At 63.1% G+C, this 52244-nt stretch carries 45 protein-coding genes, 2 pseudogenes and 2 riboswitches; of the genes and pseudogenes, 33 read left to right on the top strand and 14 right to left on the bottom strand.

The genetic code is table 11. The annotated features are described in order from the left end of the window. The 11 genes and pseudogenes from AC6CDK_RS03835 to rfbF all read right to left on the bottom strand — a co-directional run. A pseudogene (locus tag AC6CDK_RS03835) lies at positions 1–709 on the bottom strand (hypothetical protein); the annotation flags it as partial. A 91-nt stretch (positions 710–800) separates the two neighbouring features. Further along, positions 801–7508 carry a glycosyltransferase gene (locus AC6CDK_RS03840; RefSeq protein ID WP_496639725.1) on the bottom strand — a complete coding sequence of 2236 codons (6708 nt, stop codon included), beginning with the start codon at positions 7506–7508 and terminating at the stop codon, positions 801–803. Positions 7509–7823: 315 nt separating this feature from the next. After that, positions 7824–8252 (bottom strand): annotated as a pseudogene (locus tag AC6CDK_RS03845) (glycosyltransferase family 2 protein); the annotation flags it as partial. A 33-nt stretch (positions 8253–8285) separates the two neighbouring features. Next, positions 8286–9500: a class I SAM-dependent methyltransferase gene (locus AC6CDK_RS03850; protein WP_192905362.1), complete on the bottom strand. Its 1215-nt coding sequence runs from the start codon at positions 9498–9500 to the stop codon at positions 8286–8288. A 5-nt stretch (positions 9501–9505) separates the two neighbouring features. Then, a complete protein-coding gene (locus AC6CDK_RS03855) occupies positions 9506–10768 on the bottom strand; it encodes a glycosyltransferase family 4 protein (RefSeq protein ID WP_192905361.1) in 1263 nt (420 codons plus the stop codon). A gap of 47 nt (positions 10769–10815) precedes the next feature. After that, positions 10816–11832: a radical SAM/SPASM domain-containing protein gene (locus tag AC6CDK_RS03860; protein WP_039646754.1), complete on the bottom strand. Its 1017-nt coding sequence runs from the start codon at positions 11830–11832 to the stop codon at positions 10816–10818. Further along, positions 11829–12719, bottom strand: coding sequence for an NAD-dependent epimerase/dehydratase family protein (locus tag AC6CDK_RS03865; protein ID WP_192905360.1), 891 nt, complete (start codon positions 12717–12719; stop codon positions 11829–11831). The genes AC6CDK_RS03860 and AC6CDK_RS03865 overlap by 4 nt, the downstream gene beginning before the upstream one ends. Beyond that, positions 12716–13279 (bottom strand): dTDP-4-dehydrorhamnose 3,5-epimerase, encoded by a 564-nt coding sequence (rfbC, locus tag AC6CDK_RS03870; RefSeq protein WP_192905359.1) that lies wholly within the window; start codon positions 13277–13279, stop codon positions 12716–12718. Before rfbC ends, AC6CDK_RS03865 begins: the two co-directional genes overlap by 4 nt. Further along, positions 13279–14628: a lipopolysaccharide biosynthesis protein RfbH gene (gene rfbH, locus AC6CDK_RS03875; RefSeq protein WP_039646748.1), complete on the bottom strand. Its 1350-nt coding sequence runs from the start codon at positions 14626–14628 to the stop codon at positions 13279–13281. Before rfbH ends, rfbC begins: the two co-directional genes overlap by 1 nt. After that, positions 14621–15724, bottom strand: a complete 1104-nt coding sequence (rfbG, locus tag AC6CDK_RS03880; RefSeq protein WP_052269443.1) for a CDP-glucose 4,6-dehydratase — start codon at positions 15722–15724, stop codon at positions 14621–14623. The genes rfbH and rfbG overlap by 8 nt, the downstream gene beginning before the upstream one ends. Next, on the bottom strand, positions 15721–16500 hold the full coding sequence (gene rfbF / locus AC6CDK_RS03885) for a glucose-1-phosphate cytidylyltransferase (protein ID WP_039646746.1): 780 nt from the start codon (positions 16498–16500) through the stop codon (positions 15721–15723). The genes rfbG and rfbF overlap by 4 nt, the downstream gene beginning before the upstream one ends. 767 nt (positions 16501–17267) lie before the next feature. On the opposite strand from rfbF, the gene AC6CDK_RS03890 reads away from it, so the two are divergent. Continuing rightward, positions 17268–17642 (top strand): flagellar protein FlaG, encoded by a 375-nt coding sequence (locus AC6CDK_RS03890; RefSeq protein WP_039646744.1) that lies wholly within the window; start codon positions 17268–17270, stop codon positions 17640–17642. 182 nt (positions 17643–17824) lie between these two features. Here the strand turns inward: AC6CDK_RS03890 and AC6CDK_RS03895 are convergent, their stop codons facing one another. Then, entirely contained in the window at positions 17825–18679 is an 855-nt protein-coding gene (locus tag AC6CDK_RS03895) for an HDOD domain-containing protein (RefSeq protein WP_039646742.1), read from the bottom strand. Between the two features lie 161 nt (positions 18680–18840). Between AC6CDK_RS03895 and yihA the strand changes: the two genes are divergently transcribed. From yihA to cobD, 25 genes are all read left to right on the top strand, one after another. Beyond that, positions 18841–19461 (top strand): ribosome biogenesis GTP-binding protein YihA/YsxC, encoded by a 621-nt coding sequence (yihA, locus tag AC6CDK_RS03900; RefSeq protein ID WP_039646740.1) that lies wholly within the window; start codon positions 18841–18843, stop codon positions 19459–19461. A 58-nt stretch (positions 19462–19519) separates the two neighbouring features. Next, positions 19520–19742, top strand: a riboswitch (cobalamin riboswitch). Between the two features lie 89 nt (positions 19743–19831). After that, complete coding sequence (gene cobU / locus AC6CDK_RS03905) at positions 19832–20350, top strand: bifunctional adenosylcobinamide kinase/adenosylcobinamide-phosphate guanylyltransferase (protein WP_066358413.1); 519 nt, start codon at positions 19832–19834, stop codon at positions 20348–20350. A gap of 35 nt (positions 20351–20385) precedes the next feature. After that, on the top strand, positions 20386–21444 hold the full coding sequence (cobT, locus tag AC6CDK_RS03910) for a nicotinate-nucleotide--dimethylbenzimidazole phosphoribosyltransferase (RefSeq protein WP_192905358.1): 1059 nt from the start codon (positions 20386–20388) through the stop codon (positions 21442–21444). Continuing rightward, a complete protein-coding gene (gene cobS / locus AC6CDK_RS03915; protein ID WP_039646737.1) occupies positions 21441–22181 on the top strand; it encodes an adenosylcobinamide-GDP ribazoletransferase in 741 nt (246 codons plus the stop codon). The genes cobT and cobS overlap by 4 nt, the downstream gene beginning before the upstream one ends. A 139-nt stretch (positions 22182–22320) precedes the next feature. Further along, positions 22321–22923, top strand: coding sequence for an alpha-ribazole phosphatase (gene cobC / locus AC6CDK_RS03920; protein ID WP_039646735.1), 603 nt, complete (start codon positions 22321–22323; stop codon positions 22921–22923). A gap of 3 nt (positions 22924–22926) precedes the next feature. Next, on the top strand, positions 22927–24321 hold the full coding sequence (locus tag AC6CDK_RS03925; RefSeq protein WP_192905357.1) for a cobyrinic acid a,c-diamide synthase CobB: 1395 nt from the start codon (positions 22927–22929) through the stop codon (positions 24319–24321). Further along, on the top strand, positions 24318–25625 hold the full coding sequence (gene thiC, locus AC6CDK_RS03930) for a phosphomethylpyrimidine synthase ThiC (protein ID WP_192905356.1): 1308 nt from the start codon (positions 24318–24320) through the stop codon (positions 25623–25625). The genes AC6CDK_RS03925 and thiC overlap by 4 nt, the downstream gene beginning before the upstream one ends. An 18-nt stretch (positions 25626–25643) precedes the next feature. Continuing rightward, positions 25644–25813, top strand: a riboswitch (cobalamin riboswitch). 119 nt (positions 25814–25932) lie between these two features. Continuing rightward, on the top strand, positions 25933–26973 hold the full coding sequence (locus AC6CDK_RS03935) for an energy-coupling factor ABC transporter permease (protein WP_192905355.1): 1041 nt from the start codon (positions 25933–25935) through the stop codon (positions 26971–26973). Continuing rightward, positions 26960–27475, top strand: coding sequence for a hypothetical protein (locus AC6CDK_RS03940; RefSeq protein WP_039646724.1), 516 nt, complete (start codon positions 26960–26962; stop codon positions 27473–27475). The genes AC6CDK_RS03935 and AC6CDK_RS03940 overlap by 14 nt, the downstream gene beginning before the upstream one ends. After that, positions 27472–28227: a cobalt ECF transporter T component CbiQ gene (cbiQ, locus tag AC6CDK_RS03945; RefSeq protein WP_039646720.1), complete on the top strand. Its 756-nt coding sequence runs from the start codon at positions 27472–27474 to the stop codon at positions 28225–28227. The genes AC6CDK_RS03940 and cbiQ overlap by 4 nt, the downstream gene beginning before the upstream one ends. After that, positions 28224–29063 carry an energy-coupling factor ABC transporter ATP-binding protein gene (locus AC6CDK_RS03950; protein ID WP_192905354.1) on the top strand — a complete coding sequence of 280 codons (840 nt, stop codon included), beginning with the start codon at positions 28224–28226 and terminating at the stop codon, positions 29061–29063. The genes cbiQ and AC6CDK_RS03950 overlap by 4 nt, the downstream gene beginning before the upstream one ends. Position 29064: 1 nt before the next feature. Next, a complete protein-coding gene (locus tag AC6CDK_RS03955) occupies positions 29065–29448 on the top strand; it encodes a sirohydrochlorin chelatase (RefSeq protein ID WP_039646717.1) in 384 nt (127 codons plus the stop codon). After that, on the top strand, positions 29448–30089 hold the full coding sequence (locus AC6CDK_RS03960) for a precorrin-8X methylmutase (protein ID WP_192905353.1): 642 nt from the start codon (positions 29448–29450) through the stop codon (positions 30087–30089). The genes AC6CDK_RS03955 and AC6CDK_RS03960 overlap by 1 nt, the downstream gene beginning before the upstream one ends. Then, on the top strand, positions 30089–30631 hold the full coding sequence (locus AC6CDK_RS03965) for a pyridoxamine 5'-phosphate oxidase family protein (protein WP_192905352.1): 543 nt from the start codon (positions 30089–30091) through the stop codon (positions 30629–30631). Before AC6CDK_RS03960 ends, AC6CDK_RS03965 begins: the two co-directional genes overlap by 1 nt. 7 nt (positions 30632–30638) lie before the next feature. Next, positions 30639–31727, top strand: coding sequence for a cobalt-precorrin-5B (C(1))-methyltransferase (locus AC6CDK_RS03970; RefSeq protein WP_192905384.1), 1089 nt, complete (start codon positions 30639–30641; stop codon positions 31725–31727). A 44-nt stretch (positions 31728–31771) separates the two neighbouring features. Next, entirely contained in the window at positions 31772–32989 is a 1218-nt protein-coding gene (cbiE, locus tag AC6CDK_RS03975) for a precorrin-6y C5,15-methyltransferase (decarboxylating) subunit CbiE (protein WP_192905351.1), read from the top strand. After that, entirely contained in the window at positions 32986–33696 is a 711-nt protein-coding gene (gene cobI / locus AC6CDK_RS03980; RefSeq protein ID WP_066357987.1) for a precorrin-2 C(20)-methyltransferase, read from the top strand. Before cbiE ends, cobI begins: the two co-directional genes overlap by 4 nt. Before the next feature lie 167 nt (positions 33697–33863). After that, positions 33864–34454 carry a BglII/BstYI family type II restriction endonuclease gene (locus AC6CDK_RS03985; protein ID WP_192905350.1) on the top strand — a complete coding sequence of 197 codons (591 nt, stop codon included), beginning with the start codon at positions 33864–33866 and terminating at the stop codon, positions 34452–34454. Continuing rightward, the gene (locus tag AC6CDK_RS03990) at positions 34455–35120 is read left to right on the top strand and encodes an MT-A70 family methyltransferase (protein ID WP_192905349.1); all 666 of its coding nucleotides are present in this window, start codon (positions 34455–34457) and stop codon (positions 35118–35120) included. A gap of 43 nt (positions 35121–35163) precedes the next feature. Continuing rightward, positions 35164–35958 (top strand): precorrin-4 C(11)-methyltransferase, encoded by a 795-nt coding sequence (gene cobM / locus AC6CDK_RS03995; RefSeq protein WP_039646705.1) that lies wholly within the window; start codon positions 35164–35166, stop codon positions 35956–35958. 30 nt (positions 35959–35988) lie between these two features. Beyond that, entirely contained in the window at positions 35989–37044 is a 1056-nt protein-coding gene (locus AC6CDK_RS04000; protein ID WP_039646704.1) for a cobalt-precorrin 5A hydrolase, read from the top strand. A 13-nt stretch (positions 37045–37057) separates the two neighbouring features. Continuing rightward, entirely contained in the window at positions 37058–39427 is a 2370-nt protein-coding gene (locus AC6CDK_RS04005; RefSeq protein WP_192905348.1) for a cobyric acid synthase, read from the top strand. 24 nt (positions 39428–39451) lie between these two features. After that, positions 39452–41485 (top strand): sensor histidine kinase, encoded by a 2034-nt coding sequence (locus tag AC6CDK_RS04010; RefSeq protein ID WP_039646700.1) that lies wholly within the window; start codon positions 39452–39454, stop codon positions 41483–41485. Continuing rightward, entirely contained in the window at positions 41482–42444 is a 963-nt protein-coding gene (gene cbiB / locus AC6CDK_RS04015; protein ID WP_039646698.1) for an adenosylcobinamide-phosphate synthase CbiB, read from the top strand. The genes AC6CDK_RS04010 and cbiB overlap by 4 nt, the downstream gene beginning before the upstream one ends. Beyond that, positions 42441–43526: a threonine-phosphate decarboxylase CobD gene (gene cobD, locus AC6CDK_RS04020; RefSeq protein ID WP_039646696.1), complete on the top strand. Its 1086-nt coding sequence runs from the start codon at positions 42441–42443 to the stop codon at positions 43524–43526. The genes cbiB and cobD overlap by 4 nt, the downstream gene beginning before the upstream one ends. 25 nt (positions 43527–43551) lie before the next feature. Here cobD and AC6CDK_RS04025 read toward each other — a convergent pair whose 3' ends face one another. After that, entirely contained in the window at positions 43552–44922 is a 1371-nt protein-coding gene (locus tag AC6CDK_RS04025) for a leucine-rich repeat domain-containing protein (protein WP_039646694.1), read from the bottom strand. A gap of 13 nt (positions 44923–44935) precedes the next feature. Then, positions 44936–45400, bottom strand: a complete 465-nt coding sequence (locus tag AC6CDK_RS04030; protein ID WP_039648380.1) for a PPC domain-containing DNA-binding protein — start codon at positions 45398–45400, stop codon at positions 44936–44938. A 178-nt stretch (positions 45401–45578) separates the two neighbouring features. Here AC6CDK_RS04030 and AC6CDK_RS04035 point away from each other — a divergent pair, with 178 nt between their 5' ends. From AC6CDK_RS04035 to AC6CDK_RS04065, 7 genes are all read left to right on the top strand, one after another. Next, complete coding sequence (locus AC6CDK_RS04035; RefSeq protein ID WP_039646692.1) at positions 45579–45998, top strand: Fur family transcriptional regulator; 420 nt, start codon at positions 45579–45581, stop codon at positions 45996–45998. A 3-nt stretch (positions 45999–46001) separates the two neighbouring features. Further along, positions 46002–46961, top strand: coding sequence for a metal ABC transporter substrate-binding protein (locus AC6CDK_RS04040; protein ID WP_192905347.1), 960 nt, complete (start codon positions 46002–46004; stop codon positions 46959–46961). Continuing rightward, positions 46952–47704 carry a metal ABC transporter ATP-binding protein gene (locus tag AC6CDK_RS04045; RefSeq protein ID WP_039646690.1) on the top strand — a complete coding sequence of 251 codons (753 nt, stop codon included), beginning with the start codon at positions 46952–46954 and terminating at the stop codon, positions 47702–47704. The genes AC6CDK_RS04040 and AC6CDK_RS04045 overlap by 10 nt, the downstream gene beginning before the upstream one ends. A gap of 13 nt (positions 47705–47717) precedes the next feature. Then, positions 47718–48536, top strand: coding sequence for a metal ABC transporter permease (locus tag AC6CDK_RS04050; RefSeq protein ID WP_039646687.1), 819 nt, complete (start codon positions 47718–47720; stop codon positions 48534–48536). Positions 48537–48649: 113 nt separating this feature from the next. Then, a complete protein-coding gene (locus tag AC6CDK_RS04055; RefSeq protein WP_039646685.1) occupies positions 48650–49099 on the top strand; it encodes a hypothetical protein in 450 nt (149 codons plus the stop codon). Positions 49100–49327: 228 nt separating this feature from the next. Further along, on the top strand, positions 49328–51436 hold the full coding sequence (locus AC6CDK_RS04060; RefSeq protein ID WP_192905346.1) for a TonB-dependent receptor: 2109 nt from the start codon (positions 49328–49330) through the stop codon (positions 51434–51436). Between the two features lie 5 nt (positions 51437–51441). Next, on the top strand, positions 51442–52244 hold an 803-nt coding region (locus AC6CDK_RS04065; RefSeq protein ID WP_496639724.1), incomplete at its 3' end, for an energy transducer TonB.

Consider the following 52244-nt stretch of genomic DNA (forward strand, 5'->3'; position numbering starts at 1 on the left):
CGTGGAATGCCCGGCGGCTCTGGTTGAAGATGAATTCCTTGCCGAAATCCATGGCCACGGCCAGCCGTTCGCTCTCGAAGGGGATCACCTGGTGCCCCAGTGCCCGCAGGGCCCGTGCCGCGTGGTGGGCCGCCGGCAGCGAGCCGCCGTAGATGGGATTCACCAGCAGGATTTTGAGTCCCCCCCGGGCAGCTAGGTCATATCCGTCGGCGTACTGAGCAAGGGTGGCCATATCCGGGCTGATCCGGACCGTGGCCGGATGGGCCGTAGTATTTCCCCGCAGGAGGCGGTTGTGGCGGCGGCGGATCAGGTCGGCGGGGATCCCGGCCACCAGTTCGAACCGCTCCAGAACCGTCACCAGGTCCGACGCCTCCAGGGCCGCCCGCAGCAGCGCCGGGTCTTTTTCGATAACCGTGCCGCCGAAGCCGAGGGTTGCCAGTTCCCGCAGGTGATGGCCGAGGCCGAAGCCGACCACGGTGAGGGGCTCGGCCGGGGGAAACCGCTCCGCCTGGGCCCGGGCCCACTCTTGGGCCTCCCGGCCGGGGTTGTAGGGGGAATGGAGCCAGACGTCGCCGCTACGGGCAGTGGGCTCGCCGTTGCGGGCCTCGCCGAGATGGATACCGCCGGCCGGCGCCACGGCCTCAAGGCATTCGGCCAGGGGCGGACTGCGGCGGTGCAGGGCCGCTATGTTCTTCTCGAAATGGGACATGGCCAAAATTCCGCTTTCCTGCGTCTGCTTCGTTATCTGTGGTCTCTGCTGGTGTAAAGGGGGCCGCTGGTGGAACCATGACAACGTAGAACTACATGGCTTGGGTGATCGCTTCCCGCAATTCCCGCCCCCCTTCATAGTCGGAGGCGAAGAGCAGCACCGTCTCGATGCTCGACAGGGCCTCGGCGTAGCGGCCCGCCTTGAAGCGGATGCCTGCCTGGGCAAAGACCATGTCCAGGTCGGCCGGGTGGTGCATCAGGTACCGGTCGAGCCGTTCTCCCGCCTCGTCGAACCGGCCGGTGGCATAGGAGAGCCGGATCAACTCGTGGAGGGCCGTGAGCCCCTCGGGGTCCGTATCCATGGCCCGGGCAAAGAGGCCGAAGGCCTCGTCATGCTTGTTTTGCATGTTCCGGACCATTCCGAGGCCGCAGAGGGCCTTTGCGTTGGCAGGGTCCGCCTTGAGGGCTTTGTTGAACCAGGTGACCGCCTTCACCTGTTTCCCCTGGACCAGCGATACCACCCCGAGCCCCACCAGAGCCTTGAGGTCGGTTCCGTCGGCATCCAGGGCTTCCAGGTACCGGGCGGTCGCCTCGTCGAGCCGTCCCACCTGGGCGAGGCAGTCCCCCATGTCGGCCAGGGCCGATGAATCGCCGGCTTCTGCGGCCCGGGAGAAGGCCGCCAGGGCCTCCTCGTACTTTCCGTCTTCCTTGAGCCTGCGGGCTTCAGCTTCCGTGGCTGTTTCGCCCGGCTCCTGGTCCCGACTCTCCAGCTTCGCCAGCAACTCCATGGCCCCGCTGTACTCGGGGGAGAACACCATCAGCCGCTCCAGGGCGTTCCGGGCGTCGGCGTTCCTGCCGGCCATGTGGAGGAGTCCGGCACAGGCAAAGAGGATGTCGATGTCGCCCGGGTGATGGCGCAGGTATGACTCAAGCCGCCGGGCCGCCTCGCTGAAGCGTCCCAGCTCATAGGCAAGCCTCACCGATTCGTGCACCGCGGTCAGGTTCTCCGGCTCGGCCTCAAGCGCCCGGCCGTAGAGCTCGAACCCTTCCGCGTTCCTTCCCTGGGCGCAGCGGGCCATGCCCAGGCCGCAAAGGGCCTTCGGGTCGGCGGGGTCGGCTTCCAGTGCCCGGCTGAAGGCATCGGCCGCCTCGGCGATCCGCCGTGTCATATATCTGACAACTCCGACCCCCACCAGTGCCCGTCCGTTGGTGGGGCACAGGGCAAGGCTTTCCTCGTAAAGGGCCAGGGCGTCGTCGTATTTTTCCAGGCTCGCCAGGCAGTCGCCGAGATCGACGAGCACGGAGTTGTCACCTGCCGTCACTATTTTGACCAGATGCTCGATGGCCTCCACGTACCGTCCCTCTGCCTTGAGGGCAAGGGCCTTTTCCCGCCCCGAAACGGACGGTGTTGTCGCCGCTGGCCCGGTGGCCGGTGTCGGCGTGATCTGCTGCGGAGCCGCCGATGCCGCAGTCGGCGGAGGCGCCGCGTCTGCCTGGTAGATGCGCAGCCTGCCGTCGGCCTGCCGTTCGGCCCGGTACCCTTCGGAACGGTAGATATCCTGATGATCGCAGCGGACCTTCCCTTCCCAGCGGGCCAGGAAGCGACGGATGTTTGGGGTATCGTGGTCCTTGCGACCCTCGCTGGTCTCCTCGAAGTGGATCAGGACGCTTTCAGGGGCGTAGAGGATGCGGCGGCCCCGTTCCCCGGCCCGGAGGCAGAAATCCACATCCTCGAAACCGTTCACGTACCCTTCGTCAAAGCCGCCGAGTTCCGCGAAAAGCTCCTGTTTCACCAGCATGCAGGCGGCGGTCACGCACTGCATGAACCGCTTGCGGTTGACGGCCGGCGCGTCGGCCGGGAAGCCGTTGAAGATGTGATAGCCGATGGACTGCTCGTTGAAGGCCACCCCGGCATGCTGGGCCCGGCCGTTGGGGTAGAGGAGCCTGGCCCCCACGATGTCGGCGCCGTCCTGCTCCGCGCCCCTGAGGAGCCCGGCGAGCCACCCCGGATGGGGGATGGTGTCGTTGTTCAGGAAGACCAGGCACCGACCCCGGGCGATCCGCCCCCCCTGGTTGCAGGCCTTGGCAAAGCCCAGGTTCTTCAGGTTGGTCACGATGGTCACGTCCCCCGAAAGGGTGCGCAGGTACTCGGCGGTGCCGTCGCTCGAAGCGTTGTCCACGAGGATGACCTCGTAGTTCAGGGCCTGCTCCGTATTGAGGGCCAGGGCCTCCAGGCACTGCCTGGTGTACTCCACCTTGTTGTAGAGGGGGATGATGATGGAGACCTGCGGCGCGTCCGCCCCGGTCGGTGCGGTGTTCGGCGCGAACGGTTGCGGTGATGCGTTCATGCCCTGGTCCTTGGCTTGTGATGTGTCGCTACGGCCGGCTATCCGACGCCAGGTGTCCAGGAAGAGATGGCCGCGGCTCTTCAGGGTGTAGTTGGCAAGGACCTCGGTGCGGGCTGCCAGGGCCATGGCGTGGCGGCGGTCCGGGTTGTCGATGAGGCTTTCGATGGCCGCAACCCAGGCGTCCACATCGTAGCCGGCAACCAGCAACCCCGTCTCCCCATCCTTCACGCAGGAACGGTAGGGGGGCAGGTCGGCGTAGACGCCGGCGATGCCGCAGGCCGAGTATTCGAGCCACTTGACGTTGCTCTTGCACCGGTTGAAGCGGTTGTCCTCCAGGGGGACGAGGCCGATGTCGATGCCGGCCTTCCGGATCGTGTGGGCGTAGTTGGCGTATCCCGGGTCAAAAGTGATGGACGAGAATCCCGGAAGCTGTTTGATCCGTTCCGTGTCGCATCCCATGAACCGGAACGCTACCCGGTTGCCGTATTTGGCGGCGATGCGCTCCAAGACATCCTCCAGAAGCCTCAGGTCTGCCTTGTGGTCCGGGGTGCCGGCGTAACCGATCACCACCGGTGATCCGGAGGGTTTAGCCTGCATAGGCACATTCCAGAGGCGGTCATCGAGCAGGTTTGGCAGAACGTGGATCTGCCGGTGGTACGGGGTAAGGGCGCGTTTCATCTCCTCAGTGGAAACGGTGACAGCGGTGGCTTGCGAGACCAGGCCGAGAATATACGGTTTGGAGTTGTCGGCTAATCCCTGGTGGGGATTGGTCACCGGCACTTCGATAAGAAGATCGTCGGTCTCATAGATGACCGGCTTTCCCGCTGCGAGGATACGATTGATGATCGGGACAGTGTTCTCTTTTGGGAAGAAGCGTTGGATGATGATCAAATCTGCCCAGTCGATGAGTGAAGTCTGTATTTCCGCCTGGTCGCGTCTGAAGCTTACTCCCCACTTGAGTTCGATGGAGCCCCTGAGAGATTCGCCGGGTGCGATGGCTCGTATGTGGGCACAGGCATACTGCTCCAAGTCTAAAGAGAAGACGGCTACCCGTAGAGGCGCCTCTTTCGCCATGGCAGGACCACAGGCCGGCAGTCTGGCGAGCGACTCCGCAGCGGCTTTGTTCTCCGGTTCGACAGCGAGCACCCTCCCATAGAGCTCCCGGGCTTCTGCCGTCTCGCCTCGTTCTGAAGCAAGTTCGGCCAAGGCGGTGAGAGCAGTAACCTCGCTTTCGTTGCGGTCCAGAATCTGCCGGAAAACCTTCGCGGCGTCGTTGGTTCGGCCGGTTTTGCGGTAGACTACGGCCAGATTGTGGCTGGCGTAAGGATTCATCGCGTCTGCCGCCACAGCCTGCTCAAACTGGGCTACTGCTTCGGTCACGGCGCCGCTCTTCAGATACGCCAAGGCGAGCTGGTTCGCCAAGGCTGATTTGAGTTGATTCGGCGTGGCACCGGTCTCGGCAAGTGCGGCAAGCGTTGTCTCTCCTTCGGCCCTCTTGTCCGCCATAAAAAGTGGTACAAGCGGCGCTATGCGCGTCTCCAGGAACGTGTAGAGATGATGCATGAACTCCCACATGTCGGCCCGCTGGCGCCGCTGGACGTCAAGAGACGCAACGTTGCGGTATTTGGTGTAGATGGCGCTCTTGGTGGCAAGGAACATCGGAACGGTGCCGGTGATCATGCCGCTTCCGTCCACCCGGCACGTATATTCGCCGGTTACCTTGGGAATATGGGCGAAGCGGAACTTTCGCGACATCCGTATCCAGAGGTCCCAGTCCTCGTGCCGGCGGAGGGTTTCGTCGAAATAACCGCTTTCAGCGATGCATTGTTTTTCATGCATGAAACAGAGCACCGGCACGAAGTTGTCCACCAGGATCCGGTCATAGTCAAAGTCTTCGCTGTAGGGGAGATCACGCTTCACTACGGTGTACCGACCACACTCTTTAACCTGGTGTGTGCGCCGAGCGTCCGAGTAGGCAACCGCGTAATCGCTCCCCTCCAGAAAGGTCACCAGGGTTGCCACGTGCTCCGGGTAAAAAATGTCGTCGTCATCAAGGTAGGCGATGTATTTCCCGGTGGCGTGACGGATACCGGTGTTGCGGGCGCCGGCAAGACCCCTGTTCCGTTCGTGGCACAGGTAAACGGCATTGGGCGCCGCTTCTGTCACGATCCGTTCCACGTCCTGCCCGGCATCGTTCACCACGATGATCTCGATGTTCGGATAGGTCTGCGCAAGGATGCTCCGCAGCGTGTCCGGGAGCATGTCGGGGCGGTTGTATGTGGGGACGATGACGGAGACGAGGGGATATCCCGGAGAGGTTTGTTGCATTTCGCGATTCAGGATACGTAACTGGGCATTTTTCTTGGCCAATTCTGCGTAATGCTTCTGCTCCCGGGCCTTGCTGCGTGATATGGCGTGCGCCGTATTTCTCCAGAAATACAGGGGTTCATGGATGTTTGCCACGTCATAGAGTTCCGAAAGCCTCAGCCACAGGTCGTAATCCTGGGCATACCTGAACTCCTCATCGTACCCTCCAACCATGCCGAGTGCCGACTTTCGCATCATCACGCTGCCGTGACCGAACCAGTTCTGATCTTTGAGTCCGGCCTTGATCTGGGCAGATTCGGTAAGGACTCCCGCATGGGATGTGGTTCTGCCCCGTTCGTCTATCACATAGTAGGAACTCCCCACCAGGGCATGGGTTGGATGGCTTTCAAGGAAAGCGACCTGTTTTTCCAGCCGCAAGGGGTGCGAAAGATCGTCGGCATCCATCCGGGCGATGAATTCGCCGCGGCAATGGTTCAGCGCCTTGTTGAGCGACTTGGTCAGCCCAAGATTCTGCTGGTTGGTGAGGACCCTGATTCTTGGATCGTCGATATGTTGGAGGATTTCGGCCGTTCTGTCGGTCGAGGCGTCATTGACGATGACAAACTCGAAATTATTGAAGGACTGGGTTTGAATGCTTTTTATCGCCTCGGACAGATAGGTTTCACCGTTGTAGACAGACATGATCACGCTGACTTTGGGGGTAACGATCATGCCGTCCTGAATCTGGACGGGAAGTCCGGCGTCCCATGTCTGCCCATACCAGGCACGAACCCGCTCATTGTGGCCTTTGAGGTAAACCAGCCCCCGATCGTCGATATAGTCATAGAGTTTGTGCTCCAGAACATACCGGTACAGATTGCTCTTCGGGATGCCCACGAACACATTGAACCAGGTAACCGTAGGCTTGATCTCCCTGAGCAGGTCCATGGTCATCTGCAGATCCTGCTGCGTTTCAGTGGGTACCCCGACGATGATGCTGGCAGCCGTATTGATTCCGAACTCCTGGCACAGTTTGAATGCCTGGCGTACATCCTCAAGCTTGATTGCCTTGTGCATAAAGTCCAGGAGGCGCTGCGAGCCGCTTTCAACCCCGATGTATGCCCCCTTTGCACCGGCGCGGGCCATCAGTTCGACCGTTTCCCGGTCAAGGCTTGATGCGCGGGTTTCGCAGACCCAGGGGATATTGATCCCCCTTTCGATCATCAGGTTACAGAATTCATACAGCCGCTTTTTGTTCAGGGTGAAGTTGTCCTCGCGGAAGTAGATTCCCTTTGCCCCGTGGTTCCTGACCACGTGCTCGATGTCGGCAACGACCCGCTCGGCGCTGAAATAGGTGTAGCGCCGGCCCCAGATGGAGCCCACGGAGCAGAACGTGCAGTCAAAGGGGCACCCACGGCTGGTATTCATGGTGAAAACAGGCGCTTCCGGCAGCCAGTTCCCCCCCCAGTCATAGGGCATCTCGGCAAAGTAATCCCAGGCCGGCATGGGGAGCTCGTCGAGGTTCTCAATGGAGGGGTACTGAACGATCCTCTCCGTCACCTTGCCGGACACAATGTCACGTATGGCATACTCGCCCTCGCCGATGACGATGTGGTCCACGAAAGGCGGTATGGTTTCGGGACTGACCGAGGCGTGGGGACCGCCAGCAATGATTTTCCCCTTCCATATCCCCTTCTGTCTCATCTCCTCCAGACGGTAAAACATCCGCAGAGAGTCCCGGTAGCAGATGGTGTTGGTGTAGATGCCGACAAAATCGATCTGGTGACGCTGTATATAGTCGGTTTCAAGGAAGTTGCTGGGGCTGAGGTAATTGTCTACGAAGAAGACGTTGTGTCCGGCATCGCGCAATACGGAAATGAGGAATCCAACCCCGACAGGCGGCCGTTTTTCATTGGTGGAAAAGGGGGTCTGGCTCGGCGGGGCGGACGTGGTCATGAGGACGTTCTTGCCGTCCTGTTTCAAATCGTATGGGATGACCTCGTTCCACTGAACGCCATATCTGCGGGTGAAGCACTGCCGTACTTCTGCCTTGCAGTCGAGCTTTTCAGGCATCGAGAGGTCGGACTCGTTGATGACCTGGATGGTTGCTTCCCCCATCTGGCGCCAGAGCTCTGTCATGGACATGCTCAGCATCTTCCGGCTGTTCAGCGGGTCATTGTCCTGAGGGACGGTGGCTTTACGGGACTCGACGCGTTCGTCGTCTGTCATCCGCCAGAAAAACAGAGGCTCAGGGATGTGGGCGATGGTGCCTGCCAACGTAAAATAGGCGAGCATGACCTGATCAAAACCCCACACAAATTTACGATCAAATTTTTTCAGATATTCGAGGCGGATTAATCCATTGCAGGGATCTCCCCCCGAGATGTGGTTGACAAGATACGTCAGACGGTCGACAGGTGATAGCCCTCGAAGGTCCCAACTGTTATGAGCCGGCCCCAGGGGGTTATCATTCATATCAATACGCATTGTTCGAGAATAACAGAGAACGACTTCTGGATCTTCTTCCATGAGGGATACGGCTTTGGAGACAAAGGTCGGATCCCAGAGATCGTGACCAGGGGCGTACATATAATACTTCCCTTTTGCCACATTGATGGTTTTAAACGCATTTGCATGTGCACCAATATTTTCATTGGATCGGTAGTATGCAATACGCGAGTCTTTTTCTATAAATTCTTTGCAAATTGAATGGGTTTTATCGGTTGATGCATTGTCGGAGATGATGATCTCTATATGGGGATAATCCTGTGAAAGTATAGATTCCAACGATTGTCGCAGAAACTTTTCTTCGTTATAAATGGCGACGCCAATACTGACAAGAGGGCTAGCTGTGTTCATTTGCCAAGTCTCCGGATTTTTTACAACCATGCGTTTAAGTGTCGACACGACTGAGGACGTGTCTTAAAGGTAGGAAATTTCCCCCGTATATAATTTGTTAATTTCAATGTGTTCACGAATAGATGCTCCGTGGGCAATGGCTGTTATCAGAAGACATGCATCACGGCTGGCCCCGGAAAGGATTTCAGGGGATAATATGTTCTGTCCGTTCATGGTCGCGGTTTTCCGCTTGAACGGATTCATATCCACAAGGCCTGCCAAGGCACAGTTCTTTAACCCGGCGGCTTCGTAGAGATACAGAAATTCCCTGCCGACCCCCCAGACGTATACCGGCCGGCCGCTTGCCGCAATCAGGCTGAGGGCTTGACGTCTCTGTTCAAGCCTTTCGGTTTCCGCTTGAACGTAGTTTTCCAGAGAGACTGACGGCGGTTCAAATGTACAGGGACTGCCATGGGCCTCCCCGTCGGAGCGCTTGCGAAACACTGCCGAAAGGTTCGGCATGACCATCTTTTCTCCCATGATCGGGTGAGCGGTCTGCTGATAGCCGATCAGGTCGAAACCTTCGGAATATGCGAGGCGCTTCAGGCTGGTGATGTCGAAGTGTTGGATGTGCTCGCGCATCAGGAGCCAGTAGAAGTCGAAATAATATAAGTCGCCGTACCGGGCAGCATCGGGGACGCCGATACAGAGGACACCGCCGGGTTTGAGCACCCGCGCGGCCTCACGGAATGCCATAACGGGATTCACCAGGTGCTCGAGGACCTGCTCAACGACCAGCGCATCGAACATCCATGCATCAAAGGGGAGACTTTCCGCATCACCCAATTGAATCTCATGATTTTTCTCGCGGGCAGCCTCGACGTACGCTTGGGTCACATCTACCCCGTACAGACGCGAATATCCCCTGGTTTTGAGAAAATCCAGGAAGCCTCCCACTGCGCAGCCAACATCCAGGACGGCTCCGTTCGCCTTCACGTGTGGCGCAATGAGCCGGTACAACTGATCGTAGCGATCCGAGGTGAATTTCCCAGTACTTCCGGGAAGATCTCCCTCCTTGACCACGGAGTTAAGGTTGGCAGGGGCATACTCGTTGTTGTAATACCTTCCCAATCCGGCAACTTCGTTGGGGGAAAGATCATTGAAGTGATGACCGCAAACCGAACACGCCATTAGTCTTACGGTCGGATAAAGGCTGGAACCGTCGAGATTGCCGCAATCGAGAGAAAGAAGGTTCCGCGGAGATGAGTCCCTGCACACCGGGCATGAAAGTCTTGACATCTATATCACCTATCGTTGTCAGGATTGGCGTTGCCGAGTTGGCCAGCCCACTGCTTCAGGAGAAGATCCTCGGGGAAATACGCGGCATAGTGGAAAACGGTCCCTTTCGTTCTTTCTTGAAGCCCAGGGAGGACCATTGCACTCAGAGTGCCAAGCGATGCCTTTCCTTCCGGCGCAAAAATCTCGGGAAGTCGTTGGGTGGCCAGAAACCATTCTGCGGGGTGTCGGCCGAAGAGCGCTTCAAAATCAAAGACTCTTCTTTCTTCTCTGTGCGTCTCACGGTAAAGGCCGTCGAATGCGTTTACGGACCGGTACACGGAAAAGCGGTCGCGCACCGCGGCGGCCGCCTGTCGCCCCAACCGCACGCGTTCCCGTGGGTTGCGGAAAAGCCAGTCGACAGCCTCCCCGAACTCGTTGGGATTGCGTACAAATAGACCGGTTTCGCCCGCGGTGACCAGACATCGTTCGGCAGGATTGTCCAGAACGATGGGGACGACCTCCATGGCCATGGCTTCCAGCAGAGCATTTTCGGACGTTCCGTAATGCAGGGGGTTGAGGAGGTAGGGAAAGACGTTGATGGTTGCCAGTTCCGAGACGATATCCGTTTTGTACCCGCGGAACTCAAGCATCTCTGGACGACCGGCCTCCCGGCACTGCCACTCGAGAATTTCCCGGTTGGTTTCATCTCCGATCACCCGGACCCGGAAATTCGGGACCTGGACTGCTGTCAAAAACTCGACGTATGAGGGGTGCAACTTGGCAAAATTCAGGCTTCCCAGATAACCGGCCGCCAAAGCGTCATCAATTTGCCTCTCCGGCGGCTGAAGCCCCTCGAAGCCCCCGGCGCTGTGCACCACCCCCAGCTTATGTTTCTGATCCGGTGGGAGCCCGGCGACTTCAGGGGCTCCGTAGGTGCAGGGAGAGGTAAAGATGCAGCGGTGGGCAGACCGGATCAGCCCTTCAGGAATGACGGGAGTATGAATGCCCGAGACGTGACACCAGAGGAGCAACCGCAGTGCCGGCATCGGTCCTTTGCAGAGTGCGGCAATGGGGGCCGGATGTCCCCACCATTCCAGTTGGACGATGTCCGCCTCTTTGATCAGGCCGGAAAGGGTTTCATGGTCAGGGGCGATCACCACAGGACATCCCGAAGCGATGAGCGGATCGATAAACTGGGTTTTTTCGGGGCGCTCCAGGCAGGCGATGGTATGACGGATCCCCCCCCGCGCGGGCGTGTTGAGGATGAGACCGCTGAGGGCCTTACCCACGCCGCCCCCCAGGTGGGCCGTCAGGTGCAATACCGACACGGATTCGGTCATGGCTTCGAGGTCCGAACCTTCTCCAGCAGGACGTCACGGAATGGATCGATATTGTCGGGAAGGCAATGGGTGAGTTGGCCGCAATCTCCGCAGACGGGGTCCTGCTTGCGCTGGCCCAGGAGGTGCGCGATGCGGTGGGACTGAATCCGCTCACCGGTCCAGATGTCCTTGAGGCTCTCCCGGCGCAAGTCACCGACGATCAGCTTCCGGGCCCAGTCGAGAAAGCAGAGGCTGACCGTCCCGTCGGAGTTCACCGAAAGGGAATAAAAAATATAGGGACAGACCAGAACTTCACCGACCGGCTGGCCGTAAATCCCCGTATCCATGGGGACGTCAAGGCGGTCCGCCAGATCGAACTCCGGCCAGCACGGGGCCATATTCTCGATGAAAATACGGTCTGCGTAGTCGCCGAACGTACTGAAGAAGCGTTCCTTGTCCGCCGGACTGAGAAAATCTCCGGCAATCTTGATGAGGATTTCGCACTCCCCTTTCATAGCGTAGAGATGCCGGATGTTGTCGACAAAGCGGTCGAAATTCACACGAGCCCCGGCAAATTCCAGGAACTGCTGATCTGAGAGTCCATCGACCGAGATGTTGATCCTGTCGATGCCGGCGTCGAGGACCGGCCGGATGGTTTCGGGATCGAGCAGCGAGCCGTTGGTGGTGGTGTCGATAAAACGGGCGACGCCGCTCTGCTTGGCATAGCGGACCATGTCCGCGAACCGCTTGTTCAGAAAAGGCTCCCCGTCCTTGTAAAGGCGGAGGACCTTCAAGGGCTCGGGAAACGCCTTGAGATCGTCGATAATCTTGCGGTACAGGGAGAAGTCCATGTTCCCCTGCCACCGACCGGTTTCCCGGATCAGTGCCGGATCGCCGTTCGGACAGAACTTGCAGCGGAAATTGCAGGCGCTCGATGGGTCAACGAACAGGACAAAGGGAGTTTCCAGCGGGATTACTTCTTCGAGCCGGGTCCGTCCTTCCTGGTTAATGCGCGGCTTGATTTGAGCTTTCATAGGCAAGGTTTTCCTGTCAATGGGTGTTCCGAATATCTCAAAGAGTCATTGAGAATGTGATAAAAGCGCGTGCCATCCCCCCAGAAGGCCATGGGCTCGTAATCGGGGTAGGGGTAATGGCCGAAGTTGAAGCGGATGGAGCCCCCGACAGCGGCAACATGTTCTTCTACCAGGCGGCGCACCGAAATCGGCTTTCCGCTGCAAATATTGACGATGCCGTCAAAGCCTGGATGCTCCAGCAATGCGACCAGGCGGGTAGCCACCTCTTCGACCGGCAGATAATCTCGCAACTGTTCTCCGCCGGATAGATTGAAAACGGGCTGGCCTCCGGCCAGCGCTGCATCAAGTTGGGGCAGGAGGCTTCCGGGGTTCTGTCCCCGGCCATGCATGTAGAAAAGCCTTGCCCACTGAAGTCGGAAGGGGTGGGATTTCTGGAGGATCTCCAAATAACCCCGCAGGGTGTTTTTAGCCATGCCGTAGGCGGTTACCGGTTGCGACGGGGTTGACTCGTTGAGACAGCCGGAAGCAAGGCCGTATTCGAAGCAGGTGCCGGAAACCAGAAGTTGCCTGACCCCGGCCCGGACCAACTCGCCCAGAAACCGGCACTCGGCCGGAAGCGTCCGGTCCAGGTGGGTCAGGGCCGCGTAGTTGGGCAGCCCCGGCCAGGCCAGATGCACGACGGCGTCAAAATGAGAGGCTTCGAGCCGCTCGGCGCATCCCGGAGCATGGATGTCGGCGGCCAGAAAGGTCGCACGGCCATGCCAGGGAGCCTGAGACGCCCGCTGCGGATCGCGGGCCACGGCAGTCACCCGATGCCCTTTCTCCAGGAGAGCCGTCACCACATGGCAACCAACGAAGCCCGAAGCTCCAGTGACCAGAATCCTCATGCCGCCCCTCTCCGGTCCTGGTACTCAAAAGGGCTTGCAAAGCCGTTAAAGGAGCCGAAGCCGGCATCTCGCGGGGAGAGGGTCGGGGCGTTGTCGGGCCAGGGGATGCCGGCGGAATTCCACAGGATGCCGGCGTCATGCTGGGGCGCATACACCGAGGTGACTTTGTAGATCAGGGTCGCCGATTCGCTCTGCACGTAAAAGCCGTGAGCCAGCCCACGAGGGAGATAGAGCATGTTGCCGGCCGTTGCACTGAGCTCCAGCAGGACATGGCCGCCGTAGGTCGGCGACCCTCTCCGCAAATCCAGGGCCGCATCCAAAACCGAGCCCCGGGTGCAGTAAACCAGCTTGTCATGGTCATGGGGCGGAAGCTGGAAGTGAAGGCCGCGCAACACTCCCCGGTGCGATACAGAGTAGTACTCCTCAGCCCACGCGGTGTTCAGCCCCTGCATCGCAAACATCTCGCGATGGAAGGTTTTGACGAACGTCCCCCGTTCGTCCCTCAGGATTCGAGGGGTGATTTCGACGCAACCAGGAATATCGGTTTCTCTGAAATCCATCACCGCGCGGCCCCCATAAGGCAGCGGATTGTAGCGATCATGTGGTCGATCATCGCCTCGTTCAACCCTGGATAGACTCCAAGCCACAAGGTATCCCGCATGATCCGATCGGTAACAGGCAGATTGCCTATAACACGATAGCCCGTCCCATCCCTCCGCATTTCATCGAAGCAGGGGTGTTTAATCAGATTGCCGGCAAAGAGCATTCTGGTCTGAATGCCGTTTTTCTCCAGATGCTCGACGAGCCGGTCACGGGAGACGATCTTTCCATCCCGCACGGTCAACAGAAAGCCGAACCATGAGGGATCGCTCTCTTTCATCGCTTCCGGCAACACAAAAAATTCTTCCAGGTCAGCAAGGCCGTTGCGGAGGAGCTGCCAGTTCTTTTTCCGGGCTTCAATGAAGGCCGGAAGCTTTTCAAGCTGCGCGCAGCCGATCGCCGCCTGCATTTCGGTGACTTTGAGGTTATAGCCGAAGTGTGAGTAAACATATTTGTGGTCATAACCTGATGGCAGCTCGCCGTACTGCCGTGCGAACCGGTTGCCGCAGGTGTCGTCCCTGCCCGAAGGGCACCAGCAGTCGCGCCCCCAGTCCCGGAGTGACGCAACTATTCGCTTCAGCTGGTCGTCGTTGGTGCAAATCGCTCCTCCCTCGCCCATGGTCATGTGATGCGGGGGGTAGAAGCTGAAGGTGCCAAAATGCCCGATTGTGCCGGTGTTACGCCAAGTGCCGTCGATAACGTACCGCGATCCGAGGGCATCGCAGTTGTCCTCGATGAGCCAGAGGCCGTTGTGGTCACAGAACGATCGAATTGCCCCCAGGTCAAAGGGGTTCCCCAGGGTATGGGCCACCATGACGGCCTTGGTACGAGGGGACAATGCCTCGTCGAGTCGCGTAACATCGATGTTGTAGGTAGGCAAGGTGACATCGACGAATACCGGGATTGCGCCGAACTGGATGATCGGGGCAACGGTTGTCGGGAAGCCGGCTGCTACGGTGATGACTTCATCGCCCCGCCGAATACGCCTGTCTCCGAGCTTTGGCGATGTAAGTGCCATGAAGGCGAGCAAGTTTGCGGATGACCCTGAATTTACGAGCAGGCAGTGCTTTGTCCCAAGGTGTCTGGCGAAGCCGTGCTCGAACTGGTCGGCGTAACGTCCTGTGGTCAGCCAGAAATCAAGTGATGCGTCAATAAGGTTCACCAATTCCTGCCCGTCGAAGACGCGGCCGCCATACGATATCCGATCGCCTGGCGAAAAGGCTTTCCGTGTCGCATGGACCTGGTTGTAATAGTCCAAGGCAGCGTCAATCACCTTGTGTCTCAGCCTGGCTTCCCTTTCGTCATGCATGCTGTCCCCCGATGGCAGCTTCCCTCCGAGAGCTGCACACACGATACTCATAATCGTCAATTTGCCTTTCGGTGAACATCCGCATGTCGGTGGTTCCGTCATCACAGCCCAGATACCACGCAATTGTCCAATGGAGCGCCTCTTCGAGTGACAGGGCCGGAGTCCAACCGAGAACGGAGCGTGCACGCGAACAGTCGAGACTCAGATGGTGGGCTTCCCCTGGGTTAAGCACCTTGTCCAGTGCCCAAGAAGCACCTTTCTCCCACAGGCCCGCTGCAATGCGGACCACATCAAGTACCGTCCTCGTGTCTTCCCGTGCTGGCCCGAAGTTCCATCCTCCGGGATATGATCCTCCATTATTCCACAAGTACTCCGCCAGAGTCAGATATCCGCAGAGTGGTTCCAAGACGTGCTGCCAGGGCCGGACTGCGTTGGGATATCGAAGCAGAAGAGTTTCGCGTTCGGTAAAGGTGCGGACAAGGTCAGGGATGAGGCGATCTGTAGCCCAGTCCCCGCCGCCGATGACGTTTCCGGCACGCACCGTTGCGACGCGTGTTGGAGAATTGGAGAAAAATGAGCGGCGGTACGCCGAAACCACCAATTCAGCACACCCTTTGCTGTTGGAGTACGGGTCGCTGCCACCCATTGGGTCATCCTCGCGAAAAGGCACGGAAGACTCATTGTTTTCATAGCACTTGTCGCTCGTGACAACGATTGCGACGCGAACGGAAGGGACCTCCCTGACAGCCTCCAGGAAGTTTACGGTCCCCATGACGTTTGTTTCGTAGGTGTTCACAGGGTCATTGTAAGATGCGCGCACCAAGGGCTGGGCAGCCAGATGAAACGCAATTTCGGGGGCAGCGCTCGACATGGCCCGTTTAAGCTGTGCTCCATCCCTGATGTCGGCGATGGTCGACGCGGCCAGTGCATCGGCTATTCGGGCGGAGGCAAAGATGCCGTTTTCGTGAGCAGGCTCAAGTGCATAGCCAGAAACATGGCTGCCGTAACGCTTGAGAAGGAGCGAAAGCCATCCCCCCTTGAAACCGGTATGGCCGGTAATAAACACTGGTCTTCCATTCCAGAATTGTCTCGTCATTTCCAGATCTTCCAAAGGGCCTGGCCCGATTGCCACATCCGTTCAAGTTCTTCCTTGTCGCGGAGGGCGTCCATACATTTCCAGAAGCCATGATGCTTGTACGCTACGAGTTCGTGAGCGTGCGCCAGCTCTTCCAGGGGGGTCTGTTCCCACATCGTGAGATCGGCATCATCGGGGAGGTAGGAGAACACCTCCGGTTTCAATACAAAGAACCCCCCGTTGATCCAGCCGCCGTCACCGAGCGGCTTTTCCTTGAAGCTCGATACCCGGTTGTCGTCATCCAGGCCGAGAAGCCCGAAACGGCCGGCGGGCTGTACTGCCGTCACAGTGGCAATTTTGCCGTGAGACCGGTGGAACGAAATCAGTTCCTGGAGGTTGACGTCGGCCAAGCCATCGCCATAGGTGAGGAGAAATTCTTCTTTGCCCACGTACTGCCTGACTCTCTTGAGCCGCCCGGCGGTGAGAGTATTGAGTCCCGTTTCAACCAACGTGACACGGAATTTTTCCGTATTGGTTTGATGAATCTCGAAACTGTTGGTCTGCAGGTTGAAGGTAACGTCGGAATTGTAGAGGTAGTAATTCATGAAGTACTGCTTGATCATGAATCCTTTGTATCCGAGGCATATGATGAATTCGTTGAACCCCTGGGTCTCGTAGATTTTCATGAGGTGCCAAAGAATTGGCTTCTCGCCGATTTCAATCATCGGCTTCGGTTTCAGGTAGGATTCCTCGGAAATCCTTGTTCCCAGGCCTCCGGCAAAGATCACGACTTTCATGACAGCTCCCGACCTTAGATGAAATGTCTCCCATGGGATAATTGCTGGAAGCTAGATAGCAACTGTAATGCCATGCGGAAAATATGTTGAAATATCGAGATGTTTTGAGTGGGGGGGTGGGAGGACGGAAAGTTGACTCATTGTGGCGTCTGAGCGTTGCGCGCCATGCGGTTGTTTCCACGACCATGCGTAGTTTGGATGGCAGATGATGGAGCGAATATGATCGAGGCCGTGAAGAGAGCCTCGGGCATTGGTGCTGTTGACCTGGGAGATTGCATTCAGAGCCATCGCTTGCGACCCAGGTATAGGATCCTGTCGCACATCCTGATCCGGCACACTTGACCCAGGCAGCAACCTGCTGCGTTTCCTTTGTCAGTCCGGCGGCGTCCCACGCCCAGGCATCGTTCATGTTTGTATGTCAGTGCTTTGACTCATGTGCCCGTGGCGGGGGGAGGGAGGTCGCGCTCTCCATCGAAGCTTCCGGTGCTGTTCGAGCCCTCGGGTGTAAGCGTGATAGTACGTTCCACGTTGAAAAACAAGATGATAAGTCCGGTGGGAGGGGCGAGTGCGCCGCGTGTTCGAGGGCCAGCCTTTTACGCTATGAATCCATAGACATGTGTTAATTCCTGGAATTGGGTATCGGTCCAGCTTCATGGATGCCGGGACTGCAGAGGGTTTTTCCCGGGTTAGACGTTTTTTTCTAAAGTTTCCCTGCGGCATTCCGATATGTGGTCATAGGGAGTGTTATATTCTCAGGGAGAGATGCCATGAATATCGAAGCCACCAGTGGGACAGGACCATCCGCGGTTGCGGTTGTTCCGGCAATTGTGGCCAAGTCGCGGCAGGATGGAGAGGGGAAACATGCTCAACGGCCCGTGGAGCAGACCCGCGAGCCCGAGAAGGACAAGGGCAAGAGCGAAGAGGAACGGGTCAAGGAGGCGGCTGAACGGATCAATGCGTTCATCGAGTCGGTCAGCCGCGATCTTGAATTTTCCGTGGACAAGGACACCAACAGAACGGTCGTCAAGGTCCTGGCACGGGAAAACGGCGAGGTGATCCGGCAGATTCCCGCCGAGGAAATCCTCAAGATCGCCAAAGTCCTCGACGAGCTCAAGGGGCTGATCATCCGGGAAAAGGCCTGATATGAGCTGATCGCCGCATGTGGCGGCAACGTGCCGCCAGGGGGCCGGGGCGCGCGCCGGGGTGGTGCATTCCGTCTGCCGGCTGGGTGCCGCGATAATCGGGTGTTGACTGAAACACAGAGACGCGCGGCAGAGAGCCGCGCGTCTTCTTGTGTCTGGTATGCCCCTGCCCGCGGCAGCGCTCAGTCGCTGATGAAAAAATTCTTGTTCTCCTCGTAAGTCTGGGCGAACAGTGTCACGTCACGCTGGAGAGCCTCGGGCGTGTAGCCGAGTAGATGCGCCTCCGGCGTTTTTCCCAGATCGAGCTCGTCGTCCGGGTGGCGCTCGCCGATGCCGAGTTTCTTGCAGAACTTGTCTGCCAGGCAGGTGGTGGCGGTCAGAAAAAGCTCGTACTGGTCCGACAGCCCTGGGTTGGGAAAGTCGTGGTGGTGCATGACCGCCGCGGAAAGGGTCTCCGGGAAGTTCCACTTGCGGATGACGAGTGCTCCCACCTCGGCATGGGAAAAGGAGTAGATGCTCCGCTCCACGCCCTCGAACGGCAGCCCCTCATTGTAGCAGCGCATCATTACCTGCTGGTATTTCGAAGGATCCAGGTCGTTCATGATGGTCTTGCCGATGTCGTGGAACAGCCCGGCCAGAAACGCCGTCTCTTCGTTGACGAACTTGCCGTTGGCGCTGATGATCCGTGCGGCGATGGCGGCGCCCACGGCATGTTCCCAGAGCATTTTCTCCGTCAGGCCGAAGCGTTTGCATATCTGCTTGAGGGACGCGGCCACCACCAGGCTTTTCAGGGTCCTGAACCCAAGGAGCATGATTGCTCCGGACAGGGTGTTGATCTGGCGCTGACAGCCATAGTAGGCCGAGTTGGAGAGTTTGAGGATGCGTGCGGCTACGGCTGGATCGGCTGAGACCGCCTGGGCGATCTTCTCGATCGTCACGTCCTCCTGCTCGATCATTTCGATGACCTTGGTGGCGACGAGCGGGATGGTCGGCAGGTCCACGGCGGAGAGAATGAGGGTTTCCAGTTCCTTGTTCATGGGGCACCTGTTCGGGGTAAGCAGCTGCGGACGACAAATGTTCAGAATAACATGCAATTTTCTTGCCTAAAGTGTGACGTGCGACCGGTTGTCGCCACTGATTGCATTGGGAGGGCCGAGGTGCTATTGTCGCACGGGCAGCCAGCATTTCAGGGGGATCCATGGTGAATATCACGAGCGCGGAATTTGTCACGAGCGGCACGAGGCCTGAGCACTACCCGCCCGGCGACCTTCCCGAGATCGCCTTTGTGGGGCGATCCAATGTCGGAAAATCGTCACTCATCAACGTGCTCGTGAACCGCAAGAGCCTGGTCCGGACCAGTTCCACGCCGGGGCGCACCCAGCTCATCAACTTCTTTCGGGTGAATGGCGGCCTGATGCTGGTTGACCTTCCGGGCTACGGGTTCGCCCGTGTCCCGCCGGAGGTGAAAAAGCAGTGGGGCCCCATGGTCGAGACCTACCTTGCGGGACGCTCCTGCCTCGCCTGCGTGGTGCTGATCGTGGATGTCCGCCGGACGCCGGCCGAGGAGGACCGGCTCATGCTCCAGTGGCTGCGGGCCTACGACATCCCGGTGCTGGTGGTCATCACCAAGTGCGACAAGGTCTCGAAGAACGAGCGGGCCAAGCAGGCGGCCCTGATCAGCCGGACTCTCGGCCTGGCCCCGGACGAGACGGCTTTCTTCTCCGCCCTTTCCCGCGAGGGACGCGACGCCATCTGGGCGCGGATCGAGGCGATCATGGCCGAAGAACACCCGCAGGCAGAGGAGGGCGCTCCGGAATGACCGGTCGCCAAGGGCGTTGACTTTTACAGCCCGCTCTGCTACAAGTCTTTGAACAATCGAATATTTCAAGCGTTCAGGTGCTTCCACTCCCACGGTGGAAGGTAAAAGGGAAAAGGGTGAGAATCCCTTGCTGTCCCGCAACTGTGAACGGTGATGAAAGCCGCAGCAATGCCACTGGAGTCCTTGTTGATGTGAAGGCGTGAAATACGTCTTCTTCCGGGAAGGCGCGGCGAGTAAATTGATCCGTGAGCCAGGAAACCTGCCCGAACGCATGAGCAGCGGCCTCCGAGGAAGAGGTGCCGAAGCCATCGTCAATTCAGCCACGGTATTCGAGCCCCGCCCCCTTGTCAGGAGGCGGGGTTTTTCATTCATGGCACAGATCATTTTCATAACGGGCGGCGCCCGCAGCGGCAAAAGCCGCTTGGCCGAGGAACTGGCGGCCCGGTTGGGTGCTCCCCTCGGCTACCTGGCCACCGGCTCTGCCGGCGACGGGGAAATGGCCGAACGGATCGCCCGGCACCGGGCGCGCCGCGGCGATGCCTGGACCACCATCGAAGAACCCCTGGCCCTGGCCGAGGCCCTGGCGGCCCAGGACGGCCGGTTTGCCGCGGTTCTCGTGGATTGCGTCACCCTCTGGCTCTCCAATCTCCTCTTTTCCCTGGACGATCCAGCCCGTGTGCTCGATGAAGTCGAAACATTGACGCGGACATTCCCTTCCCTCCGGACCCCGCTCATCATCGTATCCAACGAGGTGGGCATGGGGATCGTGCCGGAGAACCGGCTGGCGCGGCAGTTCCGTGACCTGGCCGGCGAGGCCAACGAGCGGATCGCCGCCGCGGCCGACGAAGTCTACGTGACGTTCAGCGGACTCCCGCTGCGCCTCAAATGAATCCTGAAAGACAATCCTGAAAGACGAGGTACTGCATGACGCTGCTGACCGAAGCCCTGTCAAAAATATGTCCCGTAGATGCCGAACTCATGGCCCAGGCCCAGGCGCGGCTCGACAACAAAACCAAGCCCGTCGGCTCCCTGGGACGACTGGAGGAGTTCGCCCGGCGTATGGCGGCCATCACCGGCAGCCTTGCGCCCGATACGGAGAAGAAGGTGGTCTTCACCTTTGCCGGCGATCATGGCGTGACCGACGAGGGCGTGTCGGCCTTTCCCCGGGAAGTGACCCCCCAGATGGTCTACAACTTCCTGAAGGGCGGTGCAGGGATCAACGTGCTCGCCCGCCACGTGGGAGCCCAGGTGCGGGTGGTCGACATCGGGGTCGATCACGATTTCGGCGACACCCCCGGCCTCATCGTCCGGAAGGTTGCCCGGGGCACCCGCAATTTCGCCCAGGGCCCGGCCATGACCCGGGAGGAGGCGGTGGCTGCCCTGGAGGTGGGGATCGGCTTGGCGAACGAGGCTAAGCAGGAGGGGGTCGCCCTGGTCGGCACCGGCGAGATGGGCATCGGCAATACCACGCCGTCGGCTGCCATCATCGCCGCGTTCTCGGGGCTGCCGGTCCCGGCGGTGACCCACCGGGGGACCGGCATCGGCGATGGGGCCCTTGCCAACAAGGTCCGGGTCATCGAGGCGGGGCTGGCCCTGAACCAACCCGATCCGAAAGATCCCATCGATGTGCTGGCAAAAGTCGGAGGACTGGAGATCGCCGGCATCGCCGGCCTGATCCTCGGCTGCGCCGCAAACCGGCTGCCCGTGGTGGTGGACGGCTTCATCTCCACGGCCGGGGCTCTGGTGGCCTGCGAGCTCAATCCCCATGTGCGGGATTACCTCTTTGCGGCCCACCAGTCGGTGGAAGTGGGGCACCGGGCCATGCTCGACCGCATCGGCGCCGCACCGATCCTGGACCTCCAGATGCGCCTCGGCGAGGGGACCGGCGGTGCCCTGGCCATGGGACTCATCGAAGCTGGGGTCAGGATTTTGACGGAAATGGCCACCTTCGAGGAAGCGGGTGTAGCGGAAGGGGACTATTGAGACTCTATTTCATTGCCCTTCAGTTCCTGACCGTTGTCCCGCTGCCGTTCCGGCTGCGCTGGGACGAACGTGCCCTGGGACGCTCCATGGCCTTCTTCCCCCTGGCGGGGCTCACCCTGGGAGCACTGCTGGCCGGGGCCGACATGCTCCTGGCGGCGGTGTTGCCGCGGTCGGTCAGCGATCTTTTGCTGGTGGCGCTGCTGGCCGGGGTAACCGGCGCGCTGCACCTGGACGGCCTGGCCGATGTCTGCGACGGGCTGGCGGCCCGTGGCGGCAGGGAGCGTTTCCTGGCAGTCATGAAGGATTCCCGGGTGGGTGCCGTGGGGGTGGTGGGGCTCGTGCTCGGGCTGGCGCTCAAGTACCAGGCTCTCCTGGCGGTGCCGGACGACTTGAAGCGTCAGGCGCTCTTGCTTTTTCCCGCCGTGGCCCGCTACGCCCAGGTGCAGATGACCGTGGGCGCCAACCGCGCCCGGCAGGACGGCCTCGGCGCCGCCTTCATCGCCGGAGCCGGGGTGTTCCACCTGGTGGCGGCCGGCACGATCATGGCCGTTGCAGCCTGGGTGCTGCTTGGCCCGCCGGGCATGGCCCTACTCGCCGCGTCCGTTCTCTTCACCGGCGGGTTCCGGTGGTGGTTCCACCGGCATCTCGGCGGGGTCACCGGTGATGTCATCGGCTGTGCCAGCGAACTGAACGAGATCCTCTGCCTGCTGGCCATCCTGGCTTTGCAGCGGATCTGACAGTCCCGTACGGGTGCGTTCCTTCCATGCTCCCCGTGATTCCTTCCCAGGAGCACCCGCGCAGGAATATGAAACAGGGGCATGCCGTGAGGCTGCCCGACTACGAACAACAGGGATATTTCCCTCTCAGGAACGGAACATGACACGCAAAACACGCATCTATCTCATCCGTCACGGCGAAGTGGAGGGGGCCGGCGTCCCCCGCTACAACGGACACAACGACGTGGGCCTCTCCGAGCGGGGCAAGGCCCAGTATCTGGAGCTCCGCAAGCGGTTCGACGGGGTTCGGATCGCCGCCTGCTATACCAGCGACCTTACCCGCTGCGTCTGGGGGGCCGAGTCCCTGGCCGCCCACCTGAACGTTCAGCCGCAGCGCCACCCGGAACTGCGGGAAATCTGCATGGGCGAATGGGAGGCGAAGAGCTGGCAGGAGCTCCAGGACCGCTATCCCCACCATTGGCAGGCGCGGCTCAACGACCTGGAAGGCTACCGGGTGCCGGGGGGGGAGAACCTGCTGGACGTCCGGGCCCGGGTCATGCCCGCGGTCAATGCCATCGTGGAGCGGCATCGGGGGGAAGACGTCCTGGTGGTGGCCCACGGCGGCGTGAATCGGATCATTCTCCTGGAGGCCATCGGCGCGCCCCTGGCCAACCTCTTTTCCATAGAGCAGACCTACTGCTGCATGAACATCATCGACTACTTCGAGGACGGCCGTGCAGTGGTGAAGCTGGTGAACGGGTAAACCATGAAATCGATCGTTATCGCCGCCCCGCACAGCGGCTCCGGCAAGACAACCATCACCGTGGGCATCATGGAGTGCTTCCGGCGGCGCGGCCTTACCGTGGCGCCCTTCAAGGTGGGCCCCGACTTCATCGACCCGGGCTACCACCGGCTGGTGACGGGCCTCCCCTCGGCCAACCTGGACGGCTGGATCTGTCCCCCCGAGTTTGTCCGGGCATCCTTTGCCCACCACGCCCTCAACGCCGACATGGCCATCATCGAGGGAGTCATGGGACTCTTCGACGGGTTCGGCGGGACCGCCGACGAGGGGAGCACGGCCCAGGTGGCCCGGCTGACCGGCGCGCCGGTGGTTCTGGTGGTGGACGCCCGGGGACTGGCCCGCAGCGCCGCCGCCATCCTCAAGGGTTTCGCCGAATTCGACCCCTCGGTGCGGGTGGTCGGGGTCATCTTCAATAACGTGGCTGGCGACAGCCACGAGCGCATCCTCCGTGAGGCGATGGCCCAGGCCCTGCCGGAGCTGAAGGTGTTCGGCTGCATCCCCCGGGACGACGGGCTGCACATCCCCGCGCGCCACCTGGGGCTTTTCACGGCTGAGGAGCATCCCCTGTCGGACGAGTTCCTGGATCACCTGGTGGAAGTGATCCGCGACCGGGTGGACCTGGGGCTGCTCTGGGGGGCGGCCAACCCCCTGGACGCGCCCGTGCCCCGCGCGGAGCCGATTCCCTGCCGGACCCCGGCGGGACCGGTGCGGCTGGCGGTTGCCCGGGACGAGGCCTTTTGCTTCGTCTACGAGGACAACCTCTGTCTGCTGCGCCGCGCCGGCGCCGAGATCGTCACCTTCTCTCCCCTGCGGGACGAACGCCTGCCGGACGACGTGGCCGGGGTCTACCTGCCGGGCGGCTACCCCGAGGTCTTTGCCGATGCCCTGGCGGCCAACGCCGGGATGAAGGAGTCCCTGGCCCGGGCCGTGAACGGGGGGATGCCGGTCTATGCCGAGTGCGGCGGTTTCATCTACCTGACGCGCGGGGTGGTGGACGGCGCCGGGACGCCGGAGTCGCTCCACGAGTTCGTGGGGATATTCCCGGTGACCACCCGGATGCTTCCCCGCCGCAAGGCCCTCGGCTATCGCGAGGTTGAACTGGCGGCGGATACCATCATCGGCCCCGCCGGCACCCTGGCCCGGGGGCACGAGTTCCACTACTCGGAGATGGAAGAGATGCCCGCCGACGTGGAGCGTGCCTACCGGGTCCGCCGGGGCCCGGTTGACCTGGGAATGGAAGGATACCGTTACCGCAACTGTCTTGCCTCCTACCTCCACCTCCACTTCGGGAGCAACCCGGAACTGGCCGCGTCGTTCGTGGCACGCTGCAGATCATACGCCACAAGGAGCAGTGCGTGAAAACCCAGATCGAACAGGCCCGCGAGGGCATCATTACCCCCCAGATGGCGGCCGTGGCCGTGGAGGAGCACGTCTCCCCCGAGTATGTCCGCCTGATGGTGGCCGAGGGGAAGGTCGTCATCCCCTGGAACCACGTGCGCGCACCAAAGGCGGTCGGCATCGGCAAGGGACTGCGGACCAAGGTGAATGCCTCCATCGGCACCTCCTCGGACATCGTCGACTACGAGGCCGAGGTGCGCAAGGCCCGGGCCGCCCGGGAGTCCGGCGCCGATACCCTCATGGAGCTGTCCGTGGGCGGCGACCTGGACCGGGTCAGGCGCGAGGTCATCGCGGCCGTGGACCTGCCGGTGGGGAACGTCCCGCTCTACCAAGCCTTCTGCGAGGCGGCGAGGACATACGGCGACCCCAACCGGCTCGACCCGGAGATGCTCTTCGACCTGATCGAGCGCCAGTGCGCCGACGGCATGGCCTTCATGGCGGTCCACTGCGGCATCAACCTCTACACCATCGAGCGGCTCCGTCGCCAGGGGTACCGCTATGGCGGCCTGGTCTCCAAAGGAGGGGTGAGCATGGTGGGCTGGATGATGGCCAACGGCCGCGAGAATCCCCTCTACGAGCAATTTGACCGGGTGATCGGCATCCTGAAGAAATACGACACGGTCCTTTCCCTGGGCAACGGCCTGCGGGCCGGCGCCATCCACGACTCATCGGACCGGGCCCAGATCCAGGAGCTGCTGATCAACTGCGAACTGGCGGAGATGGGGCGCGAGATGGGCTGCCAGATGCTGGTGGAGGGGCCGGGCCACGTCCCCCTGGACGAGGTGGAGGGGAACATCCAGCTCCAGAAGCGGATGAGCGGCGGCGCACCCTACTACATGCTCGGGCCCATCTCCACCGATGTGGCTCCCGGCTTCGACCACATCACCGCCGCCATTGGCGCGGCCCAGTCGAGCCGCTTTGGCGCCGACCTGATCTGCTACATCACCCCGGCCGAGCACCTGGCCCTTCCCAACGAAGAGGACGTCCGCCAGGGGGTAAAGGCGGCCCGGGTCGCCGCCTACATCGGCGACATGAACAAGTACCCCGACAAGGGGCGCGAGCGGGATCGGGAGATGAGCAAGGCCCGTCGCGACCTGGACTGGCAGAGGCAGTTCGAGCTGGCCCTCTATCCGGAGGACGCCCGGGCGATCCGGGCCAGCCGCACCCCCGAGGACGAGGCCACCTGTACCATGTGCGGCGACTTCTGCGCCTCCCGGGGGGCAGGCAGGCTGTTTGCCGGCGATCTGCGGGGGGACAAGGTGTAGAGCGCAGGCAGTTTCAATCTGAAGAAGCATCCTTCCGGCGTAAGGGAAACCGGTGCAATACCGGTGCTGCCCCGCAACTGTGAGGGGGGACCGCTGCCGCATTGATGCCACTGTCCGAAGGGACGGGAAGGCGCGGCAGACGGGATGATCCCCGAGCCAGGAGACCTGGCTGGAAGGCGACAACACACTCCGACCGAGGGGAAGGGAGGTTGTATGGGGAGCAGAGCATATCCACTGCGGCTATGAGGTTGTTCCGGCACGCGAGGGCAAGAACGGCGACGGAACATGACTTCATAAGGAGCACGCAATGAAACGCATTACCTTGTATGCTGCCGGTTCGGCAATCCTTGGCGCAACGCTGCTGGCCGGTCCCGCCCACGCCATGCACATCTCGGAGGGGATCCTCCCCCTGGGGTGGGCGGCGCTCTGGTTCGCCGTGGCGGCCCCCTTCCTGGCCCTGGGCATACGGCGGGTGAACGACCTGTCCCGCCACGATCTCTCCTTCAAGCCCCTGGTGGGACTCATGGCGGCGGTGGTCTTCATCATCTCCTGCATGCCGATCCCGGTGCCCACCGCCGGCACCTGCTCCCATCCCTGCGGCACGGGGATCGCCGCGATCCTGGTGGGACCTCTGGTCAGCGTGGTCATCACCACGGTGGCGCTCCTCATCCAGGCCCTCTTCCTGGCCCACGGCGGGATTTCGACCCTCGGCGCCGACGTGGTGTCCATGGGGGTGGCGGGCTCCTTTGCCGGCTGGTTCGTCTTCCGGGGGATGCGCCGGCTGGGCGCGGGTCTTGCGGTGGCCGCCTTTGTCGCGGGGTTGCTGGCCGACTGGGCCACCTACCTGACCACTGCCCTGGAGCTGGCCTCGGGCGTGCGCGGGAGTGAGCCGTTTTACCCGCTGTTTTTCAAGGTCGTTGCCGCCTTTGTTCCGACCCAGCTCCCCCTCGGCGTGCTGGAAGGGGCCATGACCGCCGGCATGGTGGTCCTGCTCCACCGCAAGCGCCCCGATCTGCTGGCGAAAATGGGGGTGGTCGATGCCGGTGGCTCGGGGGCCGGTCCCCGCCGGGCAACCGTGGTCATGCTGGCGCTGTTCTGCCTGCTCGCCTCGCTCCTTGTGGCGGGACCGTCGCGGGCATCGGAAAAATGGCCGGGCGTTGACGAGACCGTGGTGGAAAAGGTTGCCGCGGAACACGGCCGCGAACCGCGGGCCCCTCTCATCAATACCGACCAGGGTGACCTGCTTCTCTTCGTTTTTCTGCTGGCCGGCACGGTCGGGGGCTTTGCGGCGGGCTATTTCTGGCGTATGCTGGTGGCGGAACGGAGAACGTACGATGACAATACTTGAAACCTCCTGGGTCCAGGGCACTGACCGCGAGATCGAAGAGCTGGTGCGGCTCGTGAACGAGGCGATCGCGCTGGAGCTCAACGCATCCCGGCTCTACGCCCTGTTCCAGGACCTTTTCCCCGATGACGGCGAGTTCTGGCAGGCGCTCTCCATCGAGGAGGAGAATCACGCGAACCTCCTGCGAAACGGTCGCCGTCTTTTCCTGCCCGAGGGGAGGTTCCCCCGGGAGCTCCTGCCCGAATCCCTCGAACCCCTGGTGGAGAAGAACCGGGAGCTGGAAAGCCTGTTCGACCGTTACGAACAGACCCCTCCCAGCCGGGAGGAGGCCTTTCGGACCGCCCTCGTCCTTGAGGAGTCGGCGGGCGAGCTCCACTACCAGCGGGCCATGGAAAGCCGGGCTCCCTCCTGGACCCTCAAGGTGTTTCAGACGTTGAACAACGACGACCGCGATCATGCCACCCGGCTCCGCGACTACATGGCGGCGGAGGGAATTGCCGAATGAAGCACGTCCTCAGCGCGTCTCCGGCCGATCATCCCCTGTCGCGGCTCGACCCGCGGGTCAAGCTCCTGACGGCCGGGGCGCTGCTCGTCATGGTCATCAGCTGTACCGGCGGTCTGTTCCCGCTGCTGGCAGCGATCCTCTCCCTGGGGATCGTCGTCTCGCTGGGGGTGCCGCTCCGCCTGATCCTGCTCCGCTTTGCGGAGCCGGCTTTCATCGCCGTCGTGGTCCTCCTGCTCAAGCTCTTCTTCAGCGGCGGCACGCCGCTTTTAACGCTCCAGTTGCCCTGGCTGGAGCTTACCGCATACCGGGAGGGGCTGCGGGAAGGGCTCCTCATCGCCGGCCGCATTGCCGCCGCCGTGTCGGTTGTATCGGCGGTCGGCTTCTCCACCTCGTTCACCGACCTGATGGCTGCCCTGGCATGGCTGAGGGTGCCGCGCAGCTTCATCGAGGTGGCGCTGTTCGCCTGGCGCTACCTGTTCCTGCTCTTGGACGACGCCCAGGTGATCCACGCGGCCCAGCGGAATCGCCTGGGCTACAGCGGGCTGCGCCGGGGGATGCGCTCCTTCGGCACCCTGGCCGGCGCCCTGGTTCTCAAGGCCTTCGACAACAGCCAGACCATTACCACCGCGATGGTCCAGCGAGGGTACGACGGGAACCTGCCGCTGTTCAGGCACCGTCCGTTCCGGCCGGCCGAGGTGGTTCTGTCCGCCCTCTTCGTGGTGGCCATGGGAACCCTCTGGGGGATGCAGTGAGGTTTTCAGTGGACCTGAGGACCTATGCCTACCCCGACGGCACCGTGGCCCTGTCGGATATCCGTTTCCAGGTGGCGCGGGGAGAGTTTTGCGGTATCCTCGGCTCCAACGGCTCGGGCAAGACGACGCTGCTCAAGATCATGGACGGGCTGATCAGGGAGTACGACGGCAGCGTGCTCTTGGACGGCTGGGATGTGCGGAGCCTCCAGCCGAAGGATATCTACCGCACGGTCGGGCTCGTGTTCCAGAACCCGGACGATCAGTTGTTCGCCCACACGGTCTTCGAGGATGTGGCCTTCGGCCCCCGCAACATGGGATTTGCCGAGGCCGAGGTCAAGGCGCGGGTGGAGCGGGCCCTGGATGCCGTGGACCTGGCGGGGGTCGCGGCCAAGCAGATCCATCACCTGAGCTACGGCCAGAAAAAGCGCGCCTGCATCGCCGGGCTCCTGGCCATGGGGCATGAGGTGCTCCTCATGGACGAACCCACCGCCGGCCTCGATCCCATGGGGGAGTACCGGATGATGGAGCTGCTTACGCGGCTCAACCGGCAGGAGGGGGTGACCATCGTCATGGCGACCCACAGCGTCGATCTGGTGCCCCTGTTTCTCCACCGGCTCCACATCCTGAGTCGGGGGCGGATCGTTCGCGGCGGGTCGCCCGAGGAGGTCTTCACCGCCCCGGCCGAGATGGAGAGCGTCAAGCTGCGGCTTCCCCACATAGCCGAGCTCATCCACCGCCTGAAGCACGAAGATGGTGTCCCGTTCCGGCGCACGCCTCTCACCATCGGCGAGGCCCGGCGGGACATCATGGAATTGATTGAAACCACAAGGAGTTGACATGAAGACTGCTATACTGTTGATGGCCCACGGCAGCCGCATCCCCGAGGCGAACGGCGCCGTGCGGGAGATTGCCGTCATGGTGAAGGAAATGACCGGATTCGAGATCGTGGAGGTATCGTTCCGGGAGCAGCACCTGCCGAACATCCAGCAGGGGATCGATGCCTGCGTGGCCCAAGGCGCGGAGCGGGTTCTGCTGATGCCCTACTTCCTCTTCGTGGGTGCCCACGTGCAGGAGGACCTCCCCGAGGAGATGGCCGAGGCCCGCACCCGTTACCCTGCCGTGGAGTTCGCCATGGGAGGGCATCTGGGCGTGCACCGCAAGCTGGCCGAGGTGGCGGCGGACCGGATCGCCGAAGCCCTCGCCGCCACGGGGTGGCGCTGATGTCGGTCCACCTCCGCCCCGAGGAGATCGAGGCCGAGTCGTTCCGGATCATCGATGCCGAAGCGGGCTCCCACTCCTGGGGGCCGGACCAGTGGCCGGTGGTGCGCCGCGCCATCCATACCTCCGCCGATTTCGACTATGCCCGGAGCATGGCCTTCTCCCCCGACGCCGTGCCGCGCGCCCTGGCCGCGCTCAAGGCGGGAAGGGGCATCGTCACCGACACCACCATGGCCCTGTCGGGCATTGCCAAGCCTCGCCTGGAGCGATTCGGCATCTCCGTCTCCTGTTTCGTGGCCGACCCCGACGTGGCGCGCCGGGCCCGGGAGCAGGGGATCACCCGCTCCATCCTGGCTCTGCGTGCGGGGGCGTCGGACCGGGGCAACGGCATCTTCGTCATCGGCAACGCACCCACGGCCCTCTTCGATCTGATCCGCCTGGTGCGGGAGGAGGGTCTGCGCCCCGACCTGGTGGTGGGCTTGCCGGTGGGGTTCGTTGGGGCCGCCGAGAGCAAGGAGGCGCTCCTGGCCCTGGAGCATGAGGTCCCGGAAGTCCCCTTCATCACCAACCGGGGGCGCAAGGGGGGGTCCAACGTGGCGGCGGCGGTGGTGAACGCCCTGCTCATCCTGGCTCTGGAGGGGTAATGCGCAAAGCCAACAAGCGAATCACCGATTTCGGCGTCATCCGCCAGATGCTCGACACCTGTCACGTGGGGCGGCTCGGCACCCTGGGCGCCGACGGCTGGCCCCGGATCAAGCCCCTCAACTTTGCCTGGCACGAGGGACGGATCTATTTCCACTGCGCCCTGGAAGGGGAGAAGCTCGACGATATCCGCCACGAGGACCGGGTCTGCTTTGAGGTGGACCTGCCCATCGCCTATGTGCAGGGAACGACGGAGACCCCCTGTCGGGCCGAGTATCTCTACCGCAGCGTGATCATGCGGGGCAGGGCGCGGCTGGTTGAGGAGCCGGCCGAGAAGGTGCTGGCCTTGGACGCTCTCATGCGCAAATACCAGCCCGGCGGCACCTGGGGTTCCTACCCGGAGGAAAAGCTGGCCATCACCGCTATCGTGCGGATCGACGTGGAGGAAGTGGTGGGCAAGGAAGAGCTGGGCAAGGGCGAGCTGCGGGAGCGGGCCCTGGCCATGCTGGCGTCGGGCGCTCCCCTGCCGGCGGTCCTGGGGTAGAGTGGCCGTGTCCGGCCGGGAGCTTCGCCACGGCTACACCACCGGTGCCTGCGCCGCTGCCGCTGCTGCCGGAGCGGCCCGGATGCTCCGGCGCCAGGAACTGGCGGACGAGGCCGAGATCGTCCTCCCCCGGGGAGAGCGGGTGGCCTTTCGCCTCCACGGCCAGGAGTTTACCGAAACCTGGGCCACCTGCCACGTGGTGAAGGATGCCGGCGACGACCCGGACGTGACCAACGGCGCCGAAATCCACGTTACCGTCCGGCGTGAGCCCCTCAACCGGCCCGGCGCCCGGACCATGGTCTTTGTCACCGGCGGCCGCGGGGTGGGGACGATGACCAAGCCGGGGCTTGCCGTGCCGGTGGGTGAGCCTGCCATCAACCCCGTGCCCATGCGCATGATCACCGAGGCGGTCAAGGCCGAGTTCTCGGTGGCCTGCCTTCCCCATATCCTCACGGTCACCGTTTCCATCCCCAATGGCGAAGAACTGGCGCAAAAGACCCTCAATGCCCGCCTGGGCATCGTGGGGGGGCTCTCCATCCTCGGCACCACCGGCATCGTCCGGCCCATCTCGGCCAAGGCCTGGACCGACACCCTCGACGCCGCCATCGACGTGGCCCTGGCCTGTGGCTGCCGGACCCTGGTCCTCTCCACCGGCCGGACGAGCGAGCTGGTGGCCCAGGGGGCCCTGGCCGGGAAACCCTTGCCGGAAGAGGCCTATGTGATGATGGGGGATCATGTGGGATACGCGCTCCGGGCCTGTGTGCGCAAGGGGGTGGAGGAGGCGGTTCTCGCGGGGCAGTTCGCCAAGCTCCTGAAGATCGCCTGCGGCCACGAGCAGACCCATGTTTCCTCCTCCGAGCTGGACCTGCGGCTGCTGGCCGAATGGATTGACGCCACCCCTGCCGCCTCGCATCTGGCGCCGCTCGTTGTGGGCGCCAACACGGCCCGGCAGGTGCTGGAGGCGTCGGGCAACGACCCCGCCCTCATGGAGCTGGTCTGCACTCGGGCCCGGGAAGCGGCCCGGCTGCTGGCTCCTTCCCTGCGCATCAAGGTTTTACTGGCGGGCTACGATTCAACGGTGCTATATTTCGGGTAAAATGTTCGCCCTGTCCTGCAATTTGCCATAAAAGGGGGTTCTCCATGCCTCATCAGAAAATTTATCTCGTCGGCGCCGGCATCGAAGGGTGGGAGGGGTTCGGCTCCAAGGCCCTGGAAGTCATTAACGAGGCCGAGGTTCTCATCGGCCACCGGCGTCATCTGGACACCTTTCCCGAGTTCAAGGGGAAGAAGCAGGAACTGGGCGATCTCTCCATCCTCCTGGAGCAGCTGAAGAACACCGACAAGCGGACCGTTGTCCTTGGCTCCGGGGACCCCAACTTTTTTGGCATCGCCCGCTTCCTGCTCCGCAATCTCTCCAAGGACCGGATCGAGATCTTTCCCAATGTGACGAGCGTGCAGTACGCCTTTGCCCGGATCAAGGAACCCTGGGACGACGCCATCTTCGTCTCGGTGCACGGCCGGGGTCTCAAGCCCGCCGTGGACCGGATCGTGGCCGCCGAGAAGGTGGCGGTCCTCACCGATAAGGTCAACACTCCCGCAGCCATCGCCCGGGAGCTCATCGAGCGCGGCGCCGAGGGGTACGAGGCGTGGCTCTGCGAGGACATGGGAACGCCGGCCGAGAAGTTCACCCGCACCGATGTGAGGGGGCTGCTGGACATTACCGCCTCGGAACTCAACATCCTCATCCTCGTGAAGGCGTGGGAACCCCAGCTGGCCCAGTACCCGGTCATGGGCATCGCAGACGACGAGTTCGCCACGGCCAAGAAGCTCATCACCAAGCAGGAGGTGCGGGCCGTCACCCTCGCCAAGCTCCGGCTCCAGGATGATCTGGTCATGTGGGACATCGGCGCGGGCAGCGGCTCAGTATCCATCGAGGCGTCCAACCTCATGCCCAACGGCCGGCTCTTCGCCCTGGAGCGCAATCCCCAGTACGTGACCTTCCTGCGGGAGAACCTGAAGAAATTCGTGGCCCGCAACGTGGTGCTGGTGGAGGCGTTCGCCCCCGAGGGGCTCGATGACCTGCCCGACCCCGACCGGGTCTTCATCGGCGGCTCCGGCGGCATGCTGGAGGAGATTATCGAGGCCGTGGACCGCCGGCTCAAGCCCGAGGGGGTCATCGTCCTCAACGCCGTGACCCTGGATACCCTCACCAAGGCGGTGGAGTTCCTGGAAGACCACGGCTACCTGGTGGAGGTGGCGTGCGTCAACGTGGCCAAGACCCGGGGGCTCACCGAGTACAAGATGTTCGAGGCCCAGAACCCGGTCTACATCATCTCGGCATGGAAAGGCGAAGAATGAGCGGTTTCGCCAAAATTTACGCCGTCGGGGTCGGCCCCGGCGACCCGGAACTCCTGACCCGGAAGGCCGAGCGGATCATCCGCTCGGCCGATGTCATCTGTGCCCCCACCGGCGCCGCCGATGCCGCCAGCTATGCCCTCTCCATCGTTGAGGATCTCATCGATCCCTCCCGCCAGGAGGTGCTGCCCCTGGTCTTTCCCATGCGCAAGGACCAGGAGGGGCTCGACGCCTTCTGGGAAGAGGCTGCCGCCCAGGTGGCCGAGCGGGTCCGGCACGGCAGGGATGTGGCGTTCATCACCATCGGCGATCCGTTTCTCTACTCCACGTTCCTCTACCTCTACCGCATCTTCCGGGAGCGCTATCCGGAACTATCCGTTGAGATCGTACCGGGAATTTCCAGCATTACTGCCGCTGCCGCGGTTGCCGGTGTACCCCTGGGGATGGCTGCCGAGCGGATCGCCATCCTCCCCACCACCTACGAGGATGCGGAACTGCGCGAAACCTTCGCCCGGTACGACACCGTGGTCCTCATGAAGGTCAACCGGGTCTTCGACCGGGTCTACGCCCTGTTGAAGGAGCTGGGGCTGGAGCGGTGCGGGGTCTTCGTGCGCCGGGTCGGCTCCGCCGACGAGGAGGTGGTGTTCGATCTGGAGAGGCTCGTGGGGGAGAAGCTCGACTACCTGTCGCTGCTGATTGTGAGGAAGTAGAGTTGTTGAGCCGGTGACTAAATATTAGAATCCTGCTGTAGGGGCACTGCTTGCTGCTCCCTGATTGGGCGGAGCAAGCGTCGCCTCTACCGTTTACATGTTTAGCCACCGAAGCAATAATTAATGAATAGACAGGATGGGCAGGTTCACGAACATGAGGGATTCTGATGGCCATTGAACAATTTCCTGATTTTATCCGAGAGAATTACGAGGTTTATGAGTGGAAGCATGCGAGTGCTATTTTACACAATGACTTTCCGAATGAATGGAACGACATTGTGGAAGTACTGCAAGCATTTCGTCTGAAAAAAAGCTGGATAAGCGTAGGTGGAGGTAGAAAATCCCAAGTTGCTGAAGCCATTGATGGTGCATTTGAAGCAAGAGGCTGGGTTGAAAAGTCCTTCTCAACTCAAGTCACAGTCGATGAAAAAGTCATGGACTCTCCGACGCATAAAATTGATTGTTATAAAAACAGGATTGCTTTGGAAATCGAATGGAATAATAAAGATCCATTTTTTGATAGAGATCTCAATAACTTTCGCTTGCTTTTCGATCTCAGGGCCATTAGTGTCGGAGTAATTATTACCCGTTGTGACGAATTGCAGGAAATCTTCGATGGTCTGGGTAGGGGAAGTTCATACGGTTCATCGACCACGCACATGAGTAAGCTGCTACCTCGTATCGAAGGCGGCGGAGGTGCCGGTTGTCCCATCCTGATCTTTGGAATTCGCAAATCCCTTTATAAAGAGGATAGTTAAATGAAAAAGAAGCTTTCAGCTTCAGAGGACTTACTCAAGAGAGTAAAAGGCCACTATGGGACCATACTCGCAGATCCGCCATGGCGTTTCTCGAATAGAACTGGGAAAATGGCGCCAGAACATCAGCGTCTTCTCCGGTATCCGACTATGGATTTAGAAGAAATCATGGAGTTGCCGGTACCCATGTTGGCTGCACCACAAAGCCACCTTTATCTTTGGGTTCCTAATGCGTTACTGGCCGAGGGCCTAGAAGTAATGAGGCGCTGGGGATTTACTTATAAGACAAACTTGATTTGGTATAAGACACGAAAAGATGGTGGCCCAGATGGTAGGGGGGTTGGTTTTTATTTTCGAAATGTTACCGAAATTATACTTTTTGGAGTCAGGGGTAGCTTAAGGACTCTTAAGCCTGGGAGAACCCAGGTAAATATTATTACGTCTAACAAACGAGAGCATTCGCGGAAGCCGGACGAACAGTACAATATTATTGAGTCCTGTAGCCCGGGCCCCTATTTAGAGCTTTTTGCTCGACGCCCCCATCCTGGTTGGGCGTGCTGGGGGAATGAGGTTGACGACGAAGGACTGGTGTATCACGGCAAGAAGATCATAGAATTTCCACAGCCACGGCTTTTTGAGAAGAAGGCAAAGTACTCGCCGGATCGTTAATTCCCTTCCGTTTTTTCTGTTTAGTTTGGAAAGGTTGTCCCCCGTGTCATTTGTCGCTGATAACCCCATTGTCCACTTCGTCGGTGCCGGCCCCGGCGATGCCGAACTGATCACCGTGAAGGGTGCCCGGCTCCTGCGGGAGGCCCAGGTGGTGGTCTATGCCGGGAGTCTGGTGGACCGCGAACTGGTCCGCACCTACGCCCCCGACGCCGAGGTGCATGACTCCGCCGCCCTGACCCTGGAGGAGACCACGGCGCTCCTGGCCCGGGCCGTGGCCGACGGCCGGCGGGCCGTGCGCCTCCACACCGGCGACCCCTCCGTCTACGGGGCCATCCAGGAGCAGATGGCGGAACTGGATCGGCTCGGCATCGGCTACGGGGTGGTTCCCGGCGTCACGAGCGCCTTTGCCGCAGCGGCATCCCTGAAGCAGGAGCTGACCCTGCCGGAGGTGTCCCAGACGGTCATCATCACCCGGCTGGCCGGTCGGACCCCGGTGCCCGAGCGGGAGCGGCTGGCGGAGATCGCCCGGATCGGGGCAACGCTCGTCATCTACCTGTCGGTCGGCATGATCGAGCAGGTGGTGGCGGAACTCCTCCAGGGGGCCTACACGCCGGCCACTCCGGCGGCGGTGGTGTCCCGGGCATCCTGGCCCGACGAGCAGGCTGTGGAGGGAACCCTTGCCGACGTCGCCGACAAGGTGCGGAGCGCCGGCATCGGCAAACAGGCGATCATCCTCGTGGGGGACGTGCTGAAGGCGCGGCGGGAAGGGCTGAAGGCCCGGTCGCTCCTCTACGACGGCGGATTCTCGCACGAGTTCCGCACGGGGATTATCACGTAGCATTCCCCGCGGCAAAGGAGGTCAGGCGTCATGCGCATCGCCATCATCGCCATAACCCGCAACGGTGCCCGGCTCGGTGCCCAGTTGCGGGAGGGACTGGGCACCGCTGACCTCCACGTGCTCCAGAAGTTCGCTGGCCAGGCCGGGAAGGGGGCCGTGCCGTTTGCCGGGGATTTGAAAGGGCTTGTGGCGCGCCTCTGGCCGGACGTGAAGGGCTTCGTCTTCATCATGGCGGCGGGCATCGTGGTGCGGATGATCGCGCCGCTCCTGGAGGCGAAGGACAGGGATCCGGCAGTGGTGGTCATGGACGAAGGGGGGCGGTTCGCCGTGTCGCTCCTTTCCGGCCACCTGGGCGGGGCCAACGAACTGGCCTGCCGCTGCGCCCACGTCACCGGGGCCCGCGAGGTGATCACCACCGCCACCGATGCAAACGGCCTCCCCTCCTTCGACCTGCTCGCCAAGGAGGCGGGCTGGGCCATCGAGGACCTTTCCCGTATCAAGACGCTGAACGCCCTGGTGCTGGAGGGGGAGGAGATCGCCGTGGTGGACCCGACGGACCGGGTCAGGAGCTACTTCCGCGGCAAGGCTCGGCTCACGTTCCACGATACCTTTGTGCAGGCCCTCCAGAGTGGCGCCAAGGGATTCGTCTTCGCCACCAATCGCCGGCTGCCGCCCCAATCGCAGTCCGACGCCCTGCTGATCCTCCGCCCCCGGAACCTGGCCCTGGGGATCGGCTGTAACAGCGGGACCCCGGCCGAGGAGATCGAAGAGGTCGTCACGGTCCAGTTCAAGCGCCTCTTTCTCGCCCTCAAGAGCGTGGCGGTCATCGGCTCGGCCATGGCCAAGCGCGGCGAAGAGGGGCTGCTCCGGTTTGCCGCGCGCCACGGCATCGAGCTCCGGTTCTACGAGAGCGAGGAGTTGAACGGCGTGGCCGTACCGTCGCCCCCTTCAGCCCACGCCCTGGAGGCCATCGGTGCCGCCGGTGTGGCCGAGCCGTCGGCGGTGCTCGCGTCCAACGGGGGGAGCCTTCTGCTCAAGAAGGTCAAGAGCGGCAACGTGACCCTGGCCATAGCTGAAATCGCCTGATACGAGGTTTGTGATGTCCATACTCTACGTCGTCGGGATCGGTCCCGGCGACCTCGACCATATGACGTTCCACGCCACCGAAGCCATCGAGCGGGCCCAGGTGGTGGTGGGCTACAAAACCTACCTGGGGTTCATCGAGCCACTGCTTGACGGCAAGGAGGTTGTCTCCTCGGGGATGATGAAGGAGGTCGACCGCTGCCGCGAGGCCCTGGACGCCGCTGCTGCGGGGAAGACCGTGGCGCTCGTTTCCAGCGGCGACGCGGGGGTCTACGGCATGGCCGGCCTGGCCATGGAGCTTGCGGCAGCAATGACGGCCCCTCCCGAGATCGTGGTGGTGCCGGGGGTGTCGGCGGTGCAGGCGGCGGCTTCCGTCCTCGGCGCACCGCTGATGCACGACTTTGCGGTCATCTCCCTGTCGGATCTCCTGACCCCCTGGGATGCCATCGAGCGCCGGCTCGTGGCCGCCGCGGCAGCCGATTTCGTGGTTGCCCTCTACAACCCCCGGAGCAAGGGGCGGGTCACGCAGATCGAGGAGGCACGGACGATCCTGCTGGCGGCCCGCGCCTCCACCACGCCGGTGGGCATCGTCCGCAACGCCTGCCGTGGGGGGGAGTCCCGGGTGGTGACCACCCTGGCGGCAATGCTCGACCATGAGATCGACATGTTTTCCCTGGTCATCATCGGCAACTCCGCCACCTTCGTGGACCGGGAGGGCCGGATGGTGACGCCGCGGGGCTACAAGGCCGGGACCGGGGACCAGGGGCCGGGGGCCGGGGAAACGCAAAAGAACTCAGTCGATGGGCATGTTGCAGATTCTCCGTCTCGGATTCTGGATTCCCGGTCCCCGATTTCACATTCCCGGTCCCTGATGGTCGTCGGCACTGCCTCCGACGTGGGGAAGTCGATCATTACGGCCGGTATCTGCCGCATCATGAAAAACCGGGGCTTCTCCGTGGCGCCGTTCAAGTCCCAGAACATGGCCCTCAACTCGGCCGTTACACCGGAAGGCGGGGAGATCGGCCGGGCCCAGGCGGTGCAGGCGGAGGCCTGCGGCATCGAGCCCCACACCGACATGAACCCCGTACTGCTGAAGCCGACCACCGACTGCGGCAGCCAGGTGATCGTCCAGGGGGCGGTGGTGGGGAACATGACGGTCCGGGAATACAACGACTACAAGCCCAGCGCCTTCGAAAAGGTGCGCGAGAGCTTCGGGCGGCTCGCCGCCGCCCACGACCTGGTGGTGATCGAGGGGGCCGGCAGCATCGCCGAGATCAACCTGAAGCGTCACGATATCGCCAACCTGAAGGTGGCGGAGATGGCCGGCTGCAAAGCCGTGCTGGTGGCAGACATTGACCGGGGCGGCGTGTTCGCCCAGATCGTCGGCACCCTGGAGTTGCTTGACCCGGTTGAGCGCGAGCGGATCGCCGGCGTGGTCATCAACAAGTTCCGGGGCGATGCGTCGCTCCTGGCGCCGGGCATCGGCTTCATCGAGGAGCGGACCGGTGTGCCGGTTTTGGGCGTGGTGCCCTGCTTCAGCGGCTTCCGTCTCCCCGAGGAAGACAGCGTGGCCCTGGAAAAGCGGAAAGCGGAAAACGGCGATCGGGATCCGGCGGCAGAGCGGCTGAACATCGGCGTGGTGAAGCTGTCGCGCATCTCCAACTACACCGATTTCGACGCCCTGGAGGCGGAGCCGGATGTCCGGCTCACGTACGTGGAGGGTGAAGAGCACCTGCGGGGGCTCGATCTCCTCGTTATCCCGGGGAGCAAGGCAACCACGGCCGATCTCTTCTTTCTCATGGAGCAGGGGCTGTTCCCGGCGATCAAGTCGTTCACCGGCCCCATCGTCGGCATCTGCGGCGGGTACCAGATGCTCGGCAAGCGGGTTGCCGATCCCCACGCCGTGGAGTCGGACATTCGCGAGGCCGAAGGGCTCGGGCTCCTGGACGTGGTCACGGTGATGCTGGAGCAGAAGTCCACCCATCGGGCCGCGGCAGAACTGCTGCCGTCGGGGTTTCTGGTGGCGCCCCGCTGCCGGGGGGAGCTGGCCGGCTATGAAATCCACCTGGGAGAGACGATCCTCGGTCCGTCGGCCCGCCCCTTTGCCCGGATCACGAGCCGTTCCGGCGCGCCCGTGGAGGTGCTTGACGGCGCCGTCTCCAGTGACGGCCGGGTGTTCGGCACCTATCTTCACGGCATCTTCGACAATGCCGTGTTCCGTACCTCGTTCCTCAACCGGCTGCGCAAGGCAAAGGGGCTGGCGGAGCGCCGGCCCGGGCAGGGGGGCGACGATCCCTTCAACTTGCTTGCCGCGCACCTGGAGAAGCATCTGGACATTGACCGCATGCTGGAACTCTGCGGCCTCGGCGGGACGTTGCCGGAGTAGTGGTCTTTTCAGAGGAGATTTCCCGTGACCATCAAACGGAAGGTGCAAACCGTCATCATTTTGATCGTGCTGCACGTCGCAGTGTTCGTGGGATATCTGTTCCATTCGTCGGCCCAGGTCCATACGCGGGTGCGCCATCTCATCCCGGCGGTCGAATACCTGAGGGGCATTGCCCTGGCCCGGGCCGGCATGATCCAGCAGATGAAGGAAGTGGTCGACTACCTGGCCATCTCCGATCCCGCTGCCCGGGATGAATTCCGCAAGGGCGGGAAGTTGACCGATGAGGCACTTGCCGTCTGGATCGATGCCATCAAGGCGCAGAAATCCCTGGGCGTTACCGGAGAGGATGACGATCTGAGGCTGGTCCAGATGGTGCAGAACCACCACGCCTCGTGGGTCCGCACGGCCGAGTGGTTCTTTGAACTCCAGGACACGGGCCGCGGCGCTGAGGCGATGGCATTGTTCCGCGACCGGCTTGAGCCCTATTTCGATCGGGAAGTGCTCCTGCCCGTGGACAAGGCCCTCGATGACGGGGCGGTGGAGGTGCACGTCGCCTTCCACGATCTGCTGATGGCCGTGGGGCGGATTCCCTGGATGTCCGCGGAGGGGACCCGGAACATCGAGCGGGGCGAGGCGGCCCTGGATGGCTTCCTTGCCGCAAATCACCTGCTGTTCGAGGTGACCGGCCAGCTCAAGGAGTTGATGAAGTATCTGCTCAACCAGCGCCAGGGCATCGAGACCGACCTCTCGCGGCTGGACTGGCAGGCCGGCCACGCCCTGGAGAACTTCCGGCAGCAGATGTGGCGGCTGGCGCGCCAGGGCGACCCGACGGCATTAACGGACGCCGAGACCGTCACGCGGAGCTTCCAGGAACTGACCGGGCTCATGCACCAGGCCGTGGCGCTCAAAAAGGCGGGCCGCGGGCATGAGGCGGTGGCCCTGGCCAACTCCCGCATGGAAACGGTCCTGTACAAGACGCTCATGCCCATCATTTCCCGGTCGCTGGATTCGGGCAGCGCCCGGATGCTCACCCTGACCGCCGCGGCCCGCTGGCAGGGGGTCCTGGCGGTATCGCTCTTCCTCGTGATGGCGGTAAGCCTCATTCTCGGCACGAGCCGATCCATTCTCCGGGCACTGGATTCACTCATGAATGGTACTTCGGCCATTACCGAAGGAGACTTCTCCCACCGGCTCGATGCCCGGCGCTCGGACGAACTGGGTGCCCTTGCCGTCTCCTTCAACACCATGGTGGAACGCCTGCAGGAGTCCCGCCGGGACCTGGACTCGTTCGCCCGGCTTCTGGAGCAGCGGGTGTACGAGCGGACCGTTCAGTTGGAAGAGGCGAACGAGGACCTGAGGCAATTCAGTTCGTCCCTGAGCCACGATATTCGGACACCCCTGTCGGGCATCACCGGCTACGTGCAACTGGCGCGCGCCGAATGCAACGGCACCGAGAGCGAGTTGCTGGCGGAGTTATTCACGGCCATCGAGTTCGCTGCGGCCAGGATGAACACCCTTGTCGACGCGCAGCTCGCCCTTGCCCGCGCCACCTGTCAGGAGCTGAGCTTCGAGCAGGTGGACATGGCGGAAATTGGCCGGACCGTGATAGATAATCTCCAGTTCGCCGAGCCGCAACGGAAGGTGACCTTCCACGTGACGGGGGATCTGGCCGTGGATGGGGATGCGGACCTGCTGGGTCTTGCGGTGGAGAACCTGCTCAGCAACGCGTGGAAGTACACGGCCCTCAGGGACGAGGCCGTCATCGAGTTCGGGTCCCGGGACGAGGGGGAGCGGCGGATTTACTTTGTCCGCGACAACGGTGCGGGCTTCGATCCCGAGGAGATCAATCGCCTCTTCCGGCCCTTCAGCCGGCTGCATGGGGCTGAGCAGTTCCCGGGAACCGGCGTCGGACTCGCCACCGTGGCGCGGGTGATCCGCCGGCACGGCGGCCGCACCTGGGCCGATGGGGCCGTGGATCGGGGTGCCACGTTCTTCTTTACGCTCAACGAGGCGCCGCTGCCGGTGGTTGTGCCGCCGCGGCCGGAGGAGAGCGCGTGACCGGACCCGACCGGGCGGCCCTGCTGGTCCTTGCCGCCCTTGTTCTCGACTGGCTGCTGGGCGATCCCCGCTGGCTCCCCCATCCGGTGGTGGCCGTGGGCAGGCTCGTGACCTCCCTTGAACGGCAACTCCGCCGCCGGGTGGCCAACGAGCGGGCCGCCGGCGTGATTCTGCTGGTGCTGACCGTGGGGATCGCCGGGGGGACCGCCTGGGTGCTCGGCCTGGGCGCCGGGCTGGTGCACCCCGTGGCCGGGTTCGTGGTGGAGGCGCTGTTGGGCTGGACCTGCCTGGCTGCCCGGTCGCTCCACGGGGAGTCAAAGCTCGTGGCGGACGCCCTGGCCGCCGGTGATCTTGCCGGGGCTCGCCATTTCCTGTCCCGCATCGTCGGCCGCGACACTGCGGAGCTCGCCGAGCCGGAGATCTGGCGCGGTGCCGTGGAAACCGTGGCCGAAAACACCTCCGACGGCGTCATCGCGCCCCTGTTCTGGTTCATGGTCGGCGGTGCCCCGCTGGCACTCGCCTACAAGGCGGTCAACACCCTCGATTCCATGGTTGGATACAAAAGCGAGCGATATCTCCGTTTCGGCTGGGCTTCGGCACGGTTCGACGATCTGGTGAACCTGCTGCCGGCCAGGATCACCGGCCTGCTCATGGTGCTGTCCGCCCCGCTGGCGGGGCTTTCCGGGCCGGGCGCCTGGCGGATCATGCGCCGGGACGGCCGCAACCATTCCTCTCCCAACGCCGGCATCCCCGAGGCGGCCGCGGCCGGAGCCCTTGGGGTGCGCCTCGGCGGCATGAATGTCTACTGTGGCCGGCCCGTGGCGAAACCGACCATCGGCGATCCCCTGAACCCCCTCGATCGCGCGGCATGGCGCGGCGCCGTCCGGCTCATGTACGGCTCCGAGATACTGCTGACGGCGTTCATGCTGTGTTACCTCATTTTCCTGGAGCGACCGTGACGAGCACCTTCGATCATGGCGGCACGGTTTTCGCCGTGGCCCGCGAACTCGGCCTCCGGCCGGAGGATCTTCTGGATTTCTCCGCCAGCATCAATCCCCTGGGGCCGGCTCCGGGGGTGCGGGAGGCGGTGACGGCGGCCTTCGACCGGCTGGTCCACTATCCCGACAGCCAGGCGGCCGAGCTGCGGGAGGCTCTGGCCCGTCACCACGGGCTTCCGGCCGAGTGCATCTGTGTCGCCAACGGCTCCACCGAGCTCATCTACTTGGTGCCGCGCCTCGTGGGAGGCAGGCGGGGCCTGGTGGTGGCGCCGCCGTTTTCGGAGTACGCCAGGAGCCTGGCCCGCGCCGGCTGGGAGGTGGGCTACCTGGACCTGGCGCCGGAGGATGGGTTCGCCCTGGCGCCGGCCCTCCTCGACCAACGGCTGGCCGAAGGGTGGGACCTCCTCGTCCTGGCCAATCCGGGCAATCCCACCGGCAGCCTCATCCCCCGTGACGACATGGCCGCGATCCACCGGTTGTGCCGAGCCCGCGGCACCGTTCTGGTGGTGGACGAGGCCTTCATGGACTTCCGGGAGGAGGAATCGGTGACGGGGTATGTGGCCCGCCAGGGGGGTGGCGTCGTGCTCCGCTCCCTGACCAAGTTTCACGCCATCCCCGGCCTGCGCCTCGGCTTCGCCGTGGCGGCTCCGGAGGATGCGGCCCGGCTGGCGGAGCTGCGGGCCCCCTGGAGCGTCAACACTCTGGCCCAGGCGGCGGGGCTCGCCACCCTGGCGGATGGGGAGTACGCGGCACGAACGCGGAGGCTGATCGAAGAGGAGCGGGCGGTTCTGGCGGCGGGGCTTGCCGCCATTCCCGGGGTGCGGGTCTATCCGTCCGCGGCCAATTACCTGCTGGCGGAACTGACGGCCGGACCCCCGGTGCCGGCGCTGGCCGCAGCCCTGCTGCGGCAACGGATCCTGATCCGGGACTGCTCCTCGTTCCGGGGGCTGGGCGACCGCTTCTTCCGGGTCGCGGTCCGGTCGCGCGCCGACAATGAGCGCCTTCTGGCGGCTTGTGCCGCGGTCCTTGCCCGGACCATGTGAGCGGGGACAGGCAGGGGTGCGGGAATCAGGCCTTGCCGCCGCTGCGGAGGACCACTACCCGGCAGGCGGGAAGGGAGAGCTTCAGACGGTCGATGCCCTGTTCGGTGACCGGGGCGTTGCAGAGGGTGACGGAACGGAGGCGGGGAAGGTGCCTGAGGACCATGAGTCCTGCGTCGCTGACCGAGGTGTCGTAGAGGTACAGGCGCTCCAGTCCCTTCAGCTTCTGCAGGTGGGCCAGTCCTTTGCCGGAGATTCCGGCACCGTAGAGGTAGACTTCCTCGATGCCGATGAGCCTCAGCAGGTGAGTGAGGTCGTCGTCGCCGGCGCCGTAGAGGAAGCAGGCCTGGAGGTCGTGGGGCGCCAGGGTGCCGAGCAGGTCGAGGTCGCCGGTGTTCCCCTCCCGCACATCGAGGCGCAGGGCTTTGCCCGTTGGGACCGCCACATCGCCCATGGCTTCGCCGAGGCGCTTCCAGTCCAGGAAACTCCCCGAGTGCAGATCACGTACGTAGAGCACGCCGAGGCTGCGATCGGCCGGGAAGCGGACGGTGCGCAGGGGCGCCTGGGCCGCGTGGCCCGACTCCGGCGGCGTGTCGCTCCGGGGGCTGACCTGGCTGACCTCGTTCAACTGCCGGCATGCGGCAAGGATTTCCGCATCCAGTTTCGCCGCCATCTCGGCGATGATGTCGCGCCCGCGCCAGCGGGCCTCCTGCACCCGCTGGACCAGGCGGTAGATGTCGCTGTTGCGCAGTGTTGCCGTTTCCCGCTCCACTGCCCTGATCCGGCCGATCACTCGTGCGATTCGCCGGTTCACCAGCGCCAGTTGCCCGGCCATTCCCACGACCACGGCCATCTCTGGGCCGGCCTCCCACTCCTCCATGATGGCGTGGAGCGTCACCCGGTCCTCCTCGGCGTAGGCCCTGTTCGCCTCGGCCATGAGCTTCTGCCGCAGTCGCCGGTTTTCGTCGTTTTCGGCCAGGTCGGGATGGATCGCCTTGGCGACCCGCCGGTACACGTCCCGCAGGCTTTCGCCGAGCCCCGACTCCACGGTTACGGGCTTTACCCGGGGGATTTCCGTTTCCGTCTCCCCACCGCGCTCCCCGAACCGGCACTCTTCGCGGAACCCGGCTCGCTCGCCCCCAGCCGTCCGCTCTTCCCCCGCGGCCATGGCAGCCTGTCGGCGGGCCCGTGACAGCTCGGCCTTCAACTGGTCCAGTTCGCTGATCCGGTCGGCCATCGTGTTGGCGTAAAACTGCTCGAACTCCCGAATCTCTTCCCTTAGATCCTCCAGGTCGTGCTCCAGCCTGGACAGGCGGCGCTCCAGGGCGTGGAACTCCCGCCGCCTGCGTTCAAGCTCCTGTTCGTCCGGGGGTGTTGTGCGATGGTAGCCAGTTCTCATGGAATATCGGGGGTCAGGGAGTGAACAGGGCCCGCTGGATGTCAGGAGGCAGTTCCGACGCGGGGCCGGAGCCGTAGCGCTCCCGCTCCCAGAGGAAGAGGCCCGTGGTTTCGTCGTGCACCCGCACCAACGGCGGGCCGGCGAGGGGGATAATGGCATATTCCGCGGCAAAGACCGTGCATCCTGCCACGGCATGCCCTCCGGTCATCGCTCCTTCCCGGTCGGCCAGGGAAAGGTGGAGGTGGACAAAGGGGGTGTCGTCCTTGAGCGAGATATTGCCGAGCCCTGCCGCGATCTCCAGGGGGGTGTCGAGGGAAAACTCCCGGTAGCGCCGGGCCCACTGGTCGTAGAAGGAGAGCCTTGCGCGCTCCAGGGAACCGATGACCTGAATGATGCCGGCCTTGACGCCACCCTCCACGGCTGCGGCCGTCAGCCCGCCCAGCAGGTCACCTTTGTGGGGAAGTCTGCCGATGAGCATGGGACCTCGCTTTCCGTCGGCATCCACGCGCCCGGAATCCCCGCCGGCGCGACCGACAGGGGCACTGTAGCCCATCTGTTTCCCCGAGTCAACGGAGGGATTTCCCCTCTTGACAAACAGCGGCACGGGGGTATTTTAAATGGAAATGATTTCTGTTTGGCGGGAAACCTCCTGATCCATGAAGCACTTTGACGATCTTCTCAGGACCCTCAATCTCCGTATCACCCCCAAGCGGCGTGCAGTGCTCGACATCCTTGCCGGGGAGGGGGGGTATGCGAGTCCCGAGGAAATCTGGCGCAAGCTCAAGCTCCGTTTCGGCCGGGTGGGGCTCCCCACGGTCTACCGGAATCTGGAGGAACTGGCCGCCGGCGGGGTGATAACCACCATCATTCATCCGAACCGGCAGCTCTACTACTATTACTGCGACCGCCGCGAGCACCACCACCACTTCGTCTGCCTCTCGTGCCGGCGGGTAGAGGACGTTGACGTCTGCGTCCTGCCGGACCTGGAGAAACTCGTGGCTGGGCGGGTCGTGTCGCACATCTTCCAGGCCAACGGCTATTGCCGCGAGTGCCTGGCGCGGCAGCAGGAGGGATGAGAAATGGGAAGCGTGCGTATCCTGGCGCTGGGGGCGGCGTGCGCCCTGGCGATCGTTCTGGTCGGATGCTCGAAAAGGGATGACGGCGGGACTCCGCCGGCTCGCGCCGGCATGTCGGTGGTGACGACGCTTTTCCCGCTCTATGATTTTGCCCGCAACGTGGCCGGCGACCGGGCCGATGTGACGCTCCTCCTGCCGCCGGGGATGGAGCCCCACAGTTTCGAGCCCCGGCCCGAGGATATCGTGCGTGTGAGCCGGGCGCGCGTCTTCGTCTATACGAACCGCATCATGGAGCCCTGGGCCGCGGACATCCTCAAGGGGGTCGGGGGGGGCGGACCCCTGGTGGTGGATGCGAGCCGCGGCGCCCGCCTGCTTCCCGCCGCGGAGAATCACGACCATGGGGGTCATCGCGACGGGGAACACGATGAGGCGCGGATGGACCCTCACCTCTGGCTCGATTTCGCCAACGCCCAGCGGATGGTGGACAACATCGCCGCAGGGATGGCGGAGCGCGACCCGGCCAACCGGGAGGCCTACCTGGCCAATGCCGCCGCCTACAAGGCAAAGCTGGCCGATCTGGACGAACGCTACCGCCGGGGGCTCGCGTCCTGTTCTTCGCGGGTCGTGGTCCATGGGGGTCACTTCGCCTTCGGCTACCTTGCCGACCGTTACGGCCTGCGCTACGAGGCCGCCTTTGCCGCCTCCGCCGACGCGGAACCGACTCCGGCCAAGCTGGCGGCGCTGGTGAAGCGGATCCGCGCGGAAGGGGTCCGCACCATCTATACCGAGGAGCTCATCGATCCCCGCACTGCGGAGACCATCGCCCGGGAGACGGGGGCGGCCATCCTGCCGCTCCACGGCGCCCACACCGTGAGCCGCGATGACTTGGCGCGGGGGGTCACGTTCATGTCACTCATGGAAAAGAACCTGGAGAATCTGCGAAAGGGGCTTCAATGCCGGTAGATGCGGTTGCGGTCACGGGGGTGACGCTGGGATACCAGGGGGCCGAGGCGCTGACCGACGTCTCCTTTGCCGTGGCGGCGGGGGACTACGTCGGCATCGTGGGGCCCAACGGATCGGGGAAGAGTACCCTCATCCGCTGCATCCTGGGGCTCGCCCGTCCCGACCGGGGCGAGATTCGCCTCTTCGGCACTCCCCTGGCCGGTTTCGACCAGTGGCAGCGGGTTGGCTACCTTCCCCAGGGGCTCCAGTATTTCAACCCCCACTTTCCGGCTACCGTGGCCGAGGTGGTGGGGCTCGGCCTGCTGGCGGGCCGCCGTTTTCCCCGCCGCCCCCGTTCCGGCGACGGGGCTGCGGTGACCCACGCCCTGGAACTCATGGGAATCGATTCCATACGGGACCGGCTGGTGGGAGAGCTGTCCGGCGGGCTGCGGCAGCGGGTGCTCCTGGCCCGGGCCCTGGTCAGCGGACCCGAGCTGCTGGTCCTGGACGAGCCGACCACGGCCCTGGACCCGGAGACGCGGGAGAGCTTTTACCAGACCATCCGCGACCTGAACCGTTCCCGGGGCACCACCGTCATTCTGGTGACCCACGACAGCGGCACCATCGGCAGCCATGCCTCCCGTTTCCTCTACCTGGACAAGCGGGTGGTCTTCTACGGCGGGTTCGACGAATTCTGCGGCTCCCAGGCCATGTCCGACTTTTTCGGCATCCACTCCCAGCACCTCATCTGCCACCGGCACTGAGGGGGCGGTTTCCATGACGTTTCTCGACATCTTCCAGTACGGGTTTCTCCTGCGGGCCATGGCCGCCGGCTCGCTTATCGCGGCGCTCTGCGCCATTCTGGGCATTTTCCTGGTGCTGCGCCGCCTGTCGCTGATCGGCGACGGGCTTGCCCACGTGACCTTCGGGAGCGTGGCCCTTTCGCTCTTTTTCCGCCTGCCGTCGGTCCACGCGGCCCTGGCCGCCGTTCCCTGCGTGCTCCTCTCGGCCCTGGGCATCCTGCGCCTGGCGGAGCGGGCCCGCATCTACGGCGATGCCGCCATCGGCATCGTCTCGTCCCTGGGCATTGCCACCGGCATCATGTTGGCAAGCATGGCGGGCGGGTTCAATGTGGATCTGTTCAGCTACCTCTTCGGCAACATCCTCTCCATCAGCCCCTTCGAGCTGGTCCAGACCGGTGTTCTCTTTGTGGCGGTGATCGTCACGGTGGGGCTCTTTTCCCGGGAGCTCTTCGCCATCACCTTCGACGAGGACCTGGCCCGCACCTCCGGCATCCGGGTGGACCGGATCAACGGGGTGCTGGTGCTGCTGACCGGCCTCACGGTGGTGCTCGCCATGAAGGTGGTGGGGGTCATGCTCATCTCCGCGCTCCTCATCCTGCCGGCGGTGGCCTCGCTTCAACTGGCACGGGGATTCCGGACCGCCATCATCCTTGCCGTGGTCTTCGGCGTCCTGTCGGTGGTGACCGGGGTGGTGGTCTCCTTCCTGGCCAATCTCCCCACCGGCGCCACGATCATCATGATCAACTTCCTGTTCTTTGCCCTTGCCTTTGCCCTGAGGAGGCTGCGGCGGTAGTCTCCCGGGTCCGGCCGCTTGACAATCGGGCCGCGACCGGTATTGTTAGACGAGTCGGATCTGTCTGGTACTGCGCTGTTGTTATTCTGTTTTTAAGGGCGGGCCGCTTTTCCATGGGCAATAGACGCGCCACCATCGCCTTGGCTGCACTGCAACTTCTGCTCGTGCTGTTCGTGCAGCTTGTCCCCTTTGCCCATGTGGCGGCAGGGGCAAAGGACGGCCCGACCGGGATGCCTGTCTGCAGATGCAATGCCGGCGGCTGCTGCGCAGCCATGTCCGACATGCCTCGGGGGTGCCGGTGCGAAGGCGCCTGTGCCGTGGGCCCCCATGGCAACGACCACGGCGGCGGCCCAGGCGGCACTGGCCTGGCTGTTATCTCCTGCGGCTGTTGTGCCGATGAGCCCGGGTCTCCCCTTGCCGTCCCCCTGGTCAAATGGGAGTGCATTCTTCCCGCGTTTCTCCTTGAATCCGGTATCAGCCGGTGCACCGTCAACCTTTCGCACTATTCGGGCATGCGGACCGCGTTCCCGCCCGAGCCCTCCACTCCTCCTCCAGAAGGCTAGCCCCACCCCTCTTGCGAGCGGCTGCAGCGTCCCCCCTCAAGGGCACGGCCCGCAGCCGTTCATCGCCTCCCCGGCGTGGACTGTGTGCCGGTACGGCAGTGGTGCGCCGTAATGTTGCCGGAACGGCAGCGGTCTTGTCCGGGCGCCCCGTGCGCCGCTGCGCGGGGACGGGGTGCCTGCAGCGGCATCCTTGCGTCCTCTACGTCTATCCATTCACGGAGATATGCCATGCGAACCACCATATCCATGCTCTGCTGCACCCTTGCGGCCGCCGTGCCCGCAGTGCCCGCGGCCGCCGAAAATCTCATCCTCGACGAAATCGTTGTCCGGGGCCAGAGGGAGTCACCCCGCGAAGAGAGTCTGACCATCCGCGAAGTCCGCGAAAGCCCGGCCCGGGACATGGGGGAGGCCCTCCGCCAGGTGGAGGGGCTTTCCTACGTCCGCAAGGGAGCCATCGCCAATGACGTGGTTATCCGCGGGCTCCAGCGCGACAATATCAACGTCCTCATCGATGGGGTCCGCCTCTACGGCGCCTGTCCCAACAGAATGGATTCGCCCGCGTTCCACTTCGACTTCGCCGAGGTCGAGCAGATCCGGATCGTGAAGGGCCCCTATGATGTTGAAAACGCCGGCAGTCTCGGCGGACTTGTGGATGCCGTGGGAAAGAAGCCGAAGAAAGGGTTCGGCAGTGACCTGTCGTTCACCTACGGCTCCTATGACAGCGTCAACGCATCGGGCACCGCATCCTATGGGACTGACCGTATCGACGGCCTCCTGGGATACGCCTACAAGTATTCCAAGCCGCCCGAATCGGGCGATGGCAAGCGGATAACCGAGATCTACCCCGCCACCAGCAACAACCGCTACCGCCTTGGCAGCATCGACTCGACCGCCTACGAGATCAACACCGGCTGGGCGCGCTTCGGCATCAACCCGACGGATAATTCCCGGACCGAGTTTTCCTACTCCTACCAGGATGCCGATCATGTTCTCTATCCCTATCTCCTCATGGACGCCGACTACGACCGGACCCACCGGTTCAACTGGAGCTACAGGATCGAGAAGCTTTCGCCCCTGGTGAGCGAAGTGAAGCTCCAGGCATACTGGAACCGGGTCAAGCATCTCATGGACGACCGGTACCGGGAGACCTCGAATCCCGACAATGCCGCCCTCATGTACCGGACGTTCCTGATGCGGAACTACTTCATGTCGACCCTGGCCGAGACAGAGACCTGGGGTGCGAAGCTGAACTCCTCCCTGGCCGTGGGACCCGGCACTCTCAAGGCGGGCATCGACTACTACAATCGCGGGTGGGACGCCACCAACACCATGCTCATGCGCAGCGGCACGGATTGGATCTACGGGGATTCTCCCATGATTCCCGACGTGACCATCCACAACACCGGCATGTTCCTGGAATACACCCTACCCCTGGCGGAACGCCTCAAACTCACGGCCGCCGCGCGGGGAGACCTGACCAGGGCCGAGGCCGACCGGCTTGCCGCCGGGCGCATTGCCACGCTCTATCAGCCCTACTACCCGGGTCGCGCCCTCTCCGCCGACACCGACTTCGGCGAGGCCAGCGGCAACCTCCAGCTTACCTGGACGCCGATCACGGGGCTTGAGCTGTTCGCCGGCTTCGGCCGCGGCATCCGTACCCCTGACCCCCAGGAGCTCTACACGGGGCTCCAGCGGATGGGGAGCAACTGGGTCGGCAACCCGCTCCTGGAGCCCACCGTCAACAATCAGGGCGACGTGGGGGTCAAGTATGCGACGGACAGCTACTACGTGAATGCTTCTTTCTTCTACGGTTACCTCCACAACTACATCAACGTGACCGATCTTCCCGACCCCGACGGCGCCGGGCCGCTCCTGCGGGCCCGCAGCTACCGCAACGTGAACGCCACCCTCTGGGGGGGGGAATTCGGCTCCCAGTTCTCGCTGCCGGCCAACTTTTTCCTGAAGGCATCCCTGTCCTACACCAGGGGGAACAACGAGAGTGATGACCGTCCCCTGTCCGAGATCCCGCCCCTGCGGGGCACCATGGCCCTGCGCTACGACGTGGATTCCTGGTTCCTGGAGGTGGCCGAGAACTTCGCCGACCGGCAGGACCGGGTCGACGCCGCCCTCCAGGAGCAGGAGACCGCCGGCTGGTTCACCACCGACCTGAAGGGGGGGGTCACCTATGGCGGTCTTTCGGTCTACGCCGGGGTGAACAACCTGTTCGACAAGTACTACTTCTCCCATCTTTCCTACCAGCGGGATCCCTTCAGCACCGGGGCCAAGGTGCCGGAGAACGGGCGAAACTACTACCTGACCCTGGCTTACCGGTTCTGACGGGCATGGGCAGCGCCATGCGGTTCAGCGCGGCCACGCCCGATCACGCCCCGGCGGAGGCATTGCGTGCCTCCGCCGGGGAGCGGCGGATCCTGGCCCGTGCGCTCCTCCTGTCGGGGGCGGCCCATGTGGCGGCTGCAGTGTGTGCGATGATGATGCCGGCAGGGGGGGGCACGCGGCTTCCTCCTGCCGGCATCATCATCGTTGACCTGGGTGATTCGGTCCCGTCTGCGGAGAAGCCGGTGCCGGCCCTGGTGCCTCTGCCGCAACCTTCGCCTGTCCGGCCGGTCCCGCTTTCGCTGCCGGCGAAGCCGTCGCCGGTACGGGGCTCGTCGCCCCCTGGCCCGTTGTCGCCACCATCCGGCCGGACCCTGCCGACAGCACCTGCCATTGCCCCCCTTGCCGCGGATCCGGCAGGTGCGGTGGCTCCTCCGTCTTCCGCCATGATGGTACCCCTGGCTCATCCACAACCGGTTCAGGCGGCAGTGCCGCCGGCACGGGGCGATGGTCCGCAGGTAACGGTGCCGGCAGTCCGCAGCCCCGAACCCTTGGCAGCCTCCACTGGCGCGGCCGATGCCGGCCGGATCCGCGTGGGTTACCAATCCGTGCTCAGGGGGCTCATCGAGCGGTGCAAGGAATACCCGCCCCTGGCCCGCCGGGGACGGATGGAGGGGACCGCCGTCGTACGCGTGGTCCTGGCCCGCAGCGGCGCTGTCCGGCGCGATGAGGTGGCCCGTTCCTCGAGCCACGCGCTCCTGGACAACGCGGCGCTGCGGGCCGTCCGTACCGTGGGCCGCTTCCCCGCCGT

The organism is Geobacter sp. PheSNFMC, from assembly GCF_059620965.1.

Coding starts and splice junctions, on each gene's coding strand:
- AC6CDK_RS03840 (WP_496639725.1), bottom strand. CDS start 7,508: ATGTCCATGACAGAGCTCTGGCGCCAGATGGGGGAAGCAACCATCCAG.
- AC6CDK_RS03850 (WP_192905362.1), bottom strand. CDS start 9,500: ATGTCAAGACTTTCATGCCCGGTGTGCAGGGACTCATCTCCGCGGAAC.
- AC6CDK_RS03860 (WP_039646754.1), bottom strand. CDS start 11,832: ATGAAAGCTCAAATCAAGCCGCGCATTAACCAGGAAGGACGGACCCGG.
- AC6CDK_RS03865 (WP_192905360.1), bottom strand. CDS start 12,719: ATGAGGATTCTGGTCACTGGAGCTTCGGGCTTCGTTGGTTGCCATGTG.
- rfbC (WP_192905359.1), bottom strand. CDS start 13,279: ATGGATTTCAGAGAAACCGATATTCCTGGTTGCGTCGAAATCACCCCT.
- rfbH (WP_039646748.1), bottom strand. CDS start 14,628: ATGCATGACGAAAGGGAAGCCAGGCTGAGACACAAGGTGATTGACGCT.
- rfbG (WP_052269443.1), bottom strand. CDS start 15,724: ATGACGAGACAATTCTGGAATGGAAGACCAGTGTTTATTACCGGCCAT.
- rfbF (WP_039646746.1), bottom strand. CDS start 16,500: ATGAAAGTCGTGATCTTTGCCGGAGGCCTGGGAACAAGGATTTCCGAG.
- AC6CDK_RS03890 (WP_039646744.1), top strand. CDS start 17,268: ATGAATATCGAAGCCACCAGTGGGACAGGACCATCCGCGGTTGCGGTT.
- AC6CDK_RS03895 (WP_039646742.1), bottom strand. CDS start 18,679: ATGAACAAGGAACTGGAAACCCTCATTCTCTCCGCCGTGGACCTGCCG.
- yihA (WP_039646740.1), top strand. CDS start 18,841: ATGGTGAATATCACGAGCGCGGAATTTGTCACGAGCGGCACGAGGCCT.
- cobU (WP_066358413.1), top strand. CDS start 19,832: ATGGCACAGATCATTTTCATAACGGGCGGCGCCCGCAGCGGCAAAAGC.
- cobT (WP_192905358.1), top strand. CDS start 20,386: ATGACGCTGCTGACCGAAGCCCTGTCAAAAATATGTCCCGTAGATGCC.
- cobC (WP_039646735.1), top strand. CDS start 22,321: ATGACACGCAAAACACGCATCTATCTCATCCGTCACGGCGAAGTGGAG.
- AC6CDK_RS03925 (WP_192905357.1), top strand. CDS start 22,927: ATGAAATCGATCGTTATCGCCGCCCCGCACAGCGGCTCCGGCAAGACA.
- AC6CDK_RS03935 (WP_192905355.1), top strand. CDS start 25,933: ATGAAACGCATTACCTTGTATGCTGCCGGTTCGGCAATCCTTGGCGCA.
- AC6CDK_RS03940 (WP_039646724.1), top strand. CDS start 26,960: ATGACAATACTTGAAACCTCCTGGGTCCAGGGCACTGACCGCGAGATC.
- cbiQ (WP_039646720.1), top strand. CDS start 27,472: ATGAAGCACGTCCTCAGCGCGTCTCCGGCCGATCATCCCCTGTCGCGG.
- AC6CDK_RS03955 (WP_039646717.1), top strand. CDS start 29,065: ATGAAGACTGCTATACTGTTGATGGCCCACGGCAGCCGCATCCCCGAG.
- AC6CDK_RS03960 (WP_192905353.1), top strand. CDS start 29,448: ATGTCGGTCCACCTCCGCCCCGAGGAGATCGAGGCCGAGTCGTTCCGG.
- AC6CDK_RS03965 (WP_192905352.1), top strand. CDS start 30,089: ATGCGCAAAGCCAACAAGCGAATCACCGATTTCGGCGTCATCCGCCAG.
- cbiE (WP_192905351.1), top strand. CDS start 31,772: ATGCCTCATCAGAAAATTTATCTCGTCGGCGCCGGCATCGAAGGGTGG.
- cobI (WP_066357987.1), top strand. CDS start 32,986: ATGAGCGGTTTCGCCAAAATTTACGCCGTCGGGGTCGGCCCCGGCGAC.
- AC6CDK_RS03985 (WP_192905350.1), top strand. CDS start 33,864: ATGGCCATTGAACAATTTCCTGATTTTATCCGAGAGAATTACGAGGTT.
- AC6CDK_RS03990 (WP_192905349.1), top strand. CDS start 34,455: ATGAAAAAGAAGCTTTCAGCTTCAGAGGACTTACTCAAGAGAGTAAAA.
- AC6CDK_RS04000 (WP_039646704.1), top strand. CDS start 35,989: ATGCGCATCGCCATCATCGCCATAACCCGCAACGGTGCCCGGCTCGGT.
- AC6CDK_RS04005 (WP_192905348.1), top strand. CDS start 37,058: ATGTCCATACTCTACGTCGTCGGGATCGGTCCCGGCGACCTCGACCAT.
- AC6CDK_RS04025 (WP_039646694.1), bottom strand. CDS start 44,922: ATGAGAACTGGCTACCATCGCACAACACCCCCGGACGAACAGGAGCTT.
- AC6CDK_RS04030 (WP_039648380.1), bottom strand. CDS start 45,400: ATGCTCATCGGCAGACTTCCCCACAAAGGTGACCTGCTGGGCGGGCTG.
- AC6CDK_RS04035 (WP_039646692.1), top strand. CDS start 45,579: ATGAAGCACTTTGACGATCTTCTCAGGACCCTCAATCTCCGTATCACC.
- AC6CDK_RS04040 (WP_192905347.1), top strand. CDS start 46,002: ATGGGAAGCGTGCGTATCCTGGCGCTGGGGGCGGCGTGCGCCCTGGCG.
- AC6CDK_RS04045 (WP_039646690.1), top strand. CDS start 46,952: ATGCCGGTAGATGCGGTTGCGGTCACGGGGGTGACGCTGGGATACCAG.
- AC6CDK_RS04050 (WP_039646687.1), top strand. CDS start 47,718: ATGACGTTTCTCGACATCTTCCAGTACGGGTTTCTCCTGCGGGCCATG.
- AC6CDK_RS04055 (WP_039646685.1), top strand. CDS start 48,650: ATGGGCAATAGACGCGCCACCATCGCCTTGGCTGCACTGCAACTTCTG.
- AC6CDK_RS04060 (WP_192905346.1), top strand. CDS start 49,328: ATGCGAACCACCATATCCATGCTCTGCTGCACCCTTGCGGCCGCCGTG.